The following is a 56296-nucleotide window of genomic DNA, read 5'->3' as shown; positions in this document are numbered from 1 at the left end:
CGACACCGTCATCAACAGCGCCAACGCACGTGCCGAAGGGTTTGGCCAGGTCAACGGCCCGCGCCTGTCGCTGATGGCATCGCAGGTGTCCGACGCCTTCAACACCAAGAGCCGCGTGAACCCCGATGTGGTGTGGAACGGCAGCTACCTGCCCGCCAAGGCCGTGCTCGACGTATTGCCCAAGAAGTAAACCATGCATGCACCCGCGTCCCCCTGGTTTGTCGATTTTCAGGATGTCTGGCTGGCCTACAACGAAGAGCTGCTCAAGCAGAACCACTTTGCCGTCGAGGCCATTGACCTGAAGGTGCGCAAGGGCGAGTTCATCGCCATCGTGGGCCCTTCGGGCTGCGGCAAGTCCACCTTCATGAAGCTCACCACCGGCCTGAAGATGCCGTCCATGGGCAAGATCCTGATCGACAACCAGCCGGTGACCGGGCCGCTCAAAATCTCGGGCATGGCGTTTCAGGCGCCATCGTTGCTGCCCTGGCGCACCACGGTGGACAACGTGCTCTTGCCGCTGGAGATCGTGGAGCCCTTCCGCTCTACGTTCAAACAAAAGCGCAAGGAATACGAAGAACGCGCGCGCAAGCTCCTGCAGAAGGTGGGCCTGGCCGGTTACGAAGACAAGTTCCCCTGGCAGCTCTCGGGCGGCATGCAGCAACGCGCCAGCATCTGCCGCGCGCTGATCCACGAGCCCAAGATGCTGCTGCTGGACGAGCCCTTTGGCGCGCTGGATGCTTTCACACGTGAAGAGTTGTGGTGCATCTTGCGCGACCTGTGGACCGAGCAGCAGTTCAACGTGATCCTGGTCACACACGACCTGCGCGAATCGGTATTTCTGGCCGACACGGTGTACGTGATGAGCAAGAGCCCGGGCCGCTTTGTGGTGAAGAAGGAGATTGAACTGCCGCGCCCGCGCGAGCTGGAGATCACCTACACCAAAGAGTTCACCGACATCGTGCACGAGCTGCGCGGGCACATCGGTGCCATGCGCAAGACCGGCGCCACCATCAACCAATAAGGCCCGGCCATGAACAAAAAACAAGTGGAAATATGGTCGCCCTGGATCTTGCTGGTAGCGGTCATCCTGGTCTGGCAAATCCTGTGCGCGGCCTTTGAGGTTTCCGAGTTCATCTTCCCCAGCCCCTGGCGCATCTGGACCCAGTTCTGGGAGTTCAAGGGCATCATCGCGGGCCACGCTTGGCGCACCTTCTGGGTCACCATGGCGGGCTTTGGCATTGCCATTGTGGTGGGCGTGTTGCTGGGCTTTGTGATTGGCAGCTCGCGCCTGGCCTATGCCGCGGTCTACCCGCTCATGACAGCCTTCAACGCGCTGCCCAAGGCGGCCTTTGTGCCCATCCTCGTGGTGTGGTTTGGCATCGGCGTGGGCCCTGCCATCCTCACGGCATTTCTCATCAGTTTCTTCCCCATCATGGTCAACATTGCGACCGGCCTGGCCACGCTGGAGCCCGAGCTGGAAGACGTGTTGCGCGTGCTGGGCGCCAAGCGCTGGGACGTGCTGATGAAGGTCGGCCTGCCCCGCTCCATGCCCTACTTCTATGGCTCGCTCAAAGTGGCCATTACGCTGGCCTTTGTGGGCACCACCGTGTCCGAGATGACGGCCGCCAACGAAGGCATTGGTTACCTGCTGATCAGCGCCGGTTCGGCCATGCAGATGGGCCTGGCGTTTGCCGGCCTGGTGGTGGTGGGCGCGATGGCCATGGTGATGTACGAGCTGTTCAGCGCGATTGAAAAACACACCACCGGTTGGGCGCACCGCGGCTCTCAGAACTCTTGATGTCTCCAGAGCAGATAGAGCGCCACCTGTTGCGCGCCAATGCGGTGGCCGAGCGCGCCATCGGCCTGGGCAAACACCCGTTTGGCGCCATCTTGGTGGCGCCCGATGGCGAAACGGTGCTGGCCGAGCAAGGCAATGTGGACACGGTGAACCATGCCGAGTCCACCTTGGCGCGTACCGCGGCCACCAATTTCACACCTGAATTCCTTTGGGATTGCACGCTGGTGACCACGGTGGAGCCTTGCGCCATGTGCGCGGGCACCCAGTACTGGGCCAACATTGGCACCCTGGTGTTTGGCATGACCGAACGGCGCCTGCTGGCGCTGACTGGCAACCACACCGAAAACCCCACCATGGACCTGCCCAGCCGCACCGTGCTGGCAGCAGGCCAAAAACAGGTACAGGTGATTGGCCCCGTGCCTGCGGTGGAAGAAGCGATTGCCGCCTTGCACCTGAACTTCTGGAAACACTGAGGCCCACGCCTCGGCAGACAAATCCCCATGGTGTGGCACGCCCAGTTAGACCTGAATTACCGCGTGGAAGCCGACCGCTGCGTGGCACGCCACCAGCACAGTGGCCCGCTGCGCATCTTGCAAAGCCTGTACCCCGAGGGGGAAGGGATTTGCCACAACGTGCTGGTGCACCCGCCCGGTGGCCTGGTGGGGGGCGACACGCTGGACCTGCGCGTACACGCGGGGGCCGGTGCGCACGGGCTGATCACCACGCCCGGTGCGACGCGTTTTTACCGCTCTGACGGCCCCTGGGCGACCCAGACCACCCGGCTGAGCCTGGAGGCTGGCGCCCGGCTGGAGTGGCTGCCGCTGGAGGCCATTTGTTACGACGCCTGCCAGGCCCGCAACCAGCTGCGCCTGGAGCTGGCGCCGGGGGCAGAATGCCTGGGCTGGGACACCACGGTGCTGGGCCTGCCCATGGCCCACTTGCCATTCACCCAGGGGCAGTTGGAGCAGCACATCGAGATTCCCGGGGTCTGGCTGGAGCGTGGACTGATCGATGGGCAAGACCAGCGCTTGCTCAACAGCCCCACCGGCATGGCCGGGCAGCGCTGCCTGTCCACGCTATTTTTTGCCGCCGGCAGTCCGCTGCCGCGCGAACGCAAGGAAGCGCTACTGGACAGCGCCCGCGCCTGCCTGCAAGACCATGCGCTGGCGGGCACCGCGGGCGTGACCAGCCCGCACCCCCAACTGGTGGTGCTGCGCGTGCTGGCACCGCATGTGGAACCGGCCATGCAGCTGCTGCGCAGCGTGCGGCGGGCCTGGCGCACCCAACAGTGGGCGCTGGACGCAGCCGACCCACGCATCTGGGCGATGTAAACGGCTACCTTTTTTGTAGCGCAGCGCCCATAATGCGCCATCGATAGACCCCCGCCCTCTTCGCAGGGCGCCCGGCAGGACACCTGATGGCTGCGCTCGAAAACGACTTCTCCGCCTGCTCCGCCCTGGTTGTGGACGGCAACCCCACCTCGCGCTCGATTTTGGTGTCGCAGCTGCGGGATTTTGGTGTGGCTTCGGTGGCCCAGGCGGCGCGCCCCGCGGATGCCCGCCGGCAACTGGAGTTCAAAACCTTTGACTTTGTGCTGTGCGAGCAGCACTTTTCTACCGACAACACCTCGGGCCAGGACCTGCTGGACGACCTGCGCCGCAACCAGCTGCTGCCTTTTTCCACCGTCTTCATCATGATCACGGGTGAAGCCACCTACGCCAAGGTGGCCGAGGCCGCCGAATCCGCGCTGGACGGCTACATGCTCAAGCCGCACAAGGCAACCCAACTCGGGGATCGGCTGGTCGCCGCACGCATCCGCAAGGTGTCCTTGCAAGAGATCTTCAGCGCCATTGAAGACGAGCGTTTTGAGGACGCGGCCAAGCTGTGCATGGACCGCTTTGAAAGCAAAGGCATGTTCTGGCTCTATGCCGCGCGGGTGGGCGCCGAGCTGCTGCTGCGGATAGGCCGCTGCGCCGATGCGCAAACCCTGTACAAGGCGGTGGTGGAGGCCAAGACCCTTCCCTGGGCCAAGCTGGGTGTGGCACGCTCGCTGCTCGAATCCGGACAGATCAACCAGGCCACCAGCACGCTGGAGCGATTGATCAGCGAGGACCCCAGCTACGCCGATGCCTACGACGTGATGGGACGTGCCCACTTTGAGCTGGGGCGCTTTGACAAGGCGCTGGAGACCTACAAAATGGCCGCCACACTGACGCCGGCCTCCATCAGCCGCCTGCAAAACCTGGCCATGATGACCTACTACGCGGGTGACCATGAAGAAGCCGAACAGTTGCTGGACAAGACGGTGCGCCTGGGGCTCGAGTCCAAGATGTTTGACGCGCAGACCTTGGTGCTGCTGGCCTTTGTCCGGCTGGAGTTGGCTGACCGCAAGGGCCTGCAACGCTGCCACGACGACTTTCTGCGCTTGATCGACAAAGCCCCGGACAACGCCCGTTTGCAACGTCTGGCCGACATTGTGGCTGCGTTGAATCTGATCCAGCAGCACCAGTTTGCCCGCGCCGTGGAGACCGTGCGCGACATGGCCAAAACCGTGCGTGACCCCCAATTCGATTTCGAATCTGCCTGCAATCTGGTGGCCTTGTTGGCCCAGCTGTCGAACAAAGCCATCCAGCTCAACGAGGTGGAATCTACTGTCGGCACCCTGGCCAAGCGTTTTTGCAGCAACCGGTCGCTCACGGAGCTGCTGGCCTCCAGTGCCGGCGCCTACCCGCCTTATGCAGACACCATTCGCAGCGCACAAACGCAGGTGCTGGAATATGCAGAAACCGCCATGTCGCTGAGCATGTCCGGCAACCCCACGGCGGCGGTCAAAAACCTGATCTTGCATGGCCGCGAAACCCTCAATGCCCGCCTGGTGGACAACGCCTACCAGTTGCTGCAAAAACACGCAGCCAAAGTGCAGGAAGCGGCGAGCCTCGCGGCCACCGTGGAGGAGCTGCGAAGCCTGTGTGGCCCCACGGTCAGCCGGGCTTCACTGGGCGAGCAAAAACGGCAGGCCGGTGGCTTGGCGCTGCGCACCGGCAAACGGGCGGCCGCCGAGACCGGCGCCCCGGCTGCGGCTTAAATCGCGACCAGGCCACGCACGCCATCGATCTCCATGTTCTGGCCCATGCCGCGCGCCAGCACCGCACCACGCTCCATCACCACGTACTGGTCGGCCAGCTCCTGGGCAAAGTCGTAGTACTGCTCCACCAGCACGATGGCCATGGTGCCGCGGTCGGCCAGCATGCGGATCACGCGGCCGATGTCCTTGATGATGCTGGGCTGGATGCCTTCGGTGGGCTCGTCCAGAATCAACACCTTGGGGCCCGCCGCAAGCGCCCGCGCAATGGCGAGCTGCTGCTGCTGCCCGCCTGACAAATCACCGCCGCGCCGGTTCAGCATCTGCTTCAGCACGGGGAAGAGCTCGAACAGCTCGGGCGGAATCGGCGTGCCCGCGCTCTTGTAGGCTAGGCCCATGCGCAAGTTCTCTTCCACCGTGAGGCGCGCAAAAATCTCGCGACCCTGCGGCACAAAGCCCAGCCCCAGGCGGGCGCGCTCGTAGGGCGTGAGCTTCTGGATGGGTTTGCCATCAAACTCGATGCTGCCGGACTTGATGGGCACCAGGCCCATCATGGACTTGAGCAGCGTGGTCTTGCCCACACCATTGCGCCCCAGGATGACCGTGACCTTGCCGATTTCGGCCTCCAGACTCACATCACGCAGGATGTGGGAGCCGCCGTAATACTGGTTGACGTTATTGATCTTCAACATGCTTAGCGTCCCAGATAAACCTCAATCACCCGCTCATCGGCCTGCACCTGATCCAGCGTGCCCTGTGCCAACACCGAACCATCGCACAGCACGGTGACGATGTCGCTGATGGTGCGAATAAAGCTCATGTCGTGCTCCACCACCATCAGCGAGTGTTTGCCCTTGAGTGTGAGGAAGAGCTCCGCCGTGCGCTCGGTTTCTTCGTCGGTCATGCCGGCCACCGGTTCGTCCAGCAACAACAGCTTGGGGTCTTGCATGAGCAACATGCCGATCTCCAGCCACTGCTTCTGGCCATGGCTCAGGTTGCCGGCCAGGCGGCCCACGCTGTCAGCCAGGTGGATGGTGTGCAGGATTTCGGCCAGGCGGTCGCTCTGCGCCGAGTCGAGCCTGAAGAACATCGAGGCCTTCACGCCCTTGTTGGTCTTCAGGGCCAGCTCCAGGTTCTCGAACACCGTGAGCTGCTCGAACACCGTGGGCTTCTGGAACTTGCGGCCAATCCCCAGCTGCGCAATCTCGGCTTCCTTGAAACGCAACAGGTCGATGGTGCTGCCAAAGAACACGGTGCCCGAATCGGGCCGCGTCTTGCCGGTGATGATGTCCATCATCGTGGTCTTGCCCGCGCCGTTGGGGCCAATGATGCAGCGCAGCTCACCGGGTGCAATGTCCAAGCTGAGTTTGTTGATGGCCTTGAAGCCATCGAAGCTCACGCTCACGTCTTCCAGGTACAGGATACGACCGTGGGTCACATCCACCTCGCCAGCCTTGGCCACCCGCGAGAAACCCGCGGCACGGCCACCGGATTCAGTTTGGCCTTTAGCGGCGGCCAAGGCCTCCATGTGCGCCTGGACGCGCCGGGCGCCCTGCTCCAAAAGATCGGGAGTCATGCTTTGCTCCCTTTGAGTTTCTTGATCAAACCGACCACTCCATCGGGCAGAAACAAGGTCACACCGATAAACAGCGCGCCCAAAAAGTACAACCAGAATTCGGGGTACGTCACGGTCAGCCAGCTCTTGGCACCATTAACGATGAAGGCACCGATGACCGGTCCGATCAGCGTGGCCCGCCCACCGACGGCGGCCCAGATGGCAATCTCGATCGAGTTGGCCGGGCTCATTTCGCTGGGGTTGATGATGCCCACCTGGGTGACATACAGCGCCCCGGCCACGCCGCACATCATGGCCGAGATGGTCCAGATGGTGAGCTTGAAACCGATGGGGTTGTAACCACTGAACATGACCCGGGTTTCCGCATCGCGCACCGCCTGCAACACCCGGCCAAACTTGCTGTTGACCAGCCAGCGCGAGAGCAGGAAGAAACCCAGCAGCACCAGGGCCGTCAGCACAAACAACGTCATGCGCATGCTGGTGGTGGCAATCGGGATGTTCAGGATGCGCTTGAAATCGGTGAAGCCGTTGTTGCCACCAAAACCGGTCTCGTTGCGGAAGAACAGCAGCATGGCCGCAAAGGTCATGGCCTGGGTGATGATGGAAAAGTACACCCCCTTGATACGCGAGCGGAAGGCAAAGTAGCCAAACACAAAGGCCACCAGCCCCGGCACCGCCACCACCAGGAACAAGGTGGCGATGAAGCTGTCCGACAGCGCCCAGTGCCAGGGCAGTTCTTTCCAGTCCAGAAACACCATGAAGTCCGGCAGCGCACTCTTGTAGTTGCCGTCGAGTCCGATCTGGCGCATCAGGTACATGCCCATGGCATAGCCGCCCAGTGCGAAAAACAGGCCATGGCCCAAGCTCAGGATGCCGGTGTAACCCCAGATCAGGCCCATGGACATGGCGCAGATGGCGTAACACATGATCTTGGCCACCAGCGCCACGGCAAAGTCGCTCAGGTGGAGCACACTGCCTTCGGGCACCCAGAGGTTGAGCACCGGCACCAGGGCGCACAGCACCACCAGAGCCCCCAGCCAGGAGAGCCAGCCCGTGCGGGTGAGCAAGGGTTGCGGGGTAGGAAGAACGAGGGAAGGAACGGGGGTACTCATGCTTCTGCGCTCCGGCCCTTCATGGCAAAAATGCCTTGCGGACGCTTCTGGATAAAGATGATGATGAAGACCAGCACGGCAATCTTGGCCAGCACGGCGCCGGTCCAGCCTTCCAGCAGTTTGTTGAGCACGCCCAGGCCCAGCGCGGCGTACACGGTGCCGGCCAACTGGCCCACTCCGCCCAGCACCACCACCATGAACGAGTCGACGATGTAGCCCTGGCCCAGGTCCGGGCCCACGTTGCCCACCTGGCTCAGCGCACAGCCGGCCAGGCCGGCAATGCCGCTGCCCAGTGCAAAGGCGTAGGTATCAATCCGTGCGGTGTTCACACCCATGCAACTGGCAATCGGGCGGTTTTGCGTGACCCCACGCACAAACAGGCCCAGGCGGGTCTTGCTGATCAAAAAGGCCACGCCCGCCAGCACAGCCAGCGCAAAGCCCACGATGACCAGCCGGTTGTAGGGCAAGGAGAGGTTGCCCAGCACCTGCACGCCCCCACTCATCCAGCTCGGGTTTTCCACGCCCACGTTCTGCGCGCCAAAAATGGTGCGCACCAGTTGCATCAGCATGAGGCTGATACCCCAGGTGGCCAGCAAGGTCTCCAGGGGACGGCCGTAGAGAAAACGGATCACACCCCGCTCCAGCGCCGCGCCCACCAGGGCCGACGCAAGAAACGCCACCGGCACCGAGGCCAGCAGGTACCAGTCAAACGCACCAGGCAAATACTTTTGAAACAGGCCTTGCACCACGTAAGTGGCGTAGGCACCAATCATCATCAGCTCGCCATGGGCCATATTGATCACGCCCATGAGGCCATAGGTAATGGCCAGGCCGAGTGCGACGAGCAGCAGGATGGAGCCCAGGCTGATGCCGCTGAACATGGCGCCCAGCCGGTCGCCCCAGGCCAGGCGGCTCTCGACCGCGCTCAGGCTTTTTTGCAGTGCCACCTTCACGGCGCTTTCGGTCTCGCCCTGCAGGCGTTCGCTCAGCAGGGTCTTGGTGGCGGCCAGGCCGCTGTCGCCCAGCAGAGTGGCGGCCTCCAGGCGTTTGGCCGGGTCTTCACTGGACAGCAGGGCCGAGGCGCGCAGCAGCGCCAGTTGGTCCTTGATGTCGGCCACCGTCTCGGCAGCCAGGGCCTGGTCCAGCAGGGGCAGCTTGTCCATGTCCACATTGCCCTGCAGCGTGGCCACGGCGGCGCGGCGTACGGCCACGTCGGTGGACAGCAGCTTCACGGCGGCCAGTGCGTTGTCCAGCTCGCCGCGCATGCGGTTGTTATTCATCACGTCTTCGGCGGTGTCGGGGATTTCCACCTCGGCATGGGTCACCGGGTCCACGCCCTTGCCGTCCACCACCATCACGGGCACGTCACCCACCAGTTTCACGCTGTCGTCCGACAGGGCCTGGATGAAACGCACGGTGCGTTCATCGGCTTTGGCCACGGCGGCTTGCAGGGCTGCCACGCGGGCATCGCTCTCGCCCGATGTGATGGCTTTTGCCTCTTGGGCCGTGAGTGCGTGTGCGCCAGAAGCTACAAAAATCGTAGCAAACAGCAGCAGCTGGATCAATTGCTTTGGCATACGCCAATGTCTCCGGTTGAATGAAACAAGCCGCCACGCCCAAAGGTCGTGGCGGCTAAGACTAGAAACTAGTCTCTCCCTGCCTTCGCCTTATTTCTTTGCGGGCTCATCAGGCTTCTTGTCGTTGCCTTCGATGTACGGAGACCATGGCTTGGCCTTCACAGGACCGGGGGTCTTCCACACCACGTTGAACTGGCCGTCAGCCTTGATCTCGCCGATGAACACCGACTTGTGCAAGTGGTGGTTCTTCTCGTCCATCTTGCTCACGATGCCGCTGGGTGCCTTGAAGGTCTGGCCGGCCATGGCAGCAATGACTTTGTCGACTTCGGTGGACTTGGCTTTCTCGACCGCCTGCTTCCACATGTTGATGCCGATGTACGTGGCTTCCATCGGGTCGTTGGTCAGAGGCTTGTCCTTGTGACCAGCGATGCCCTTGGCCTTGGCGTAGGCGGACCACTTCTTGATGAACTCGGTGTTGGCCGGGTTCTTGATGGACTGGAAGTAGTTCCAGGCAGCCAGGTGGCCCACCAGGGGTTTGGTGTCCACACCGCGCAGCTCTTCTTCACCCACCGAGAAAGCCACCACGGGCACGTCCTTGGCCTTCAGGCCGGCATTGCCCAGTTCCTTGTAGAAAGGCACGTTGGAGTCGCCGTTGATGGTAGACACCACAGCGGTCTTGCCACCGGCAGAGAACTTCTTGATGTCCGCCACGATGGTTTGGTAATCGCTGTGGCCGAATGGGGTGTACTTCTCGTCGATGTCGGTGTCCTTCACGCCCTTGCTCTTCAGGTAGGCGCGCAGGATCTTGTTGGTGGTGCGGGGGTACACATAGTCGGTTCCCAGCAGCACCCAGCGCTTGGCGCCGCCGCCTTCTTTGCTCATCAGGTAGTCCACCGCGGGAATGGCTTGCTGGTTAGGCGCAGCGCCGGTGTAGAACACGTTTTTGGAGAGCTCTTCACCTTCGTACTGCACGGGGTAGAACAGCAGGCCGTTCAATTCTTCCACCACGGGCAACACCGACTTGCGGGACACCGAGGTCCAGCAACCGAAGATCACGTCGACCTTGTCTTGGGTCAGCAGCTGCTTGGTTTTTTCAGCAAACAGGGGCCAGTTGGAGGCGGGGTCCACCACCACGGGTTCGAGCTTCTTGCCCAGAATGCCGCCCTTGGCGTTGATTTCGTCAATCGCCATCAGCACGGTGTCTTTCAACACGGTTTCTGAAATGGCCATGGTGCCGGACAGGCTGTGCAAAATGCCGACCTTGATGGTGTCAGCCGCGTAGGCTGGCAGGGCGGACAGGGTGGTCAAGGCGACCGCAGCGGTCAAGGCCTTCAAAGAAAAACGACGTTGCATGTGGGCTTCTCCGTGGGGGTTAAAAAATCTGTCTCACCAAGTGCTGCTTTGTTGCCAAAGCGCTTGCTGGATGCGATGAGGTGACTTTAGGGATCCCAGGCAGAAACCGGAATACGCCGTGTGGCGTACAGCCCGCAGGGCGCGGGGCAAGCGCAGAACGCTATCTATTTAATAGCTTCTTGCGCATATTCCACGGGGGCTAGAGGCCTAAATGGCATGTAAATAGTCATCCACCACCTGCGCCAGCCAGTCCATCACCACACGCACCCGTTGCGACAGATTGCGCCGGTTGGCGTACACCAGCGTCAGCGGCATGGGCGGCGCCACATGCTGGGGCAACAGCTCCACCAGCAGGCCGCTGCGCAGCACCTCCCGCACGCCCACACACGGCACCTGGATGATGCCCAGCCCGGCGATACAGGCGGCGACGTAGGCCTCTGCGTTGTTCACCGTCACTGCGCCCGGCATCGGCACCGATACCAACGCGCCCGCAGCGTCCAGGTACTCAAACGCATCGGGTTTGGCGCCCAGGGTGTTGGTGTAGTGCACCAGGTGGTGGGCGGCCACATCGGCCGGACCCTGCGGTAGGCCGCGCTGCTGCAGGTAGGCCGGGCTGGCGCAATTGACCATGCGCATGGCGCCCAGTGGGCGCGCCACCAGGCTGGTGTCGCCCACTGCGCCCGAGCGCAGCACGCAATCAAAGCCCTCACGCACCAGGTCCACCCGGCGCTCGGTGCTGCTGATCTCCAGCTCCAGCAGCGGGTGCTGGGCCAAGAGCTCGGGCAGGCGCGGGATGACGGCGTGGCGTGCCATGCTGGTGCTCATGTCGATGCGCACCCGGCCACGCAGGGCCTGCGTGCCCTGCTGGTGGAACATGGTTTGCAGCTCGTCCACATCGGCCAGCAGGTCTTTGCAACGCTCGTAAAACGCCTGGCCGTCTTGCGTGAGCTGCACGCGGCGCGTGGTGCGGTGGAGCAGGCGCGTACCCAGCTGGGCTTCGAGCTGCTGCACCGCGGTGGACACGCTGGCCTTGGGCAGGCCCAGCGTGTCGGCCGCCTGCGTGAAGCTGGAGAGCTCGGCCACGCGGTTGAAGATGTGCATGCGGTCTAAGTCACTCATTGTTCAATTATTGCGAACAAAGCAATCAATATCCAAGTATTTATCAAAAACAACCCGCCCAATAGACTCACTTCCATCCCCAACCCACGAAGGAAGTTCCCATGTCTACCAGCACCCCAAACACCCCCATCGCCCTGGTCACCGGCGGCAGCCGCGGCCTTGGCAAAAACACCGCACTGCACCTGGCCAAGAACGGCAGCGATGTCATCCTCACCTACCGCAGCCAGGCCGCCGAAGCGCAGGCCGTGGTGGACCAGATCACCGCACTGGGCCGCCGCGCCGTGGCCCTGCAACTGGACACCGGCGACAGCACCAGCTTTGCGGACTTTGCAGCGCAGGTGAAGGCCGCGTTGGCCAGCACCTGGCAGCGGGAGCGGTTTGACCACCTGGTGAACAACGCCGGTGTGGGCATCCACGCCAGCCTGATGGAAACCACCGAGGCGCAGTTCGACACGTTGATGAACATCCATCTGAAGGGTGTGTTCTTCCTCACGCAAAAGCTGCTGCCACTGATGAACGACGGCGGGCGCATCGTCAACCTCTCCAGCGGCCTGGCGCGCTTCGCCCTGCCCGGCTACGCCGCCTACGGCGCGATGAAGGGCGCGATCGAAACGCTGACGCGCTACATGGCCAAGGAGCTAGGCCCGCGCGGCATTGCGGTCAATGTGGTGGCCCCTGGCGCCATCGAGACCGATTTTGGCGGCGGCGCCGTGCGCGACAACGCCCAACTCAACGCCTTTGTGGCGGCCAACACCGCCCTCGGCCGCACCGGTGTGCCCGACGACATCGGCGCCATGATTGCCTCCCTGCTGACACCGGCCAACCGCTGGGTCAACGCCCAGCGCATTGAAGCTTCGGGCGGCATGTTTTTGTAAGCTGAGCCAGTGCGCTGACGGCGCACTGGGGAGGGGCACAGTGGTGCGGTACGGCCGCTGTGCTTGCGGTGGATGCATCCGGGTTCGGAGAGCCTGGGGCCAGTTGTGGCTCTTGGCGAAAGACTACGTTCGGGCGCATTCTTCGCGCCACACCTACGGACGAGATTCACCCGAACGAGGCGTTTGCGCATTGACCATGGTGTGCAGCAGCAAATCCAAGCGTGAAATTCAGTGCAAGGATCCGCACTTATTTAAAAGTCGCCTCGTCCAACCTCTGCGCGCAGCCAATGAATTAAGGTGTGCACACCAGGCTTTTCAATCGCAGCGGTAGGGTGGATGAGGTAATACGGCATACGGACAGGCGCCGATAATTTCAGAGGCGCAACCAAACGTCCGGCCTCTACCGCAGGAGCCACCAATGCATGCTGCCCCAAAGCGACTCCGATCCCTTCTTCGGCTGCACGTAAACACATCAAGGAGGAAGAAAACGTAGTCCCACGACTATTGGCGATGTTTCCAACACCGGCGGCCTGCAACCAACGTTGCCAATCCGGATAGTCCGGCATTCCTTGCAAGGGTCGGTCATGCAAGAGTGCGACCTGATTTAAGTCCTCAGTTCCATTGACGCGGGACGCGTAACCCGGACTGCACACCGGATATAGCGAAGTTGAAAACAACTGTTGCACCACGTAATCCGGCGCATTGGCCGGCCGGTAGTCGACGATGAAGTCATAGAGCAAATAGTCGTGCTCGAATTCGGTTTTGATTTCCAGATGAATTCTGGGGTGTGCTTCGTAGAAGCGAGACAAACGAGGTATCAACCATCGATCACACAAAGCCTGCCGAACTGCAATGCGCACGGTAACGGATGAAAGGCCAATCAGTTGTTCGGTGGACTCCCGCAGAGTCCTAAATGCCTCCTGCACTTTGGGCAAATAGGTTTCGCCCACCACCGTAAGTTCCAACTGATTGTTGCGACGTTTGAACAGACTTACGCCCAAGGACGCCTCCAACTGCTTGATCTGATGGCTGACAGCCGCGTTGGTGACGTGCAATTCGCGGGCTGCAGCTGTAAAACTCAGATGTCTGGCAGCAACCTCAAATACCTTCAATGCATTGAGAGAAGGTTGGCGAATCTTCATGGTTAACCCTTAAATCGCAGTTTTCATTAACTTAAATTTAATGATACCTAGAAAATTTGTCGCTTGAGCTGACATCCTCTTGGCAATTACATTGCGACTCAAGTTCGAAAAGCGCGCAGCAAAACTTGCCTTAAGCGCTCCAGTACTTCCAATGAAATTTGACGCAACCTGGAGTCTCCGTGAACGATTTTCCCGAAACGATGTTGGTACACGACCAACCCAACCCGTGGCAAGCGGTAGTGCCGCCTATCGTGCAAACCTCCTTGTTCACTTTCAAAACCGTGGAGGAAATGGAGGCGCGTGTACGTGGCGAAACGACGCGCCCGGTGTACTCCCGCGGTGACAACCCGACCGTTCGCGAATTTGAGCGTAAGCTGGCCACACTGGAAGGCGCCGATGATGCGCGGGCTTTTTCCAGCGGCATGGGGGCTATCAGCGCAGCCATTTTGTCCGTGGTGAAAGCAGGCGACAAGGTCGTGTGTGTCCGCCACGTCTACCCCGACACCTACCGTTTCCTCGAAAAATTGATGACCCGCCTGGGTGTAAGTGCCCAGTATCTGGATGGCAGTGATACGGATGCACTAATTGACTCTTTGCCAGGAGCCAAGCTGCTGTATTTGGAAAGTCCCACCAGTTGGACGATGGAAACCCAGGACCTGCCGCGCATCGCCAAGGCTGCGCGTGCGCTTGGTGTTGTCACCATCATTGACAACAGTTGGGCAACACCCATACACCAGCAGCCACTGACCCATGGCATCGATATGGTTGTGCACTCTGCATCGAAATACCTGTCGGGCCACAGCGACATCGTGGCTGGGGTGGTTGCAGGCAACAGCGAACGCATGGCTGCCGTCAACGATTTGAGCTACCCATATCTTGGTGCCAAGCTTTCACCCATGGAAGGGTGGTTACTGCTGCGTGGCCTGCGTACCTTGCCTATGCGCATGGCTTGGCAATGGAGCAGTACGCGGCAACTACTGGCACGTTTGCAAAAACATTCCGCTGTTTCCCAGGTTTTGCATCCTTGGTGCCAGCCAGGGCCTGGTACCGCATGCTTGAAGGGCTACAGCAGCCTGTTCACGCTGGAGTTGGCCGAAGGCATCAACATGCGCACCTTTTGCAATCAGCTCCAGTTATTCCAGCTTGGCGTGAGCTGGGGAGGGCACGAGAGCTTGGTAGTACCGGCGCTAGTAAGCAGGGCGCAGGCGTCGGGCCCCAATTCGCAGATCGATTTCGGTGTGACAGATCGCATGGTGCGATTGCATGTGGGATTCGAAAACGCGGAAGACCTTTGGTGTGACTTGACTGCGGCACTTGATGCAGCAGGCCGCCCAGGTTAATTTTTTTATCACAAGAAGGAGACAGATATGCAGAAGATAGCGCTATGTGGTTCATTGCTGTTGGCTGGTTTGCTCAGTAGCGGCCTGGTCCACGCCGGCAAGCTCAAAGTTGTCGAGGTCATTACCAGTCCTGAACGAACTAAATTGCTGCAAGCCCAGTTGGCGGCTTTCCAGAAAGCCAACCCCTCCACGACGGTGGAGCTGGTCACCATTCCGTGGGATGGTGCGTTCGAGAAAGTGCTGGTCATGTTCAAATCGGGACAGATTCCCGATGTCATCGAGATGCCTGAGCGCTGGAGCGCGTTGTACGTGAAGGGCAAGCAAATTGAGCCGCTGGACCCTTGGCTCAAAAGCAGCAAAGAACTGGCGACCTTGCAAAAGACGGTGCTGGATGCCGCCAAGTTCGGTGGTGACAAGACCTACCAGATTCCCTACGGCTTTTACATGAAGGCGCTTTTCTACAACAAGAAAATGCTGGCCCAAGCCGGTGTACAACCGCCCAAGACCCAGGAAGAATTTGTGAAGGCAGTGGAAACGATCAGTACCAAACTGCCTGGTAAATATGGCTACTGCCTGCGCGGTGGTAAGGGCGGTGGGTTCGAATGGACCAACTATTCGGCTGCCTATGGTGCAACAGGTGCCTACTTCGATAAGTCGGGCAATAGCCTGTACGGCACCCCTGCATTCCAAAAGGGCATGCAGATGCTGGTGGACTTCTACCAAAAAGGCTATGCCCCCAAGGAAAGCATCTCTTGGGGCTTCAATGAAATCGTAACTGGCTTCTACAGCGGCACCTGTGCCATGCTGCAGCAAGATGCAGATGCACTCATCGGTATTGCCGAGAAGATGGATAGCAAGGATTTCGGTGTTATCCCTGCGCCGCTAAGTTCGAATGGCAAGGCCTACCCCGCTGCCGGCTTCGCCGGTTGGGCAATGACTAGCGCATCAGCCAGCAAGGATGAAGGCTGGAAGCTGATCCAGTTCCTCACAGCCAACAAACAAAACCTGGAATGGGCCAAGACGGTCGGTGTATTACCAATCCATCAAGGTGCCGAAGCCGACTCCGCCTTTGCCGGTGAACATTGGGCTGGCTGGTTCCAGACGCTGAAGCAGGCAGACAAATACCAGCCACTGATTCCGCCGGTCAACCTGCCTGAATGGGGTGCCATGTACGACAAGACCATGGTGGAAAGCGGCCAGGAACTACTGCTGGGTAAACGCAAAGTTGCCGATGTGGCGAAACAATGGGCGGACACGCTCAGCACTGCACAACATAAGTTTGACGCGGCCAACTGAAATGCAAGGATTCCCCTCACTGAACGAACCCGGTGCGCAGGCTGCCTGGTTGCAACGTGCGTTACCGTGGTTCTTGTTGATGCCAGCCTTGCTGCTCGTGTGTGGTGCGCTGCTGGTGCCGCTCGGGGTAGGGGTTTCCTACGCTTTCAGGTCCATGTCCATGGACAACGTGTTCGGTGAGGCAGGCTTTGCCGGACTGGACAATTTCCGGACGTTGGTGGGAGATCCAAAGCTTGGTACCGTATTGGGTAACACGCTGACCTGGACCCTGTCTTCACTGGTTCTACAGTGCGGACTGGGGTTCGGGCTGGCGTTGCTCTTACGGCATACCGGCAAAGGGGGGCGGCAACTGCAGGCCCTGTTATTTCTTCCCTGGGCCATTCCCAGCGTATTGATAGGCCTGGTGTGGAAGATGCTGTTCAGTCCCTATACCAGCCCGCTGCCGCATTGGCTGGTGTACCTGGGACTGTTGCCACACGTGACCGATATCTTGGCCGAGCCCGATCTGGCCATGATTGGGCCGATCGTGGCCAATGTCTGGTTTGGCATTCCGTTTTTTGCCATTACATTGCTCGCAGCACTGCAGGCCATTCCAGAAGATTTGTATGAAGCCGCCGCGCTGGACGGCGCCTACGCTTGGCAGCAATTTACGCGTGTGACCCTGCCTCTGGTCATGCCGACACTGTTGATCACCGTTCTGTTGCGCTCGGTGTGGATTGTCAACTTCGGTGATCTGGTCTGGATCATGACGCAAGGCGGGCCAGCAGGCGCCACGCAGATATTGCCCACCTATCTTTTTGCAACGGCGTTCACAGACCTCAATGAGGGGTATGCATCGGCACTGGCGGTCGCACAGTTGGTGCTACTGCTGATCTATGCCGCGACAGTATTACGTTTACGCCGTCGCATCATGGACGGGCGCACAGAGGAATCACAATGAATACTTGGCGGCGATTCGCGGCACCGTGTGGCCGATGGTTGGGCCTGTCCCTGTACTTGGTGTTTGCGCTTTTCCCTCTCTACTGGCTGCTGAAAATCGCCCTGACCCCCACCAAATTGCTGTACAGCGAAGGGGTCCGCCTATGGCCTAGCCATCTGACGTTTTCGCATTTCTACCAAGTGTGGACTACCACCCAATTCCCAGACTATTTCTGGAATAGTGCCAAAGTGTCTGTGGGGGCGGCTCTACTGGCCACACTCGCTGGTTCTCTTGCTGGGTATGCACTATCCCGATGGATGTTTCGGGGCAAGGCTGCGGTTTCCTTTTTGCTACTGGTCACACAGATGTTTACCGTCATGTTGATGATCGTCCCCCTGAACCACATCCTGTCGGGGGTGGGACTGAACGATTCGCTGTTCGGACTTGTCGTGGTCTACGCGGCACTCAACGTACCCTTTGCCACATTTCTCATGCAGTCTTTCGTCGACGCCATTCCCAAGGATCTGGAAGAAGCAGCCATGATCGATGGATGTACCCGGTTCCAGGCCATGTACAAAGTGGTATTCCCGCTGACTCTGCCTGGCCTGGCTGCCACGGTCGGCTTCACCTTCACGGCGGCCTGGAGTGAGCTGTTTCTCGCCTTGGTGTTGATCAACCGGGAAGCGGACAAAACAATCCCCCCGGCCTTGCTTTCTTTCATTACCAAATTCAGCGTGGACTGGGGGCAGATGGCGGCCGCATCGGTGCTGCTGCTGATTCCGGTCTGTATCTTTTTCAGCTTCGTGCAGCGCTATCTGGTTGCAGGTTTAACTAGCGGAGCCGTCAAGGGCTGACCGCAATCAAGGAGTTCAAAGAATGGCATCAGTAAGCCTGCGCGGTGTAACCAAGAAATTTGACGCGGTAGATGTGCTCATGGGCATCAACCTGGAAATCGAAGACGGCGAGTTTGTAGCTTTGGTTGGTGAGTCGGGCTGTGGGAAATCTACCCTGTTGCGTTTGCTGGCGGGCCTGGACTGGGTCAGCGGGGGGGAGATATTGATTGGTGGCCGCCTAGTGAATAACGTGCCTCCGCGTGACCGTGATGTGGCCATGGTATTCCAGAGCTATGCCCTGTATCCGCACCTCTCCGTTGGAGACAACCTGGATTTCCCCCTGTCCTTGCGCAACACCGAAACACAAGTGCGTGAGAGCAAGATCGCCTCTGTTGCATCGTCCTTGGGACTGGACCGGCTATTGCACCGCCGTCCTCGGGCGTTGTCGGGCGGGCAACGCCAACGTGTCGCCATGGGGCGTGCCATGATTCGCTCCCCCAAGGTTTTTTTGTTCGACGAGCCGCTATCCAATCTGGACGCAAAAATGCGGCTGCAAATGCGCGCCGAACTCAAGGCATTGCATCAAAAACTGGCGACTACGGCGGTCTACGTGACACATGATCAGGTGGAAGCCATGACTCTGGCAGACAGAGTTGTGGTGATGGACCAGGGCCAGGTGCAGCAGGTCGGTGCTCCCCTGGATGTCTATGACCGTCCCGCCAACAAATTTGTGGCGGGTTTCATTGGGTCACCCGCGATGAACTTTGTAGAAGGTGCAGCTACCGCCGCAGGCATTTTGGTCGGTGGCAATACCTTACCGTTGCCTGCACATCGTATTCCAGCGAAAGACCGCCGAGTATGGTTGGGCGTCAGGCCTGAGCACTTGGCATTGGATGCCAACGGAATTCCCGCACTTGTCGAGGTCGTGGAGCCACTGGGGCATGGCACCATGCTGCATCTGTCGGTACTCAACACCCGCTGGGTGGTGCTCGATGCCGGGCGCACGACGGTCAAGGCAGGTGATGCCATAGGGTTACGCATTGATCACGAGCGCGTACATTTGTTCGATCGGGATCTGGGGACGCGTCTGGAGTGATTCCTTAGCATTCCCTTCAACCCAGTCTTGAAGGCCCGCTATCCAGCTATGAGTCTGGATTGGGCGAGGCCCGCCTCAGGTCGCCTGCTGCCAGCCCCAAAAACCCGCCGATCAGCGCTTCACATCGCGAAGCGCCAGACTCCCCCCACGTGGGCAGCAACTAAACCGCGTCAAAGCGAAAGCTTGACGCCGTCACGCCGCCAAAAATCCCGTCCTCGTGGTACACGCAGGTGGCGGTGTCGGCCTCGGCCGCACCGACGGCGACCATCAGCGGCAACAGGTGTTCTTCGCGCGGATGGCACAGGCGGGCGGCGGGGGCTTGCTCCCACTCCAGCAGGGCCTGGGTGCGCTGTGCGGCGGGTGCGGCCATGGCGGTTTGCAGCCACGCATCAAAGGCCTGTGACGGCGCTTGCCCCGCACGGCCGAAGGCACGCAGGTTGTGGTAGCTGAGCCCACTGCCGACGATGAGCACACCTTCGTCGCGCAGCACTGCCAGCGCGCGGCCCAGTGCCAGATGCTGGGCGGGGTCCAGCCCGGCGCGCAAAGACATTTGCAGCACCGGCACATCGGCCTGGGGGTACATCACGGCCAGGGGCACAAAGGTGCCGTGGTCGTAGCCGCGCTGCGCGTCTTGCGCCACGGGCAGGCCCGCAGCCTCCAGCAAGCCCTGCACCCGCTGCACCAGCGCGGGCGCGCCGGGCGCGGGGTAGACGATCTGGTAGGTGTGGGGCGGGAAGCCTCCATAGTCGTACACCATGCCGGGTGCCGGGCTGCTGCCCAGCGTGAAGGCACGCGCCTCCCAATGCGCGGTGACCATCAGCACGGCCTTGGGCGTTTGGCCCAGCTGGCGCGGAATATCGGCCAATGAGGCAGCCAACGGCTGCATGGCAGGGGCCATCTCGGGCATCCAGGGCCAGGGGCCGCCGCCGTGCGAGATGAAATAGGTGGGAAGGCGTTGGGGCATGGGGAGTCTCCTTCAATGAATCAATCGCCCAGGTCGATGTGCTGGGCCAGGGGCACGCCTGCGGGCGCTTCGTAGTCGGCCACCACCCAGGCGCGCGTTGTGTGGCTGGCGGCTTCGCGCAGCAGGTCCAGCAGGCAGCGGATAGAGGTTTTGTCGAGGGCGGCAAAGGGTTCGTCCAGCAGCGTGAGCGTGGCGCCGGACGCCAATGCGGCAGCCAGCCAGACTTTGCGTTTGGAGCCGGTGGACAGCATGTACAGCGGCTTATGCAGATGAGGGCGGAGGTCCAGCGCCTCGCTCAGGTCGGCCAGCAGCGCAGCGTCCCAGCGGGGGTAACGCGCCGCCGTATGGGCCAGAAACTCTGCGCCGGGCACCTGGTCGTGCGCGGTGGTGCGCGGGTCTATCCAGGCCACCTGCGCACGGTAGGCGGCGGGCGCACTGGCCAGCAGGGTGCTGCCGATCTGCAGATGGCTGCCGGGCAGCTGCAAATCGCCGGCCAGGCAACGCAGCAGACTGCTTTTGCCCCGCCCTTCCCCGCCGCCCACCCAGCTCACGCCAGGCGGGATCTGCAGCGCCGGCAGGTCCAGCACGGGGGAGCCAGCGGGCTCCCAGCGGAGTGCGCGCGCGTGGGCCACGGATGCGAGGGACGTGCGGGGAGCAACGGAGGACATGGCTGGCATGGTGGCAGAGAACAGGAGAGTGGCAGTCTTCTTATTTTGCTACCAATACAGGAGCTGCTCGCGCAATATCCACGGGGGCTAGAGGCCAATTTAGCATCAAATTCCCATAAAAAAGCCAGCCCGCGGGCTGGCTTTGCTTCCAGGGCACAAGGCCGCAGGTTTACTGCTTGATCGCTTCGATAGCGATAGTGATGGTCACGTCGTCACCCACGTAAGGTGCGAACTTGCCAGCATTGAACTCTGTGCGCTTGATGGTGGTGACGGCGTCAGCAGCAATCACGTCCTTCTTCATCATGGGGTGCTGGGTGGACACGAAGTTGTTGATCTTCAGGGTCACAGGCTTGGTGATGCCTTTAATGGTCAGGTTGCCTTCCACTGCAGCAGGCTTGTCGCCTTCAAACACCACTTTGGTGGACTTGAAGGTGGCGGTGGGGAACTTGGCTGTGTCCAGAAAGTCTTCGCCTTGGATGTGGCCATTAAAAGCGGTGAAGCCTGTGTCCACGCCCTTCATGTCAATCACCACGTCCACCGCGCCAGTCTTGGCGGCCTTGTCAAACGTCACCGTGCCGGTCGTGTTGTTGAAGCGGCTTTGCTGGGTAGACAGGCCCAGGTGGTTGTAAGAAAAACGGGGAAAGGTGTGCGAGGTGTCAATCGCGTAAGTGGCGGACTGGGCGCTCACGGAACCGGCGAAAGCGGAAAGCGCCAGGGCGGCGGCGATAAAGGATGTACGCATGGAAAACTCCTGATTTGCGGGATGGTTAAAAAAGAAACGAAAGAAACTTAGAGCTTGCCCACGCCAGTCAGCGCGAGCTTGAACTTGACCTGCACGTCGTCGGCCACCATGGAGGTGTCGGCCCACTCGTTCTCGCCGATCTTGAAGGCCAGACGCTTGAGCGGGAAGGTGCCAATCACGGTGGTGGTGGCTCCGCTCTGGGTCAGCGCCACAGGCACCACCACATCGCGGCTGGCGCCCTTGATCGCGAGCTTGCCGGTTACCTCAAACTTGCCGCCGCCCAGACCTTTGACAGCGGTGGACTGGAAGGTGGCTTGCGGAAACTTGGCGGTGTTGAACCAGTTGGGGCGCGGCAGCTCGGCATCGCTCTCGGGCACACCCAGTGTGGCGCTGGCAATGTCAACGGTGAAGGCGATCTTGCTGGTGTCGGGCTTGGCGGGGTCGAAGGCAATTTGTGCATCAAACTTCTTGAAGCGGCCCTCGACGGGCACGCCCATTTGTTTGCTCACAAACACAATTTCGCTCTGTGCAGGCACCAGCTTTTGCTGGGCCAGCGCGAGGGTGCTGGTAAAGGCCGATGCGGCCACCAAGGCAGACACAAGAAAGCGGGAAGCGGTCATGGGGAGATCCTGTAAAAAAATGGCGAAAAGGCGTTAGCGGCGGCCAGGCAACATGCGGCCAATCAGGCCATCCTTGTCCACCAGTTGGTGCTTGAGGGCTGCCGCAATGTGCAAGCCCGCCAGTCCGACCAAGGCGAACGCACTGAGTTCATGCAAAGGCTTGATCCATTCGGCCAGCGCTTTGTCCACCGGCACAAAGTCCGGCAGCGGCAACACGCCAAACACCACGATGGGGAAGCCCGCCGCCGAGCTGTAGGCCCAGCCTATCAGTGGCACCAGGAAGAACAAGGCATACATCGCGTAGTGCGTGCCGTGGTGCGCCCAGTGTTGCCAGGCGGGCATAGCACTCGCAATGCTGGCGGGCAGCGCGGGTGGGCGGTGCGTGGCGCGCCACAGCAAGCGCAACAGCGACAAGGCCAGGAGCGTGATGCCGGCCCATTTGTGCCAGTTGTAGAGCTTGAGCCGGGCGGGCGAGAACGGCAGGCTGGTCATGTACAAGCCCACGCCAAACAAACCCAAAATGGCCAGGCCCAGCGCCCAGTGCAGCACGATGGCCGTGCGGCTGTAGCGCGCCGCAGGGGCCTTGAATGGGGAAGTGGAAGAAGAAACCATGGCCGCAAGTCTAGGGGGCCACGGGTTGCTGTATTTTGAATTGGATTGATGATCCGATTCAAATAATGTGAACGCTCAAGTTCCCCAACTTGCCCCCTCAGACACGAAAAACACGACGAATGGTCGGTCTTAGCGCCCCGAACGGCGCATCTCGCGCAGCATGAACAAATACAGGCCCTCCACCTTCTCGCGCGCCCAAGGGGTTTTGCGCAAAAACTTGAGGCTGGAGCCCACGCTGGGCTCAAAGGTAAAGCAGCGCACGGGAATGCGCTCGCCCAGTCCATCCCAGCCGTAGTAGTCGGCCAACTCGGTCACGATGGCCTCCAGCGTTTTGCCGTGCAGCGGGTTGTTGGCTTGCTTGGCGGCGGGGGCGGGTTGGGGCGAATCGGTGCTCATGCGGGAATTGTCGCAGTGTCAGCGCATCTCGAACAATTCCTGGTGAAAGTCTGCCGCCGGCAACCCCTGAGCGACCAGCGCAGCCTTGAGCGCATGGCCGAACGCAGGCGGGCCACAAAACCACACATCGGCATCCCGCCATTCGGGGGCCGCAGCGCACAGACGCTGCGCATCGAGCCGGCCGTCGCGGGGGTCGTGCAGAACATGCAGGCGCACACCGGCAGCGGCAGCATCCGCCTCCATCTTGGCCATGGCGCGTGGGTCGAGCACGGCCGTGGTGTGGAAGAGGTCAATCAGCTTGCCGTCCGGCGCAGTCGCCAAGGTTTTCATGCGCGCCACAAACGGGGTGATGCCGATGCCCGCCCCCACCCAGATTTGGCGGCGCTTGGTGCCTTGGAACGTGAATTGTCCGTAAGGCCCTTCAATTTCCGCCGTGTGCCCCACCGTGAGATGCCTTGGCAAACGCTCCGTGTAGTCGCCCAATGCCTTGATGAGGAAGGTGATGCGGCCATCGTCCTGCCACGCCGAGGTGATGGTGAACGGGTGTGCCCCTTCCCGGGGGTCAAAGGTCACAAAAGCGAACTGCCCGGCCCGGTGACCAGGCCAACGGCCATCCATGCGCACAAGCACGGACAGCACGCCCAGTTCGTCATACCGCTCCACCTGCTCAACCACCCCGCCCACGGTGCGACGCTCTCCTACCTTGCGAAACAGCACGATGACGGCGGCCACGGCCCCCGCACACATCAACACGGCCATGAAGGGCGCAAGCCCCTGGCTCCAGTAGGCGAAGTTCATCAGCACTACCGCGTGAAAGACCAGCGCCAAATACGTCACTGCCAAAACCCGGTGGGTCTTGAAAAACCATTTGTAGGGAAAGCGCTTGAACAGTGCCAGGACAATCATCAACACCGTGGCGTAAAACGCCCATTCGCCCACCCCCTCTGCGAGGCCGCGCCAGCTTTGAAACAGCTTGAAGACTTCTACGGTTTGCTCCACCCGCGGCGGGCGACCACCGGCAGGCGGCTGGACCAACCCCGATCCAAACAGCCATTTGGGCGCGTTGGAAGCTAACCAGTGCGCCACAGAAAAGACCAAACCACCGATACCCAACCATTTGTGCAGGCGGTACATCTTGTCCAGCCCACCCAGGTGGGGTTCAAACCACACCGGCCGCACCGCCAGCACCATGCCCACACTCATCATGCCCATGCCCAAAATGCCGGTGTAGTTCACCAGCGAATTGCGCACGGCAAAGAAGGCGGGGCTTGCCGTGAGAAGGGGGTCAACCCAGAGCCACCATGCCGTGAGTCCCAGTACCAGGCCCCACAGCACCCGTTTGATTTTTTGCATCCCCAGATCCTCTGTTTTTTTGGATCCGGCTACTTTACAAACCCCAGGTAAAGGGGAGGTAAGCGCCCGGTTGCGCCCAAGCAAACAGGATTGCGTTACATCAAACAAACACCCGTACGCTAGCCCTCAAACTGCGGATGCAGCTGCCGGATGCGCGACATGGCCATGCCCGCCGCGGCCGTGCGGGTTTCTACGCCCAGCTTCACAAACACGCGCTCCAGGTGTTTCTTCACCGTCATGGGGCTACTGCCCAGGATGTCGCCGATGTCCTTGTTGGTCTTGCCCTTGACGACCCAGTAGAGCACCTCGGCCTCTTTGGCGGTGAGCTTGAAGGACAGGCTCATGGCTTCGATGACGGCGGTGTCGGACACCTCCCGCATCACGATGAGCCAGTCGCCACCGGCATCGCTGTCGCCAATCTGCTGGTGCAGGCGGAAGGTGAGGCGCTTGGGGCCGCGTTCCAGGCTCAGCTTGGCCGGCTCGCCTCCGCGCGCCACCGTTTGCACGCAGGCCTGCAGCCAGACCAGCAGCTCGGGCGGCGTGTGCGGCGCTTGCGTACCGCAGTAACGCTCCAGCAGCTCGCGCGCCAGCGGGGTTTGCCACATCAGGCAACCGTCCGCCGCGCGCACGGTGATGGTGGCGTAGCCAAAGGCGTCCAGCGCATTGCGGGTCTGGCGCCGCTCGCGCGCGCCGGCCAGGTGCACGCCCATGCGGGCCAGCACCTCCTTGGGTTTGATGGGTTTGGTCACATAGTCCACGCCCCCACTCTCCAGCGCGGCCACCAGGTACTCGGTCTCGGTCAGGCCGGTCATGAAGATGATGGGGATGTGCGTGGTGTGCGGTGCGGCCTTCAGGCGGCGCGCCACTTCAAACCCATCCATGCCGGGCATCATCGCGTCCAGCAAAATCACATCGGGCAGGCCCTGCGTGGCACGCTGCAGTGCCGCCTCACCCGAGGTGGCGATGAGCACGGTGTAGCCCGACTCATCGAGCGCATCGTGCAGCACCGAGAGGTTGTCGGGCACGTCGTCGACGATCAGCACCACGTCACTGTTGGCGCGGTCCAGGGTGTCGTCGGAGTCAGAGCGAAGTGGGGCTTGCATCCAGCGCTTTCTGCAATGGGGTGGCCATGGCCTCGAACTGGTACTGGCGTGCCAGTGCGGCCATGGCCTGGGTAAAGGCCAGACACTGCGGTTGGGCGGTGGCAATGGCGTCGAGCTTGTTGACGATGCCGCGGTAAAAGCCCAGGCGCACCAGATCCAGCAGGGCCTGGCAATCGGCCGGCCCCGGCAACACCACGACGTCGGAACTGGCAGCCGCTGCAGCAGGCTCGGGCGCGCTCAGCGCATCCACCCATTCCAGCGCGAGCTTGCGCTCCAGCCAATCCAACAGCTCGGTGTGGCGCACGGGTTTGACGATGAAATCTTCGGGCGGCAGGCCCAGGCCGTTGTCCAGCCCGCGGTCAAACGCATTGGCAGAGACGATGGCCACCTGGGGCTGCGTGCCGCCCAGCGCCGGGTTGCTGCGGATGCGGCGCAGCGTTTCCCAGCCGTCGATGCCGGGCATGGCCAGGTCCAGCAGCACCACATCGGGGTGCAGGCCGGCGGCCAGCAGATCGAGGCAGTCGTGGCCGCTGGCAGCGGTGCGCACCTCAAAACCCAGCGGCTCCAGCAGGCTCACCAGCAGCTCGCGGTCGGCCTCTTCGTTGTCCACCACCAGCACCTTGCGGCGCGCGCCGGCGTAGCCCAGGCGTGGCTTGCGTGCCGTGACCACCACCTGCTGCTCGGCGTTGGCCGGCAAATGCAGCTCGGGCAGAAACAGGCGCACGCGGAACACAGCGCCCTCGCCCAGCGTGCTGCTGGCCGAGAGTTCTCCGCCCATGAGGTCCGTCAGCATCTTGGCAATGGTGAGGCCCAAGCCCGAGCCCGTGGTGCCACCGGTTGCGCTGGCGCCGCGCGTGAAGGGGTCAAAAATGCGGTCGAGATCCTCGGGCGCCATGCCGGGGCCGGTGTCCACCACCTCCACCAGCGCCATCTCGCGCGCATACCGCAGGCGCAGGGTCACACCACCGGTCTGGGTGAACTTGATGGCGTTGCCCAACAGGTTGAAAAAGATCTGGCGCACACGTTTCTCGTCGGCGCGCACCCAGTCGGGAATGCTGCCCTGCACCTCGAAGCGAAAACTCAGGCCCTTGGCCGCGGCCTGCAGCTCGAACATGCTGGCCATCTCGTGCATGCCGCTGGCGAACTGCATGGGCTTCACGTTCAGCGTGAGCTTGCCGCTCTCGATGTGGGCCATGTCCAGCGTGCCCTCGATCAGCGAGAGCAGATGCTCACCGCCGCGCTTGATCACGCTGACCGCCTGCTTGCGGTGCGCGGGGATGGACGCGTCCTCGCCCATGAGCTGGGCATAGCCCAGGATGCTGTTGAGGGGCGTGCGCAGCTCGTGGCTGATGGCGCTGATGTAGCGGCTCTTGGCCTGGTTGGCAGCTTCGGCGGCCTGCTTGGCGCGCTCGGCCAGCAGCTTGGCGTCTTGCAGGGCCTCGTCGGTCTGGCGGTGTGATTCGATTTCGCGCATCAGCAAATGGGTTTGCCGGTTCGATTCTTCTTGTGCCACCTGCCGGCTCTTGTGCGCCAGCACCAGCCACCAGGCGACGATGCCCGACATCAGCATGAGCGCCGCAAACGCCTTGCTGAAACCCGAGCGCAGCGAGGCCTGCATGGCGCTCTGCTGCTCCCCCACCACGGTGATGGCACCCAGCTCTTGCATATAGAACATGCCAAACACGGTAGCCAGTAGCGGCACGATGATGAGCATGAGCAGGATGAAGTGGCCCAGCCCCGTGTCCAGAAACGGCCACACCGGCTTGGGCAGCAACCAGCGCAGCGTGGCCGACCACTGGGTGGACAGGTTGGCGTGTGGCTTGCACATGTCGCCGCAGCGCGCGTCCAGCGTGCAGCACAGCGAGCAGATGGGCCCCTGGTAGGCCGGGCAATGGGCCATGTCGGGGCCTTCGTACTCGCGCTCGCAGATGACACAACTCCGTACGGCGAGCCGCGCGTAGCTGCCCTGGGCCGAGGCCTCCATGGGCTGGCGTGCCAGGTAGTACTTGCCTTTCGTCGCCCAGGCAATCAGCGGTGCGGTCACCATGGCCGTGACCAGCGCCACCACGGCGGAGAAGGCCTTGGCCAAATCACCAAACAGGCCGAGATAGGCCGCAATCGACAAGGTGGACGCCAGTGCCATGGCGCCCACGCCCACGGGGTTGATGTCGTACAGGTAGGCGCGCTTGAACTCGATGCCCTTGGGCGACAGGCCCAGCGGCTTGTTGATGACGAGGTCAGCCACCACCGCCATGATCCAGGCGATGGCGATGTTGGAGTACAGGCCCAGCACTTCGCCCAGCGCCTGGAACACATTCATCTCCATCAGCATAAAGGCGATCACGCTGTTGAACAGCACCCACACCACGCGCCCCGGGTGGCTGTGGGTCAGGCGAGAGAAGAAGTTGCTCCAGGCCAGCGAGCCCGCATAGGCGTTGGTCACATTGATCTTGAGCTGCGACACCACCACAAACACCGCCGTGGCCGCCACCGCCCAGCCCAGCGTGGGGAACACATACTCATAGGCCGCCAGGTACATCTGGTTGGGGTCCACCGCCCGGTCAGTCGGCACGCTGTGGCGGATGGCCAAATAGGCCAGGTAGGCGCCGCCCAGCATTTTGATGACGCCCAGAATCACCCAGCCCGGCCCGCCTACCAGCACGCCCAGCCACCAGCGGCCGCGGTTGGCCGTGGTTTGCGCGGGCATGAAGCGCAGGTAGTCGGCCTGCTCCCCCATTTGGGTAATCAGCGCAATCCCCACCGTCAGCGCAGCACCAAACAGGTGCAAATTGAACGTACCGGGAGTCCCAAAATCACCAGCGTAGTGCGTTATCCCCGCAAACGCCTGCGGATCGCGCACCAAAACAAAGCCAAACGGCACCACCAGCATCACCAGCCACAGCGGTTGCGTCCAGATCTGCAAGCGGCTGATGGTGGAGACCCCGTGCGTGACCAGTGGAATCACGACCAGCGCACAAATCAGGTAGCCCCAGGTGGGCGGAATGTCCAGCGCCAGCTCCAGCGCATAGGCCATGACGGCAGCCTCCAGCGCGAAGAAGATGAACGTGAAGGATGCGTAGATGAGCGAGGTGAGCGTGGAGCCGATGTAGCCAAAGCCTGCGCCGCGGGTCAGCAGGTCCATGTCCACCCCGTAGCGCGCGGCGTAGATGCTGATGGGCAGACCGGCCAGAAAGATCACCAGCCCGGTGGCCAGGATGGCCCAGAGCGCGTTGACAAAGCCGTACTGCACCAAGAGCGTGGCGCCCACCGCCTCCAGGATCAGGAAGGAGGCCGCGCCAAAGGCGGTGTTGGCCACACGCCACTCGGACCATTTGCGAAAGCGCTGTGGCGTGAAGCGCAGCGCGTAGTCCTCCATGGTTTCGGAGGCCACCCAGTTGTTGTAGTCGCGGCGGATTTTCACCACCCGCTGGGCGGGCGCGTCGTCGGTGAAAGGGGGCGGCGGGGTGGACACACCACCAGGGGTGCAGATTTCATGCCACCGGCCTGCGACCTATGGCGTATGGAGAAAGGCACAGGGATTGCTTACAGTGCAAAGTCCCGAATACCGAACCGCCACCTTCCGAGAACGTTATGGAACTCACGCCCAGAGAGAAAGACAAACTGCTGATCTTCACAGCCGGCCTGCTGGCCGAGCGGCGCAAGGCACGTGGCCTGAAGCTCAACTACCCCGAAGCCATTGCCCTGATCAGCTGCGCCGTGATGGAAGGCGCCCGCGACGGCAAGACCGTAGCCCAGCTCATGAGCGAAGGCCGTGCGGTGCTGACCCGCGACGACGTGATGGACGGCATCGCCGAGATGATTCCCGACATCCAGGTGGAAGCCACCTTCCCTGACGGTACGAAATTGGTCACCGTGCACCAACCCATTGTTTAAGCCTGCGGAGAACCCATGCGAACTTCCCATAAAAACGCTCTTCTTTTGATAGCTGCTTGCGCAGTATCCACGGGCGCTAATGCCCATACGGGCCATGGAACCGAGAGTTTCATGGAAGGCCTGGCACACCCCTTCGGACTGGACCACCTGCTGGCCATGGTGGCGGTGGGTGTCTGGTCGGTGAGTGCCCTGCCCGCCCACAAGGCCTGGCAAGGCCCCGCCACCTTCCTGCTGGCGCTGGTGCTCAGCGCCCTGCTGGGCGCCAGTGGCGTGACACTGCCCTACCTGGAACACGCCATTGCGCTGTCCGTCTCGTTGTTCGGCTTGATGCTGGTCATGGCCGCCAAACCGGCACCCAAGACCTTCGGATTGGGCTTGATCGCGGCTACAGCTTGCCTGCATGGCCTGGCCCATGGCGCCGAAACACCGGCGACCGGTTTTGCCGGCTACGCCGCCGGTTTCCTGCTGATCACAGCCCTGCTGCATGTGGGTGGTGTGGGCCTAGGCCTGGGCATCCGCCGCTGGCTGGCGGGGCGCAGTGGCACGGTGCTCACCACCCTGGGCAGCACCCTCGGCGTGGCAGGCGTCTACCTCTTCACCCACGTCTGAGGGCTCGCGCATGACCCCCGGCGAAATTCTCTGCGACGAGGGCGAACACGCCCTCAACACCGGCCGCCGCACCCTGACCGTGGTGGTGCAAAACACGGCGGACCGCCCCATCCAGGTCGGCTCGCACTACCACTTTGCCGAAACCAATGGTGCGCTTGGCTTTGACCGCGCTGCGGCCCAAGGCATGCGCCTGAACATCCCCTCGGGCTCAGCCGTGCGCTTTGAGCCGGGCCAGCAACGCACCGTGGAGCTGGTGGATTTGGCCGGCGACCGCGTGGTCTATGGGTTTCGCGGTTTAGTGCAAGGACCAGTCGACACAAGCGTCGAGGGAAAACTGTAATGGCAACAATTGGACGCCGCGCCTACGCGGAAATTTTTGGGCCCACGGTCGGTGACCGCGTGCGCCTGGCCGACACCGGCTTGCTCATCGAGGTGGAGAAGGACTACACCCTGGCCGCTGGCGCCTATGGCGAAGAAGTGAAGTTTGGCGGTGGCAAGACCATCCGCGACGGCATGGCTCAATCGCAACGCACCCGTGCCGAGGGCGCCGTGGACTGCGTGATGACCAACGCGCTAATCCTGGACCACTGGGGCATCGTCAAGGCGGACATTGGCCTCAAAGGCGGGCGCATTGTGGCCATCGGCAAGGCCGGCAATCCCGATACGCAACCGGGCGTGGACATCATCATCGGCCCCGGCACCGAGGTCATCAGTTGCGAGGGCAACATCGTCACTGCCGGCGGCATCGACAGCCACATCCACTTCATCTGCCCGCAGCAGATCGAAGAGGCCCTGGCCAGTGGCGTGACCACCATGCTGGGCGGCGGCACCGGCCCGGCCACCGGCACCTTTGCCACCACCTGCACGCCCGGCCCCTGGAACATTGAGCGCATGCTGCAAGCGGCTGATGCCTTCCCCATGAACCTGGGATTTTTGGGCAAGGGCAATGCGTCCCTGCCCGCGGCTTTGCACGAGCAGGTCAACGCTGGCGTCATCGGCCTGAAATTGCACGAAGACTGGGGCACCACGCCCAGCGCCATCAGCAACTGCCTGGACGTGGCCGAAGAGACTGATGTGCAGGTCGCCATCCACTCCGACACGCTCAACGAATCGGGCTTTGTGGAAAACACCATCGCCGCTACCAAGGGCCGAGGACTCTGCGCCTTCCACACCGAAGGTGCGGGGGGCGGCCACGCACCCGACATCCTGCGCGTGGTGGGGCAGGCCAACTTCCTGCCCAGCTCCACCAACCCCACCATGCCCTACACCCAGAACACGCTGGACGAGCACGTGGACATGCTGATGGTCTGCCACCACCTGGACGCGGGCATTGCCGAAGATCTGGCCTTTGCCGAGAGCCGCATCCGCAAGGAAACCATTGCGGCCGAAGACATCCTGCACGACATGGGCGCCATCAGCATGATGAGCAGCGACAGCCAGGCCATGGGCCGCGTGGGCGAGGTCATCATCCGAACCTGGCAGACGGCCGACAAGATGAAAGCCCAGCGCGGCACGCTGCCCGAAGACTCGGTGCGCAACGACAACTTCCGCGCCAAACGCTATGTGGCCAAGTACACCATCAACCCCGCCATTGCGCACGGCATCAGCCATGAAGTAGGTTCGATTGAAGTGGGCAAGTGGGCCGACCTGGTGGTGTGGAAGCCGGCGTTTTTTGGTGTGAAGCCCGCGGTGATTCTCAAAGGCGGCTTTATCGCGTTTGCCGCCATGGGCGACCCCAATGCCTCCATACCCACGCCCCAGCCGGTGCACTACCGCCCCATGTTTGGCGCGTTTGGCGGCGCGCTGCACAAGGGCTCGTTCACCTTTGTGTCGCAAGCCGGTTTCAACGCCGGTGTGAAGGAACGCTTTGGCCTAGCCAAGAACGTGGCCGCGGTGAAAAACATCCGCGGTGTGCGAAAGCAGCACATGGTGCACAACAGCTATTTGCCGACGATGGAGATTGACGCGCAAACCTACACGGTGCGCGCCGATGGGCAACTGCTGACCTGTGAGCCAGCAGTCAAGCTGCCCATGGCGCAGCGCTACTTTTTGTTCTGAACGCATGCCACCACTGCCATTGCATATCCGGCTGGATGACCTGAGCGACCCGCGCATTGCCCGCTTTCTGGAAGAGCACCTGCAGGACATGCACGCCACCTCGCCGCCCGAGAGCGTGCATGCGCTGGACCTGGACAAGCTGCGCGACCCCAGTGTGCACTTCTGGTCCGCCTGGTGGCCCGGCGAGACGGCCCAGGATGGCACGCTGGTCGGCAGCGGCGCCATCAAGCGGCTGGATGCCGGGCATGCCGAACTCAAATCCATGCGCACCGCCGCAGCCTTCCGCGGGCGTGGCATTGCACGGCAATTGCTGCTGCACATCCTGACCCAGGCGCGCGCGCTGGGGCTGCAGCGCCTGAGCCTGGAGACCGGCACCCAGGACTTCTTCACGCCAGCACACCAGCTGTACCTGGCAGAAGGTTTCGAGCCCTGTGGCCCCTTTGGCAGCTACACGCTGGACCCGAACAGCCGCTACCTCACCATGGCCTTGTAACGGCACCGCGGTGGGTTCCATCCCCCTGGTCCACAATCCGGCATCTTCCTCGTTCCGCCCCTTCCATGCTCCAAGTCTCCAAATGCATCCCCCAAGGCCAGGGCCTGGCCTCTGTGCTGCTCAAGCGCGCCGCCACTGTCGAACTCGACTGGGACGTGCGCCAGAAAAGCCGCTTTGACGCCACCGACTCCACCGGCCGCACCCTGGGCGTGTTTCTGCCGCGGGGCACCGCGGTGCGCGGCGGCGATGTGCTGGTCGCCGAAGACGGCTCGCTGATCCGGGTGACGGCTGCGCCCCAAGCGGTGCTGAAAATCACCCACTGCAACGACCACGGCACACCGTTCGACCTGATCCGCGCGGCCTACCACCTGGGCAACCGCCATGTGCCGATCGAACTGAAGCCCGACCACCTGAAGATCGAACCCGACCACGTGCTGGCCGACATGCTGCGCGCCATGCACCTGATCGTGAACGCAGTGGACGAGGCCTTTGAACCCGAGAACGGCGCCTATGCCACCGGGGGCCACCACGGCGGACATCAGCATGGACACGACCACGGGCACCACGACCATGGCCACAGCCACGCAGCAGCCCCCACGCCGGTTGCCAGCCTGCGCGGCATTCCGGTGGCGGTGCAGGCCAAACCGCATGTGCACGGCCCGGACTGCAACCATGGCCACGACCATACGCACGGGCACCACGACCACGGCGACCAATAAGCGCGACCGCCACCATGCTCGACAGCAGCCTGATGCAACTCATGTGGCTGGCCTCGCCAGCCCTGCCGATTGGCGGGTTTTCCTATTCGGAATGCCTGGAAGCTGCCGTGGATACTGCGCAGGCCGCTACAGAAAGTGAAGCATCCGCGTGGCTGGTGGACCAGTTGCACCTGACGCTGGCGCGCTCTGACCTGCCCGCCGTGGCCCAAGGCATTGCCGCCTGGCGTGCCGACGACATGCAACGCGTGGCCACCCTGAACGCCTGGGTGCTGCAGACGCGCGAGAGCGCCGAGTTGCGGGCCCAAACCGAACAAATGGGCAAGAGCCTGCTGGAGTGGCTGAAGAACCACACCACCGCCACGCCCGCGCAAATAGCCGTGCTGGCCGCGCAATCGCCGACCTACCCCATCGCCTACGCGCTGGCGGCCAGTGCCACGCTGGCCCCGGTGCGCGAATGCCTGCTGGCCTACGCCTTTGGCTGGGCCGAAAACATGACCCAGGCCGCCATCAAATCGGTGCCACTGGGTCAAAGCGCGGGCCAGCGCATCCTGTCTGCGCTGACCGCCGAGATTCCCGCTGCCGTGGACCACGCGCTGGCGGTGACCGACGAGAGCCGCCAAGCCTTCAGCCCCATGCTGGCGATCCTGAGCAGCCAGCACGAGGTTCAATATTCAAGGCTTTTCAGGTCCTAGCCCTTATAGATACTGCGCGAGCAGCTCCTAAATTAATAGCAAATCATGTCCAACCTGCACCACATCGCCAACCGCACCAAAGCCCTCCCTCCCCTGCGCGTGGGCATAGGCGGCCCCGTGGGCTCTGGCAAGACCACCCTGCTAGAAATGCTGTGCAAGGCCATGCGCGACCAGTACGACCTAGTCGCCATCACCAACGACATCTACACCAAGGAAGACCAGCGCTTGCTGACCGTGAGCGGCGCGCTGCCGGCTGACCGCATCATGGGCGTGGAAACCGGCGGCTGCCCGCATACCGCCATCCGCGAAGACTGCTCCATCAACCTGGAAGCCATCGACCGCATGCTGGTGGACCACCCCAACGCCGACATCGTGTTTGTGGAAAGCGGCGGCGACAACCTGGCCGCCACTTTCAGCCCCGAGCTGAGCGACCTCACCATCTACGTGATCGACGTGGCTGCGGGCGAAAAAATTCCGCGCAAGGGTGGCCCCGGCATTACCAAGAGCGACCTGTTTGTCATCAACAAAACCGACCTGGCGCCCTACGTGGGTGCCAACCTGGACGTGATGCGCAGCGACACTGAACGCATGCGCACCACACCCAAAGGCCTCAAGCCCTTTGTGATGACCAACCTGAAAGACCTGAGCGGCCTGCAAGACGTGATTGCCTTCATCGAAACCAAAGGCATGCTCAAAGCGGCATGAAGGCCGCCTTCGCGGCGCAGTTAGAATACGCAGCTCTGGAAGCTTGGCCGAGCGGTTTAAGGCACCGGTCTTGAAAACCGGCGAGGGTTTATCCCCTCCGTGAGTTCGAATCTCACAGCTTCCGCCAGTTATGCTTGTAAGTTGTTGATTAATAAAAGTTTTTTACTTTATCACACTCCAACCATCAAAGCAACTATCAAAAACCACCGCTTAATCGCAGTGGTTTTTTTTTGCCCATAATCATTTGCAGGGAGCACTGCGATGAGTGATGAAAAAGAGTCCGCTAAGACTGCAGCAAAAGATGCAGTCCAGCGAAAGATTGGTCGAAATCTACTTCTCTATCAACAGATCGAGGGGCATCTGAAGTTTGTACTGGCGAACGCGAGAGCTTCAGGAACCTTGAATGAGCTGGCTCAGTTTAGGGAAGATCGAAGTCGCAAGATCACAAAGCAAATGCTTGGGCTTCTGGTTGAACAGTTTCTAGATGACATTCTGTCGGACGAGGCTGAAAGCTCGGCGGAACCCAAGCAACTGGACAAACCTTGGATATCTTTTTCATTTCGACTTCAAGTGGACCAAGAGGCCCGTGAGCTTCATAGAAAGAACTGGGAGTTGGTTGTCGAGCAGCGCAACCACCTTGTCCATCATTTCCTTGATCGAATCGCATCCAACACGCTTGAAGCTTTTCTTGAAGCAGATGCATTTCTTGAAGAACAGTATCAAAAAGCCTTGCCTACTTTTCATGTGTTGTCGGGGTTTTCGCAAGCCCTGCAAGAAACAATGCGCGATTTGTCCGCCTTCTTGAGCTCTGAGGAAGGAAAGGAGCAGTTTCGCTCGCTTCTAAGCACCCATCGCACCATTGATACGCTTTTGAAGGATGTTGCTTCGCAGCGGGCGCGGCCAGATGGTTGGACCTATCTTGCGCAGCTAGGTGAAGAGCTGAAAAAGAACAATGTCGACCTACTGCTTGATCTCAAGAAGAGGCATGGTTCTTTAACTCTCAAGGCGCTTCTCGCTGCTGAGAACCTGGTTGACATCAAAGATGAGCCACTCTTTGACGGAAGGTTTCGTTCACTCTACAAGGTTAGGGAAAAGCTGCACTGAATTATTCGCCGCCTGGCAAAGTCATTTAGCCGCCCCCTAGTCAAAGCAGGCGGCTAAAATTTAGCTGTCGAATCGAACTTTCGCACGCCGAACAGCAAGATTTGACCAAGCGCACAGAAGCGCAGCCAGACGCGAACTGAGGCCCAGCCCTCACCACTCGCAGACTCGAATCCCTTTCCTCTTTTAGTTTTTTGTATTCCACCAATCCCGGTGTGGCTGCCGCATGGACGCTTGTTTTTCAACACAACCAGGAGTAAGAAACTATGGCAACCACAAAACCGGCATCCGCAGTCGCAAGCCCTCTCCCCGACGGCTTCGTCTCACCTTTCGCCCGCGTAGAAATGGAACCCAATGCCCGCATAGACGATGGACTGTGCTGTGTGGCAATGCTGGTCAACCAGCCTTTGGACAAAATCAAGAAGCTCGCCTACCAACTTGGTTTGGCTGAACATGGCCCGGCGTGGGTGTATTCGGACTTACTGCGCAAGCTGCTGTTTCAATACGACCTCATCGCCAGCGAAGACAAGGAAGTGCCGACCATCGACGCGCTGCCAGATGTTGCACTGATCACCGCCCATTACAACCCTGACACCCAGTTCGGCCGTTGGGTGCTTTGGCACCACGTCAGGGGTAAGGGGGATTCACCTAGTTTTCATTACGCGCTTGACCCTGCGTACTGGATAGATTCCAAGCATCACGTCACGAGAGACTTCAAGGCGTTGATAACGCCCAAGCATCCCGTTTATTACATCGAGATCACGTCCAAGCCTAACCCACGGGGTAGTGGCAAGTAGGAATCCCCGGCCGCAGGCTAAAGGCAAGTAAGGATGACTCCTGCGGAACTGATCGGAGCCAAGGTCGGGCACGTCATGGTGCACGATGCCAGGCCGGTGTATTTGGCCGATGGGAGCGTACTGCAATGTTCTGGGGCGGTGGACATATGGACCGAAGGCCATGCCATCGTGCTTCGCTCCTCACTGCTGTACAGGTGCCCGCCCCCGTCCTCGGCTATGTTGGGCAGGGCGTCAACCTGCGCTACGGTCACGGTCTGTTCCCATAAGGAAGCTGATCGCCTGTCAAGCAAATTGAGCCCGCGCATGGAGCCCATGTTGGGGCGGGATCGAGTCATCGCCGCGTTCAACCCAACCGCGCCTGCATTCTGCCTGCGGTCGAGCAACGGGCAGGACACATGGATCACCTACCGTGCAGATTTAGACGGTGTGTGGTTGATGGCTTGGGGCGGGAATCCCAGCCGTGGGTGACTTGGACTAACGCACGCTATCGCGAGGGCGGGCGTACCGTTTCAGCAATGGCAAACAGTTCAGCAGGTGAGGTGCCCAGACCATGTGCAACCCGCACGATATTGAACAGCGACAAATTCTTGACGCCACGTTCAATCTGGCTGATGTAAGTCACATGCATATCGCTGAACTCTGCAAGCTGTTCCTGCGTGAATTTTTTGTCGTCACGCATCTGGCGAACAGCCACACCAAAGCCATGCAGAACTAAATCCTTGCTTGGCGGTTTGGCAGTCGACTTCCCCATCCGGGGAGTCTCATTTCCCTAGGCCTATAAATCCATAGACAATGAATCTATATCTGGCAAACTACGTACGATAACTAGATCAATAAATCTATAAACAGGAGGATCAATGTTTATTCCCACGCCCCTACTTCGACCATGGGTGCTTGTTGCACCTGCTGCCGCTCTCTTGACCGCGCTACTGTCAGGCTGCGCCCCCAAACCCCCGGACTGCGATGACCCCCAGGTCGTCGATAGATTCCACCAGGCCATAGTGGACGGCGGCGTCAATCTGATCAGCAGCAACATTGAGGCCGCTGGAAACTGGCGTCGCGCAGGGGCCGACCGACTGCGCGCCCAACTCGACGCATTCGGGAAGTCCATAAAGGTGGAGTTGGTGACCATCACAACGAACGGTTATGACGCCGCTGCCAAACTACATTCCTGCTCGGCAAACTTGATGGTGGCAACGGATGGTTCGCCCGTGCAGATCGAGCGCATGCCGTACAGCATCCAAGGCACGGCTGACGGCAAGGATTTCGTGCTTAGCTCGCCGCAGTACCAGCTCGTTCTTGCCGGCATCATGGGTGCTTTTGATGTCTATCAGAACAAGGCTAGGCGTGCCGCCAACAACGGTCAGGCACCAGTTGAAGAAGCTAAGTGAATTCGAGTGACTGGAAATCTCCACCTCTCAACCATACAAGGGTAAACATGAAACGCTTTCTAATTGCCGCAGCATTCGTGCTGCCGACGTTGAGTTTTGCCGCGACGCTGGAAAACGTAGTCAGCGCCTTCGCCCTGCCTGCCAATGCGAGCCACACTTTCAATGACTGGGACGCTACCAATGCCATCGCTGGAGTGCGATGGCAGCACAAGGGCCTGAAGGAAACGCCGGTGTCGCCGTTCTCTCGGATGGGGAACGTAAAGCTGGACGGCCTGTCCGTGGCGACGGTGTTCTTTACCGGTGCGCGCACCATGGTCATGCAACTCACCGTGATCGTGGGTGGCAACGATGACCATGTGATTGAGAAGGAAAATTTCAACAAGGCATTGCGCACCCAGTTCGGCAGCTCCAGCAAAATCAAACAACTGCGCGGTGGCTGCAAAAACGATGGTGCTATATCGGGCTCCGCCGTTTATGAGATCACCTTGCCCGCGAAGAAGCCTGTGTATTTGCTACTGGATACCGATGCGGGGGGCAATTCACCAGACAGCCGGAGCACGACATTCCAGTTCCTGATGGAGCCGGAAGATCGCTGGAAATGCGGTAAGTAGCGGGAGTCACCATGAAAACTTCACATAAGCTTTCAGCACTTCTTTTCTCCCTCTCATTCGCCGCATCCGCGTGGGCGCAGTTTTGGCAACCAGATTACAGCTTCAAACCTACGGGTTTGGAGAAGATAGAAGTACCCGGCCACGCCTGCACGGGGTTTTTCAGAACGCCGACTTTCAACTGCCGCCAGATAAACATCCTTACGTATCTGGGACGCGCCAAAGACGGTAGCCGCAATTCCTTGGTCATCCTCAGCGGCAACGCTGGTGGCATGGATAGCCGCCACTTGGACTATGCAAAGTTTCTGAATGAAAACAACATCAATGCGGTTGTGATCGACAGCTTCAAGTCGCGGGGATATGCGGGAGGTACCGCAGGTATTGGAACTGACCGCAACCTCGTAAGAAGCTTGGGCGTTGACTCTTCCAACATGGCGTATGACGCCTTGACCGTGTCTTCGCGCATGGCGGAAACTGAAGAATGGAAGGACGCCAAAATAGGCTTTCTTGGAGAGAGCCTGTCAGGAGGAGCCGCATCCCACCTCGTGCGCCAGTTTTCAGCGCAAGTGGTGCAAGATCGAAACCCAGGAATGCAGGTTCGCGACTTTGACGCCATAGTGGCAATCTATCCGCCTTGCTTGGATCTCAGTCCCGGAGACAAGTTCAAGGCGATTCCCTTCCTGTTTATTCTGGCCGAGAAAGATGACGCCACCCCCGCAGAGAATTGTGTGCGGCAGTCTGAGTGGATGAACGGTCGTGGAGGAGATACGTCGAAGGTCACGATACCCGGTGAGTATCACGACTTTGACGGACCATGGCCGCTTAAAACATTTGACCGCAGCCAGAACACCGGAAAGTGTTCCAGCACGCGCATTGGAGGGAAATTCGTACTGACGTCCAACGGAAAGGAGTTTCCTGACACTCCCCAAGGGTATGCCGATATGTATACGACCTGCGCGACCGTTGGATTCAAAAGCGGGCACCAAGGCAAACCTCGCCTGGGTTATGACATTTGGCTGGCATTCTTCAAAGAGAAGTTGACGGGCATCTAACCGGCTTCACACACCACCACCCCAGGGCTGCATATGCAGCCCTTTTTCATTGACTTTGACGCACGTCAGACCGCAAGGCTGGCGCGCTTTGCCATGCAAGGAACGAAAGTATGAATACCCCAAAAAAATTCCCCGCCACCCAAGTCGTCGATGCGGCGCAGGTGGCGCATTTGAAGCATGCGGGCAAGCTGCTGTTTGAACTGGGCATGGTCTACGGCACGCCCGCCGTGCTCAAGCATCTGGAGACGCACGGCTTGTATCCCAATGCCCTGCTGGGCGCGCATTGCCACGGCGACTATGGGGTGGTGACCGAAAACGATGCAAAAGCCAACGACCGGGCGGTAGTCGATGGCAGCCGCATTCTGTCGGTGTACCTGGTGGAAGGCAAGCGCGTCTGGGTCATAACGGATGCCGTCAACGAGCAGGGTGTGCGCCTCAGCACCACTATGCTTTTCCCCAGTGAGTCCTGACATGGCCAGCCGGATGACTGCGATACGACCGATGCGGGATTTGCTAGGCCAACTGCCCAAACTCCCGCTGAACCGCAAGCAGGAGATTGATTTTCCTGTCGCCGATCCCGCGCTGCTAGTGGCCATCGCCGAGGATGCGGAAATCCTGGTGGGTACGATGCACAACGGTGTCGGCGCCATCGGGCAGTTGCTGGCGAACTCCGCCGTCATGGTGGAAGACGGAACCATCAGCGCCGATTGCCTGGAGGCGCTTGGATTCCTCATGGCGGAGCTGGGTGATATGGCCGCAGGCTGCATGACCCTGGCCGCACACTGCCGTCGCGAAACCGCCGACTACCACCCATCGTAGGCAACGGTGCAGGCCGCCACCAAAACACGCCAGGCGCTGCGAAGACTCTTCGGCCGTACGCACACCGGCCACCACTTTCCCCTGAACCCTCAAAACGCGGCCACGCGCGCCGCGCAGTGACCCATGGAAGACGCATGAACACGCAACACCCCACAACCACCAAAATACAAAACCCGAAACCAAAATCTTCGCAGCTTGTCCTCAGCTACACCGACGCCGCCCAGTCGGCCTCGACCAAGCGCAGCTATGCACAGGATGTGCGGCACTTCAAAGCCCACGGTGGGAAGATTCCGACCACGCCCGAGATGGTCGCAGAGTACCTGGCCAAGTTTGCCGGGGTGCTGGCGGTGGCCACATTGGCCCATCGTCTGATTGCGATTCACCGGGCGCATACAGACCGAGGGCTGGACAGCCCCACCAAGGACCGGTTGGTCAAGCGCACGATGCAGGGCATACGCCGCACCCTCGGGGTGACGCAAAGGCAGGCGAGGGCATTGGTCAAGGATGACCTTGTTGAATTGCTCGTACAGGTCGCCAAGCAGAAGCCCTTGAAAGCTGCGAGAGACAAGGCGATTCTCCTGCTCGGCTTTGCCGGTGCGTTCCGTCGGTCTGAACTCGTTGCTTTGCGGATGGATGACATTACGCCGCATGCCCACGGCATTGAGTTGTTGATTCGCCGCTCCAAGACTGATCAGGAAGGCGAGGGCAGGACGGTGTTTGTGCCGCTGGCCAAATCGGAAGAGCGTTGTCCTGTCAAAGCCTTGGACCGTTGGCTGGAACTGGCGGGCATCGGCGAGGGACCTTTGTTTCGACCCGTGAACCGGCATGACCAGGTGGTGAAGGCTTTGGCCCTGACACCGCAGTCCGTGGCGCTGATTGTGAAGTCGGCGGTTGGGAAGGCCAAGGGTGCCGATGCGGCCAAGCTGGTATCAGGTCATTCGCTACGCGCAGGGTTTGTGACGGAGGCTGCGACGGTAGGGATGCCCACGAGCGCGATCATGGGGCAGACCGGGCACAAGTCGCTGGAGATGGTGTATCGCTACATCCGGCCTGTTGAAAAACGCCGCATACAGAGTTTGTTATGACGCATACGAATCTTCCCTACCCAGCCGGTTCAGTGCGCAAGATTCTGTTTCTGGATTTTGATGGGGTACTCCACCCCGCTTGGGGGAACAGCATGCCTGAGTTCGTGCACGCGCATGCATTGGCGCAGGCCTTGGCCGGGCGGCCCTGTGAGATTGTTATTTCGTCTACATGGCGTGAGCATTACTCCCTGGCTCAGCTCAAGGGATTCCTTTTGCCTGAGTTGGCGGGGCGAGTCATCGGGGTGACAGGGCCAGATCCTCCCGGCCGCTATCCCCGACACAAGGCCATCCTGCAGTATCTTGCGACGGTGCGCGAGGCGGTGGACTGGCGCGCATTGGATGACTCGGGGTCCGAGTTCCTTGAATGTACAAATCTAATTCTGTGCGATGGTGCTATCGGACTGAAACTGGCTCAAATCGAGCAAGTGTCTGAGTGGCAATCTGCCCATGCTCCATAGGAGCCTGACTTGGCGTAGCCCCCGCATGGATTTGCAAGAATATCCCCGCCAACTCACGCCATAAATGAAAGGTTCTCAGTCCTTCCAATTTCATTTCCGTAATACAATTAACTGCTAGTTAAATGCATGCTTTTTGAGACTGCATTCGGGGATAAATAGAGGAAAAAATGGGAAGACGACCGCTATCAGAGCCCAGAGAGAAAATCACAAGTCTAAGGCTGACCAAGCATGAACGAAGTGAGATGGAGACTCGCAGCAGCGAGCTAGGATTCAAGTCCATCAGCGACTATCTGCGTCATCTTCATAAAGCGGCGGCAGAGGTTCAAATGCTCAATGTGTCGCAGGCCGATAAAAACGGCTATGGCGATTTGTTCGAGTCCCATTCCACTGATCTCGGGACGATCTACGAAGGCAATTCGTTGGCGTATCTGCACAACTTTGCCGAGGACGCGTCTGTAAATTTGATCGTAACGTCACCCCCGTTTGGATTGGTCCGCAAGAAGTCCTACGGAAACGAAGATGCTGATGCCTACTGCGATTGGTTCAGGCCCTTCGCCGAAGGCTTCAAGCGAGTCTTGAAGGACGATGGCAGTTTAGTGATTGATGTGGGCGGAGCTTGGAAGTCCGGGTTCCCCACCCGCTCGCTGTATCACTACAAATTGCTGGTGATGCTGTGCGAAGAGTATGGCTTTCATTTGGCTCAAGAGCATTACTGGTGGAACCCGTCCAAGTTGCCTTCCCCTGCGGAGTGGGTCAACGTGCGTCGTGTGCGGGTGAAGGACGCGATCAATTGCGTGTGGTGGCTGTCTAAGACCCCGTTTCCAAAGGCGAACAACAAGCGGATTCTTGCCCCTTATTCGGATTCGATGCGCTCCTTGCTTAAAAACGGTTACAAGGCCAAGTTGCGACCCTCGGGGCACGACATATCGACAAAGTTCTCCATTGATAACGGTGGAGCGGTGCCGCCGAACTTGCTGGCCATCGCCAACACTGAGAGCAACGGGACTTATCAAGACTATTGCCGGGACAACGACATCGATATTCACCCGGCGAGATTCCCAGCTTTGCTGCCTGAATATTTCATGCGTTTCCTGACTGATCCGGGTGACATGGTGCTCGACCCCTTTGGGGGCTCCTGCATCACCGGCATGGTCGCTGAAGCATTAGGTCGTGAGTGGGCTTGCGTGGAACTCAATAGCGAATACATTCGCGGAGGCATTGGTCGATTCCAAGGTGATGTGGAGTCGGCTTTGAGAGGTCGCCAAGCCGTCTACTCCATCAACACGCCGTGTGCATTGCCCGTTGATGAAGAAGAGGTTCCGTTGGTAGCAAACGGAGGCTCGGAGCGTTAGTCTGAGGCGGCGGTTTCCTCTTCGCCCGCATCGGACTCCTCAGCGGAGACTAGTTCTCGACTCCAGAGTTCGGTCTCGGAGTTGTAGGACGAGCCTTCGGTGTGATAGAGCATTTGGCCGACGTAGAGGCCATTCAATTCACGCTTAGTGAGTCGACTGACTTCAAACCGCACTTGTTCAATGGTCATGCCTTCGGGGTGAGCGTCCAATGCTTGCTCGATGGCTCTGGCGGGCCAAATGCGGCGAGCGTCGTCCCAAGCCGATAAATAGACATACTGTGCTCGGTCGCGTCGCATGCCTTTTTGCTTCACGAGTCCAAGGAGTGCAAGGGCATCGTCTTCATTGATGTCTCCCAAAACGCTTGCAACTTCGCTGACGTGAACACCCTCTTGCGTCTCTTGAAGGTGTTGTGCAAGCCGACCTAGCAATGCATCGGGATCACCGACCTTGATGTCACGATTTGCGAGTCCCCAAAGCCCTGTGCCCAATCGAATGAGGTTGCCCTGCGGGTGGATTTGAAAGTGATTGTTCAACCCTCTTTCGCCTTCGAGTTTTTCGCGAAGTTCCAGTGTGTTCAGTGGGCGCCCAGCTTCTTCCAACAAGGCCATGACTGCTTGTCGCATATCAAGGCGAGAGGCAGCACTGGCTTGCCAGTTATCTTTGTAGCCCCAGACCATGCGTCGCATGTTGGCAAAAGACTTCGATTTCCGTAGAGCGATGTTGATGATGTATTTGGTGAGTTGCCCATCAAAATCAAAACCACGCTCCAACAATTCATCGAGTAGTTCGGAGGTGTGCCATTGCTTGGACGGGTCGGCACCTGCGGCAATGTCTTCGACTTCAGCCTCTATCAGTGCCAAGTCCTTTGGAGTCAGTGGGCAGTGAGATAAAAGCCCATAGGTGCCACGCTTATAGAGCACAGCGACATTGCGTGCAGCGTGGTGCATCGCTCGCTCTTCGTGTTCCTTTTCAGATACAAGTTTGGAACGTCGATGGATTTCTTCATAGTGAAGCGGATGGCCGGCACTCTCCAAAATCGCAGCGACAACGGCCTCAGCGGTGCGACCGTATCCAACAAGTATTCGCTCCCCGTCCGCTTTTTGTGCCCACATGGCAAAGGGGCGAACGGTGGCCCAAAGCTCATCACGCAACTCTTCGCCAGGCCCATTGATGAGGGTTCCAATTTGAACGCGTGCATAGTCTTCCGAGACTTTCTCGCTCACCATTTCACGCAGCAAAGTTTTGCCGGAGCTAACGGCGTCCTCCCAATCAGCAGACGGTAGCCGCGTGATGACGGGAGTTTCGTTGATATCGAGGATTGCAAATCTGTCTTGCATGAGGTGATTGAACACTTCACGCAACGGCTCTTTCAGATCTTCCACACCCTTGAACCATGGATCAATCGCTGCAATACCATTCAAGAGAAGAGGGCTAGTGCGATCTTCAAGATGCTCTACTAAACGATTTTCGAGGGCAGTCCAAAAGAGATGGCGATGGACCTTCCTGTAAATCTTGAGTTCAATTTGGCGCACACGTTCACGGGTAAGGCTTACCGCAGTCGCAATTTGTTGCAGGGTTTGGGCTTTGCATCGAAAGCCGATGCGTGCCGCCCAAATGCCACGCTCTTGCTCGGTGAGGACTTGGGCCGCGTCAATAAAGCCATCCGCGACATGGGCAAATGTGGGGACCGGGTCTTCAATAACGATGTCATCGGGAATGCGAACGTGATGCGGGCCATCTGCAGGGGCGTCTGGTCCATCCCACCTTTTGCGTCGCAAGGTGTCGCCGTGGATAAAGAGTTTCCACAGCAAGGTGCCAAGACCGTGAACGGACCCCTGACCCATATTGGGCAATTTCAATAGACCGCTGTAGCCCTTGCTGGCCAAGTCCCCAATGGTCGTCATGCTGTGAGCGTCAAAGACATTACGCATACGCACAGTCAGGTCGAGGTAATTCAACCGATCATTGAGAAGCCAGTTTGGACAGGCGTGCAGGTTGTCCAAAATGTTCGTTTGATCCACCTTCACCCCGGTCACTGTGCGATAACGGTCCAGAGCCAGTGTGACGCGTTCATCGGTTTCAAGACTGGACTCGTGCTCATCATAGGACTCGTCATCCCAAATGGCTGCCTTGCGTAACAACGCTTCGCTCTCAGGCTTATGAAGAATGAGTTGCTCCACCCAACCCCGTGGAGCAAATTTGCCAGAGGTGTGACTGGCGTGAATGGAGGAGCTTTTTTTTGTTTCACCATGACTGGGATCCTCCATTTGATACCCAAAGCCCTCAAGAGCTACATGAAACGCAAGGCCATCGACTTCGCCCACACTGGCATGGCTCACCACAACCGGAGGAGGAAAAGAGCCAATGGCCGCTTCTGAAAGCAAAAGTCTACCGCTCCACTGCTGAGCGATTTCGGCCACTTTGACGGTCTCAGGTCGCCAAAATCCGATGTGAATTGCGACGCAAGCCGATTCCACGGCTAACGCCTGCTGGGTCGCTTCCAACAGGGGTTCGAGTTCCCGATGGGGTGCACAAGCCCACTCGCCGGAGGGGCTGCTCGAAAAAAGAAAGGCTCGTAAAGACTTCATCCCAATTCAAATCACTCGCTTTTGGGCACCAGTGTTGCAACGTCAATCGGGCTGCCATCAAATTGTTTGGCCAATTCGATAACGCCCCACTCAGCAAGTCGCTCGGCCATGCGGTAAACCGAGCCGCCTTTGAGGTCAATCAGTGCTCGAATGGCTGCTGCAATTTCTTGGTCGGGATCAATAGTGGCCACACTAAAGACCGTGCGTCGCTGAGGCACGTCATCGGGTTCGACTCCTTGGGCCAACGCCAGTCCAATGCCAAGCCTGTAGCCATCGGCCATTTCAGCCAGGAAATTGTCTTCCTTCATTTGGGTGAGCAATGCGTGAGCCTTCTCGCTCAAGCCAATACTGGTGGGTTCTGTAACGCTCATGAGGTCACCTTTTCAATCTTGGAGTGCCGGGTGCTGACTTCTTTAATCTCATAGACGCTGTCGATTTGTGAAGCAATCTGATCAAGGTCGCGATTTTTGGCCACTTCGCCTTCATGCACAAAGAGAACGAGTTGATGGGTTGTGGAAGGAAGGTATTTGAGGATGTTGGCACGGTGTCCCGGATCAAGGCGTCCGAAAGGCGTGTCCATAACGACAGGACCAGCCGAGCGGCCTGCACGACCTAGTCCATCGATCAGCGAGAGGGCAACGATTTGCTCAGCCCCCGCACTGCGAATGGTGACTTCGTGGCCTCGCTCATCCAAGATGGCCAAGCCATAGTTACTGTTGATCTTTAGGCCTGAATACTTCGATTGTGTGGTGAGTGACTTAAACGCGGCACTTGCAAATTGTTCAACACGAGTTTTGAGGTCATCGCGAAGACGGTCAATGCTGCGGCCGTACATGCGTTCAAGTTCACTCGCAATCTTCACCATTTGAGAGCTTTTGGCAGAGCGAGCTGTTGCGTTGCCTTCCAAGGATTTTGCAATCATGGCAAGCTCCCTACGGGTTTTGTCCAGTTGGGCTTTGCGATCTCGAATGGTTTGCTCAGTGGCCCCCTCGATTTTGATAAGGCCGTCGCGGAAGGCCCGTTTACGGGCTATATCGGCAGTGTCTTGTCCCTTGATCAGATCATGCAGTCGTTCAATCTCATTTTCCAGCTTGGTTTGTTCAACCTTCAACTTGGAGAGTTCTTTGTCGCAAATTTTGATTTGAGCGGTAGGGCCGGGTTTGAGTAGTCGGTCCAAGTCACGAATTTCGGCACTGATGCGGTTGCGACTAGTCTCGTCAACCGCAATGCCGAGGTGTTCAGCTTCAAGTCGGCCAAGCTCTGCTCCAGCGAGTTCTCTCTGCGTTTGATGCAAAGGCTGTCCGCAAGCGTGACAGGTGGCATTGCCCAGCGATTTTTGGAGTTGCTCAATTTGGCCTGCAATGTTGGCTTTGCGAAACATTGCCTCTGAGAGCTGAGCATTCTCTTCGACAAGCTGTTCTCGCTTGAGTGCGATTTGCGGCCTGATCAAGTCCTTCCATGCATCACGCATGAGGCCAAGGCGTTGGAGTTCCAACTCCTTTTGCGTCTGAGTGTTGGCGGCAAGACTGCCTTGATTCGCTGTCAGTCGTTCTTTGGCCGCGTGAATTTGTTCGGTGGCTTCGATGAAGTCATCCAGTTTCTCCTTTTCAGTCCGCGTGGATTTGAGTTGGCTTTCGAGGTCAGCCACGTCCCGCTCGGTGGAATCAATTTCTGAGAGCAATGCCTTTTGCCTCTCGATTTGTCTCTCCATGCCGGAGACTTTTTCCAAATCGCGATTCTGCTGCTTCGTGGCTATTTTCAAAAGCGTTTGCGCATCTTCGCGGCCTTTGATGAGCGTAGGAACGCCCAGAGCTTGCTCGATGGACTCCTTGATCTTGCGGCCCTGTTCACTGCCATCAATAAGAAGCGATTCATACTCTTGCAGCAGTTCGCCATCGAAGAGAAAGAAGCGTGAGGTTTGTTCCGGGGCAAAACGGCTGATCTCCGCGTCGATCATGTATTCATTGACGGCAACCCCGTCTCTGAGCAGTCCACGGGTGATTTCAAAGTCCTCCGGGCGGCTTGGCTTGGAAACCAATGCGTGCTTGGTGGCTCGGCGTCTGTATTCATACGTGTGGCCGCTGTCTTCAAAAGCAATGCACGTCTCCATACTCCAGTCGCCTTCTAGCGTGGCCTCTTTGTTGATGAGGTCTTGAAGCGGCAATTCACGCGAGTGTCGGCCAAGAGCTTTGCCATAAAAGCCCCAACGCAAGGCGTTAAGCAGACTGGTTTTGCCACGCATGTTGTCGCCATAAATGACCATGACATTGCGTTGTGACTCCGTGGGAAACGAGAGGCTCATCGTGCCTTTGTAGGGCATGAAATTGGTGCAGGTAAGCTTAAGAAGCTTCATGAGCCTTCCCCTTGTACTTGGCCGACATGATCTTCGACAAGCTTCACCAAGTCATGAAGCGAGACCGTTTCATCTTGGTTGAATTGATGACGTCGCTGAATGGCGTAAGAAGCTTTGATGAAGCTCTCTGGCAATTCCGTTCCTACGTCTTTAGCCGCAGCCAGTAAGGCGGTTAACGCCAAGTCTTGATCGATTTCAGTGGTCATTCTTTATCTTCCCCTTCGTCTTCGATGCCAGCACTAGGAGCCTCATCGATAGTGATGCCCATGGATAAGGCGAGTGTGCGTAGGCGTGAGCCTGCACCCTTATTGAGTGCCGCGTCTGCAAATTGCAGTGCTCGAATCATTTCGGCCCTCAGCAGTGAGATTTGTTCAGGCTCATTCTCCGCGTCAACAGGCACAACGATGGCGTCATGAATGACAGCCAGGAGCTTGTCGGCTGACTTGCGCAAGACTCGCCCCCGTCGCTGGATAAATTGCCGTGGGTTTTGCGAGGAGGCCAAGATAAAGGCGTGGCTTACAGCCGGGATGTCGATGCCTTCATCCAAGCACTTGATGGAGACCAAAACGCCGCCAAAGCGAGTGAACCACTCCAGTGCAGCAGGGCGGTCGCCTTCCATGCCGGAGTGATATTCGATGGGGTGCAAGCCTCCAGCGGCCAGCAGGTCCATCGTTTGTGTCAGCTGATCCGAGTCTTCGCAGTAAACGAGCCAACGTTGCCCCTCTTCATAGGCTTTGCAAATGATGCCAGCGGCCAGACCCGGTTTAACCTGCGCTTTTTTGGCGATCCGTGAGCGTTGGATCAAGAGCATCTTGGCTTTGTCGGTCAAGCCACCGTTGCCATTGACGGCCTTTTTGCTTTTGGCCAACTCGAAACTGATTTGCTTTGTGAGCTTCTTCCAGTTTTCGGCCTCTTCTTCGCTCAGATGGATCGGGTGCGGGTGGTATTCGTAGTTGACCAGCCTGCCGGAGTCAATGGCATCTTGCAGTGTGATGGGGGGAGGAAGCACCGGGCCAAACCGTTTGAAGATGTTGGCCGTGCCTTCGGGATCACCGTAGCGAATCGGTGTCGCTGAGAGCCCAAGAGCGGATCCAGTCTCCAACGCCATGGCACGGGCGTTGAATGGGCTGCCGATTTGGTGAATCTCATCAGCAACGATGAGGAGATGCTCGCCGCCATACACACCATTGATAAAAGTGTTGGTGGCTGCGGTTTGCATGGTCGCGAGCACAACTCGGTTCATGCCAAGATCAGGGCTGGTGTGGGCCTTAAGTTTGCCGTTGGATTTCCATTTGATATGCCCACCACCGCACATCAAGACGGTCGAATCGGGAATCTCTTCCTCGATTTCACGTCGCCACTGCTCCAGCAAAAGCTGACTTGGCACCAACACGATGACGGGTTGATCCGTTGCCAGATGTTTTTTGATGGCCGTAATGGCCGTGAACGTTTTGCCGCTTCCAGTGGCGTGCTCAAAAACGCCATGGCGACCGGCAGCTTCCCAAGCCGCAATAGCGGCCAATTGATGCACCATGGGCTGGCGTCGCCTGGTCGTCGGAGCTATAGGCTCATCGGTATAACCCACATCAATGCCGTCCAAAGAGTTCGTGGCGGTAGTGAGCAGTTTTTTGCGTTGGGCTTCTGGAAAAGCGACCGTGTCAACGCCGGAAACCATCCCCTCCCAAAGTCGCTCAAAGTGTGAGGCGTGGGTTTGCACTCGCTCGGATTCGGCTGAGCTGACCCACTCCCGAAAGACCTCTATGGATTCGTGATTGCCTTGACTGTGCCATGCACTCCATGTTTCATTGGCTGAGCCCAGAAAGCTCACTCGCTCGCCGACGCCATCAGTGAAGATGCCGATTTTCTCGTGATAAATCCCCGTCCCGTTGCTTCGCACGGCCAACCGAATGTCCAAGACACCGCATTGAATCAGTGTCGCCAATAGCTTTGTGCGTGACCCAAGGGACGGGTCAGACAAAAGTTCAAGGATGTCGCGGTCGAGAGCTTGCGCAATCGCCTCATCCCGGCTCACGTAACCGGAAGCTATGGCTTGGGCATCGTCTTCCGTGATGGACGGGGAGCACACGAGGCGAGCAGTGCCGCCACGGCGGGCAAATTCCAAGAAGGGCTGCCCAATGATGCTAAAAATGCTGGAGCGAAAGTAGCCTACGGCACGGGCGTATCGGGTAGCGGCATTTAAGCACGGTTGATAAAAGCCGCCTACGGGGTCACGCTCCCCTGTGCGGTAGTGGGCGTCAAGCCCCAGTGTCGAGAATTGGGCAACACGCGGTTGCTCAGCCGTTATCAAGATACAAGTCACCCCATGTCAAAGCCAGCGGCGTCTGCACGGTGCAGCCGCCGATTCCACGACGTTTTACTCGTTTAGCGTGTTTTTCAGGTGGCCATGACTTGGCTCTTGTCCTCCGCTGATCTCATCTTAGCGCCATTCTTCCGGTTCAAAATGACGATCAGGGGGGGCTACAACAAAAAGCGGTGGTATGTCGATTGATGCCGTGGCCTTCGCCACTAAGGCTACAACATGTAGACCACCTGACTCAGGCTGGGCGCGCGATCATCGACATCATCTGATTCAGTCAACGTCTGTTGTACGGCGGAGGCGGCAAACGGCATGTGCAATCGCAGCGGCTGACTGTCGATAATCGAACATTGTCGATATTCAGCCGCATTGCTACAGCGGTATTCGACCCAAAGCGGAATTCGGTGGTTGCAGACTCAAAGCCAGATAGCAGACATCCGCGAGATATGTCAGTTGATGCGGATAGGTGGCTGAAATGCAGGAAAGGCTACAAGCCCAGCGTGTGTCCCAAACCAACCGGCAGTGGGGTACTCGCTGTTCAAAAAAAGCGGGACCCTAAGGTCCCGCTCTCCACCTGCTCACCCTTTCGCTTAGGCGTGCTGGACCAAAGTCCACGTCGTCGCCTGCTGGTTGTACGGCGGCATCCGGTTGCCAACGGCAATCGGCGCAGTCGTATTTCCATTGGCGGGACGCCACACACCACTTTCAGGACAGGTTTCGCCCGTGCGGGCAGTAGTACCGAGAGGCTTACGCATTTGGATTTCTCCAGTTACACGGCGAGATTGCCGTGCCGTAATGATTAATCAGTACGATTTCGTTGTCAAGATGTATCTTTACGAATTCGTCTGTATCATGCGCCGATGGCTTCCACATTTGGTGTTCGGTTAAGAAAATTTCGCATGGCAAAAAATCTCTCTCTGCAGCAGCTTGCGGATGAGGTTGGCGCGTCAAAGGCTCACATTTGGGATTTGGAGCAGGGCAAAACCAGCAATCCGACATTGGCTCTGCTGACCGAGTTGTCCAGAGCTTTGGCCATACCCATCAAAGAGTTGATTGGAGAGGTAGATGCTTCTGCCGATGAAGAGAATCTCGCGCCGCTCTTTCGTGACCTAAGAGGGCTTACGCCAGAGCAATTGGAAGTAGTGCGCGGGCTCACCAAGAACCTTAGGGAGATGGGCAATGGAGGTAAATCTAGAAGTTGATCGAAGCGATCTAGCGGATACTGCCCAGCCGGACAGGCTGGCCTCAATCCTTATTGGTCAGGTAAAGCAGCAACTCGAGACGTTGCTCCCATTGCCTATAGAAGCAGTCGCCAAGGCATGCGGCATCCTGGAAATTCAGGAGATGGAGACGGACGCATTTGAGGGTGGCCTAATTCAGGATGAAGCCAAGAGCCACGGCTATATCCTTCTGCGCGCTGGGCGGGGAATCCAACGCAGCCGCTTCACCATTGCTCATGAGTTAGGCCACTTCGTAAACCTGCGCCATGTTGCCCCGCCTGGTAGCGACAGGATGCTGTGCAACAAGGATGATCTACGCAATTCAGAGCTGACGAGTCGTGGCCAGCATGGCATGGAGGCTCAGGCAAACGAGTTTGCATCGTGCTTGTTGATGCCAGCGAAAGAGATCATGGCGCACTCATCAATCCGGGGCAGTGCTGAGATGTCGCGTCTATTGGAGTTGCATACGCTATGCGGTGTTAGCAAGGAAGCGGCCGCTCGACGGTATGCCCAACTTCATGGCGATGATTTCGCCGTCGTGTTCTCAAAGGATGGCAAGTACATTTACTCGATCAGGGGCGGTGAGTTCCCTTGGATTGATCTCCGCAAAGGACAGGAACTGTTTCACAAGACTCATGCTCGTGGGTTTAATGGGGAGACCGGGGTCATTTCTGACCAAGAAGATTCAGATGCGCACTGGTGGCTGAATGATCGAGACGCTAAGCGCTGGAATCTCTGGGAGGAGGTTCTCATCCAAGACAGTGGATTCCGCATGACTCTAGTATTAGGTGAGCGTGAAGACAATGAATAGAAATCTACCTTCAGCTCGTGCAGCCTAAAGCGGGCAGCCACCATGGTCCGCCTTAACGCTTCGCTCCAGCTCAAACGTTAGGCCGCAGAATGACGCACACTCCACTGCTTTGGCCTTCAATTCTCACTCCGGCCGCTGAGATAGCCGAAGTCAAATCCCTCTACGCCCTCCTGACCGGCGTTGAGTGCAGCGCCAAGGGGTGGGATGCGGCATTGGCTCTCTATCGGACATCACTCTCCCCACCAAACTCAATCTCTAAAGACGTTGCAAGCCGCTGGCGATGGATCGCATGTAACGAATGCATCCTTGAGCTGTATCACCTTCGCTCTCGAATGGAGAAGATTCAAGCAGTGCAACTGCGAAAGTGTCCTTCGCTTCTGCCTTGGATCGACTCAGCCGTCACCCGCAGCGCTCGAAAGCGCCTGGACGATCACTTTCCAGACATCGAAGCACTTCGTCATGCGACGGCACACAAAGGAGAGAACGAAGTCAATCCAAATGCGCACGCACCGGAGGGGCAGCAGTTCGCGCTTACTGGCTTCCGCGAGCCGCACAGGTACAGCACGCCCTACCTTGGCAAGATGCGTTCGCTCGACATTACAAATGAGTCTCTTATCAAGGTGGTAGAGGTCGTTGATGCATACCTTTCCGCCTTCGAGCCGGCTGCCGAGGAACTCGAACGACAAGGCCACCTGGAGTGAACAAGCTGCTGCCTACTGCCCGAAAGCAGACGTTCACCGACGACCGCTTCCGGCCCCTTACCCGCTATTGACTAGGTCGCAAGGATCATTGCCGAGTAGCCAACTTTCAAATATTGAAAATATTTGAGCAACGGCGCGGCAGACGAATCCGAGGCCTATCTCTAACCTTTCAACTGTTGCCGATCCGAGCAACGTCACTATTGAAAGGGTTCTCATGTCCAAATCTTCTGCAAAATCCACGCCCATGACTGGCCAGGGCGCTGGTCGCATCCAGTCCGCTGCCGCTAAGGTCAACGGCGGGCAAGTCAATGCTGGCACCTTTGCTGCACGGGCACAGCGTGCGGCTGCGAACAACCAAGGTACGCCGAAGAGCTCCAAGTAAGGGAAAGGGATCAGCGTCATAAGTGGCGCTGATCCTGACCATTACCATGCGATACAGCAACGACAAAGAGATATCCGCCATAGTGCGGAAGCTAGTGAACACAGGGTGGCGGTACATGGCAGGAACAAAGCACGGAAAGATCATTGCACCAAACGGCCAGAAACTACCGGTTCCTGGTACGCCCAGCGACTGGCGGGCCAGCAAAAATTTCAAGCGCGATGTGCGTCGCATTGATTTGATTGCGCATCCATGAGCAAGGATTTGCCTCCATACCCAAGATTTGGCGAGTGCATTTCCACACTGGCTGGAGCGCTGGACATCAATAAGACCGACAGTAATGTTGGTCGCTTGGCGCGCGAGGGCGACTTTGATTGGGAGAATCTGGACGCCGTTATCGGCGACCTTCTGATTAACGGCTCTGCGCGGGTTATTGGCGATGCCGCACGAGAGATCATCTCCCCTTGGATCTCCTCGATGAGAGTTGAGTACACCAACTTGGTATTGGATGTGCCGCTAGATGCTTTGAGCAGAAGTGATGCGCTACCGATCTTGGTAGAAGAGTTCTTTGCGCCTGCTGCAGCCAGATTGCTGCATCGTGCCAGTCCTAGCATGCCCGGCCCAGATGTTCGCGATCTGCTTGGTGGGAAACGGTCACCTATCACGGTGACCCTCGAATGGCTCGATGGCATATTGAATGCGCCTGTAGAGCAGGAGCTTTTCCCGGAAAGCACAGGTTCAGATCGTGTCGAACAGGAGAAGATCAGAAAGTGGCGCAATGGAGTTGATATTCCGTCGTCGCAGAGCATCAAGCTCCTTTGCACCAGGTTAACTGGGCATTCTGCGCGGACTTCCTCTGCTGCTTTTTGGCTTTTGATTTCTTCTGCCCTATCAAGACTCGAACGCACTTGGGGTGGATCGCTTGGGTCGCTGATGCTCCCCTATGCTGAGGGGCAGGCAGTAGACCCGAAGGCTGTCACATCACGTCTGACAGCATTAGTCCAGCGCACCGGAAATGCTTGGCCTGAATTGGCAGAGCCAGGGGGAAAGCTTTGGAATGACCTCATGCGCACGTCACGAAAGCGAAGCGGCGATCAAGCCCGTACGTGGCATGAAATCGAGGCACTGGAAGCTATGGCCAGATTGTGTGATCCGCAGGGCCGAACGGCCTATCACTATGAGTGGATGAAGGGTCGTTGGAACGTGCTTTCAGGGCAATACAAGGAGGCACTTCCATACTACGAACTGGCTTTTAATCTGGCCAGCTATCGGGCGGGGCATCAAATAAAAGACCTGATTTCCGAAGCGTCTGGTGTTGCAGCCTTCTTGGGCAAGAGGGCCTTTCTTAAACGACTCAAGCACATGGGAATTGCACTAGGCTTATTCCGCAAGCCAGACGCGTCGGATGTTTTGGGGGACTGGGAGGTCGATCAGTTTGCGAGCCAGTTGCCGCTGCGATTTCCCGCACAAGGACGCTTTATTGAATGCGAGGCCGATCTGTCTATGCAGCCGATGCCCGGAATGATGTTCATATCCACAGAAAAAATTGCCAGCATCAAGGTTGACCTCAAAACACCGAATCGGATACGAGCCGTGCATTTTGCTGGCGGTGATGTGCGACGTTGGCCGCAGCTACGGCTTTTCGCATCCTTTGGCATGCTAGACCGTGTCAAGGCACTGTTGGAGGTTGGGGCCTCCGTTGATGACCTCGACAGTTCCGGAGGGTCAGCCTTGCTGTGCGCTTTGCAAAATGCGACGGCAACCGGCAAGCGTGAAGTGCTGGACCTGCTGTTGGCGCAGCCCCATCAAATAGAGACGCTCAATGCCGCGACTCATCGAAAACGCCAGACACCGCTGATGTGCGCCATTGACCTCGGTTTGCCAGATGTTGTTGAGGCGCTCTTGGCTCAAGGGGCGGATGTTGAGAAACGGATCTTGACCGAGGATCAATCGCCGCTGTACTACTTGGTGTCCCAATTGTTCTGCAAGGTTAGCCCTGTGAGGATGTTTGAAACGGTAGCAGCGAAGCTATTTGAAGAACCCGACAGTTTGCAGCAAGACACTCTGCGGCGTTTCGGCGTTGCAGGCACCTTTGGCTCTGATACCTCTGCGCTGAGTTTGCACGCCGACGTAGCTTTGGCAACTGCAGAACATTTGGTGAGCAGGCATGTCGCACAGCACACAGTCGCCAATCTGATCGAGATTGCTGCATTGCTCCTGAAGGCGGGCGCTAAACCCAATGCAGTGCATCAGTATCCAGTTCCAGGACGTACCCCACTAATGCTGGCAGCAGAAAGTGATCTTCCGGAGTTATTTGACTTGATGATCCAAAATGGTGGCGAGCCTCTTCAGCCGGATGCAATGGGGCAAAACTGTTTGCAGATTGCACAGGTGTTCAAGTCGCGAAAGATCTTGGACTACATCCAGCGCACTACACATTGAGGAACAACGGTAAACCTCAACGGCCTTTGTGCGCCAGACCCTTGTTTCAGCTTCACCACTTCGTCTCTGGAAGTTT

At 59.0% G+C, this 56296-nt stretch carries 58 protein-coding genes and 1 tRNA gene (1 of these 59 cut by a window edge); 37 read left to right on the top strand and 22 right to left on the bottom strand.

What is annotated here, in order from left to right; translation table 11 throughout:
• The 6 genes from AC3WS7_RS11730 to AC3WS7_RS11705 form a co-directional block, all read left to right on the top strand.
• On the top strand, positions 1-190 hold the 3' end of the coding sequence (locus AC3WS7_RS11730) for an ABC transporter substrate-binding protein (RefSeq protein WP_492656463.1). Its footprint begins 839 nt before the window's first position; 190 of the gene's 1029 nt are visible here — the last part of the coding sequence; its start codon lies beyond the left edge, outside the window; its stop codon occupies positions 188-190.
• A 3-nt stretch (positions 191-193) separates the two neighbouring features.
• On the top strand, positions 194-1021 hold the full coding sequence (locus AC3WS7_RS11725; RefSeq protein WP_296469014.1) for an ABC transporter ATP-binding protein: 828 nt from the start codon (positions 194-196) through the stop codon (positions 1019-1021).
• Between the two features lie 9 nt (positions 1022-1030).
• Positions 1031-1798: an ABC transporter permease gene (locus AC3WS7_RS11720; protein ID WP_492656462.1), complete on the top strand. Its 768-nt coding sequence runs from the start codon at positions 1031-1033 to the stop codon at positions 1796-1798.
• The gene (locus AC3WS7_RS11715) at positions 1798-2271 is read left to right on the top strand and encodes a nucleoside deaminase (protein ID WP_492656461.1); all 474 of its coding nucleotides are present in this window, start codon (positions 1798-1800) and stop codon (positions 2269-2271) included. The genes AC3WS7_RS11720 and AC3WS7_RS11715 overlap by 1 nt, the downstream gene beginning before the upstream one ends.
• A gap of 27 nt (positions 2272-2298) precedes the next feature.
• Complete coding sequence (locus AC3WS7_RS11710) at positions 2299-3129, top strand: urease accessory protein UreD (protein ID WP_492656460.1); 831 nt, start codon at positions 2299-2301, stop codon at positions 3127-3129.
• 86 nt (positions 3130-3215) lie between these two features.
• Complete coding sequence (locus tag AC3WS7_RS11705; RefSeq protein WP_296469006.1) at positions 3216-4883, top strand: response regulator; 1668 nt, start codon at positions 3216-3218, stop codon at positions 4881-4883.
• Here AC3WS7_RS11705 and urtE read toward each other — a convergent pair.
• From urtE to AC3WS7_RS11675, 6 genes are all read right to left on the bottom strand, one after another.
• Complete coding sequence (gene urtE, locus AC3WS7_RS11700; RefSeq protein WP_492656459.1) at positions 4880-5572, bottom strand: urea ABC transporter ATP-binding subunit UrtE; 693 nt, start codon at positions 5570-5572, stop codon at positions 4880-4882. The genes AC3WS7_RS11705 and urtE overlap by 4 nt on opposite strands.
• 2 nt (positions 5573-5574) lie before the next feature.
• Complete coding sequence (gene urtD, locus AC3WS7_RS11695; RefSeq protein WP_492656458.1) at positions 5575-6456, bottom strand: urea ABC transporter ATP-binding protein UrtD; 882 nt, start codon at positions 6454-6456, stop codon at positions 5575-5577.
• Positions 6453-7568, bottom strand: a complete 1116-nt coding sequence (gene urtC / locus AC3WS7_RS11690; protein WP_492656457.1) for an urea ABC transporter permease subunit UrtC — start codon at positions 7566-7568, stop codon at positions 6453-6455. Before urtC ends, urtD begins: the two co-directional genes overlap by 4 nt.
• Positions 7565-9145, bottom strand: a complete 1581-nt coding sequence (gene urtB / locus AC3WS7_RS11685; protein ID WP_296468999.1) for an urea ABC transporter permease subunit UrtB — start codon at positions 9143-9145, stop codon at positions 7565-7567. The genes urtC and urtB overlap by 4 nt, the downstream gene beginning before the upstream one ends.
• Positions 9146-9235: 90 nt before the next feature.
• Positions 9236-10498, bottom strand: a complete 1263-nt coding sequence (gene urtA, locus AC3WS7_RS11680; protein ID WP_296468998.1) for an urea ABC transporter substrate-binding protein — start codon at positions 10496-10498, stop codon at positions 9236-9238.
• 207 nt (positions 10499-10705) lie between these two features.
• A complete protein-coding gene (locus AC3WS7_RS11675; RefSeq protein WP_296468996.1) occupies positions 10706-11617 on the bottom strand; it encodes a LysR family transcriptional regulator in 912 nt (303 codons plus the stop codon).
• Positions 11618-11718: 101 nt separating this feature from the next.
• Here AC3WS7_RS11675 and AC3WS7_RS11670 point away from each other — a divergent pair, with 101 nt between their 5' ends.
• Positions 11719-12492 (top strand): SDR family NAD(P)-dependent oxidoreductase, encoded by a 774-nt coding sequence (locus tag AC3WS7_RS11670; protein ID WP_296468994.1) that lies wholly within the window; start codon positions 11719-11721, stop codon positions 12490-12492.
• Between the two features lie 251 nt (positions 12493-12743).
• Here AC3WS7_RS11670 and AC3WS7_RS11665 read toward each other — a convergent pair whose 3' ends face one another.
• Complete coding sequence (locus AC3WS7_RS11665) at positions 12744-13634, bottom strand: LysR substrate-binding domain-containing protein (protein ID WP_296468992.1); 891 nt, start codon at positions 13632-13634, stop codon at positions 12744-12746.
• Between the two features lie 179 nt (positions 13635-13813).
• On the opposite strand from AC3WS7_RS11665, the gene AC3WS7_RS11660 reads away from it, so the two are divergent.
• Genes AC3WS7_RS11660 through AC3WS7_RS11640 form a run of 5 tightly spaced genes read left to right on the top strand, consistent with a single transcriptional unit; the run spans position 13814 to position 19118 of the window.
• Positions 13814-14974 (top strand): PLP-dependent transferase, encoded by a 1161-nt coding sequence (locus tag AC3WS7_RS11660; protein WP_296468990.1) that lies wholly within the window; start codon positions 13814-13816, stop codon positions 14972-14974.
• A 27-nt stretch (positions 14975-15001) separates the two neighbouring features.
• The gene (locus AC3WS7_RS11655; protein ID WP_296468988.1) at positions 15002-16270 is read left to right on the top strand and encodes an ABC transporter substrate-binding protein; all 1269 of its coding nucleotides are present in this window, start codon (positions 15002-15004) and stop codon (positions 16268-16270) included.
• A 1-nt stretch (position 16271) separates the two neighbouring features.
• Complete coding sequence (locus AC3WS7_RS11650) at positions 16272-17210, top strand: carbohydrate ABC transporter permease (protein WP_492656456.1); 939 nt, start codon at positions 16272-16274, stop codon at positions 17208-17210.
• Positions 17207-18043, top strand: coding sequence for a carbohydrate ABC transporter permease (locus AC3WS7_RS11645; protein ID WP_492656455.1), 837 nt, complete (start codon positions 17207-17209; stop codon positions 18041-18043). The genes AC3WS7_RS11650 and AC3WS7_RS11645 overlap by 4 nt, the downstream gene beginning before the upstream one ends.
• Positions 18044-18065: 22 nt before the next feature.
• The gene (locus tag AC3WS7_RS11640; protein WP_492656454.1) at positions 18066-19118 is read left to right on the top strand and encodes an ABC transporter ATP-binding protein; all 1053 of its coding nucleotides are present in this window, start codon (positions 18066-18068) and stop codon (positions 19116-19118) included.
• Between the two features lie 160 nt (positions 19119-19278).
• On the opposite strand, the gene AC3WS7_RS11635 is transcribed toward AC3WS7_RS11640, so the two are convergent.
• The 9 genes from AC3WS7_RS11635 to AC3WS7_RS11595 form a co-directional block, all read right to left on the bottom strand.
• A complete protein-coding gene (locus AC3WS7_RS11635) occupies positions 19279-20082 on the bottom strand; it encodes a DODA-type extradiol aromatic ring-opening family dioxygenase (protein WP_492656453.1) in 804 nt (267 codons plus the stop codon).
• A 20-nt stretch (positions 20083-20102) separates the two neighbouring features.
• A complete protein-coding gene (locus tag AC3WS7_RS11630; RefSeq protein WP_296468979.1) occupies positions 20103-20750 on the bottom strand; it encodes an ABC transporter ATP-binding protein in 648 nt (215 codons plus the stop codon).
• Positions 20751-20919: 169 nt separating this feature from the next.
• On the bottom strand, positions 20920-21492 hold the full coding sequence (locus AC3WS7_RS11625; RefSeq protein WP_296468977.1) for a YceI family protein: 573 nt from the start codon (positions 21490-21492) through the stop codon (positions 20920-20922).
• Between the two features lie 47 nt (positions 21493-21539).
• Complete coding sequence (locus AC3WS7_RS11620) at positions 21540-22112, bottom strand: YceI family protein (protein WP_492656452.1); 573 nt, start codon at positions 22110-22112, stop codon at positions 21540-21542.
• 33 nt (positions 22113-22145) lie between these two features.
• Positions 22146-22724 carry a cytochrome b gene (locus AC3WS7_RS11615; RefSeq protein WP_492656451.1) on the bottom strand — a complete coding sequence of 193 codons (579 nt, stop codon included), beginning with the start codon at positions 22722-22724 and terminating at the stop codon, positions 22146-22148.
• Between the two features lie 129 nt (positions 22725-22853).
• Entirely contained in the window at positions 22854-23120 is a 267-nt protein-coding gene (locus tag AC3WS7_RS11610; RefSeq protein ID WP_296468971.1) for a VF530 family protein, read from the bottom strand.
• An 18-nt stretch (positions 23121-23138) separates the two neighbouring features.
• On the bottom strand, positions 23139-24473 hold the full coding sequence (locus tag AC3WS7_RS11605) for a ferredoxin reductase family protein (RefSeq protein WP_492656450.1): 1335 nt from the start codon (positions 24471-24473) through the stop codon (positions 23139-23141).
• 119 nt (positions 24474-24592) lie between these two features.
• A complete protein-coding gene (locus tag AC3WS7_RS11600; protein ID WP_492656449.1) occupies positions 24593-25576 on the bottom strand; it encodes a response regulator in 984 nt (327 codons plus the stop codon).
• Positions 25554-29048, bottom strand: a complete 3495-nt coding sequence (locus tag AC3WS7_RS11595) for an ATP-binding protein (RefSeq protein ID WP_492656448.1) — start codon at positions 29046-29048, stop codon at positions 25554-25556. Before AC3WS7_RS11595 ends, AC3WS7_RS11600 begins: the two co-directional genes overlap by 23 nt.
• A 119-nt stretch (positions 29049-29167) precedes the next feature.
• Here AC3WS7_RS11595 and ureA point away from each other — a divergent pair, with 119 nt between their 5' ends.
• From ureA to AC3WS7_RS11540, 11 genes are all read left to right on the top strand, one after another.
• Positions 29168-29470 (top strand): urease subunit gamma, encoded by a 303-nt coding sequence (ureA, locus tag AC3WS7_RS11590; protein ID WP_105261169.1) that lies wholly within the window; start codon positions 29168-29170, stop codon positions 29468-29470.
• Between the two features lie 15 nt (positions 29471-29485).
• The gene (locus AC3WS7_RS11585) at positions 29486-30079 is read left to right on the top strand and encodes a HupE/UreJ family protein (RefSeq protein WP_492656447.1); all 594 of its coding nucleotides are present in this window, start codon (positions 29486-29488) and stop codon (positions 30077-30079) included.
• Between the two features lie 10 nt (positions 30080-30089).
• Positions 30090-30419, top strand: a complete 330-nt coding sequence (locus AC3WS7_RS11580) for an urease subunit beta (protein ID WP_492656446.1) — start codon at positions 30090-30092, stop codon at positions 30417-30419.
• A complete protein-coding gene (gene ureC / locus AC3WS7_RS11575) occupies positions 30419-32137 on the top strand; it encodes an urease subunit alpha (RefSeq protein ID WP_492656445.1) in 1719 nt (572 codons plus the stop codon). Before AC3WS7_RS11580 ends, ureC begins: the two co-directional genes overlap by 1 nt.
• A 4-nt stretch (positions 32138-32141) precedes the next feature.
• Complete coding sequence (locus AC3WS7_RS11570) at positions 32142-32630, top strand: GNAT family N-acetyltransferase (protein ID WP_296468955.1); 489 nt, start codon at positions 32142-32144, stop codon at positions 32628-32630.
• A 65-nt stretch (positions 32631-32695) separates the two neighbouring features.
• Entirely contained in the window at positions 32696-33349 is a 654-nt protein-coding gene (gene ureE / locus AC3WS7_RS11565; protein WP_492656444.1) for an urease accessory protein UreE, read from the top strand.
• 14 nt (positions 33350-33363) lie between these two features.
• The gene (locus AC3WS7_RS11560; protein WP_492656443.1) at positions 33364-34041 is read left to right on the top strand and encodes an urease accessory protein UreF; all 678 of its coding nucleotides are present in this window, start codon (positions 33364-33366) and stop codon (positions 34039-34041) included.
• Between the two features lie 45 nt (positions 34042-34086).
• Complete coding sequence (gene ureG, locus AC3WS7_RS11555; RefSeq protein WP_492656442.1) at positions 34087-34746, top strand: urease accessory protein UreG; 660 nt, start codon at positions 34087-34089, stop codon at positions 34744-34746.
• Between the two features lie 37 nt (positions 34747-34783).
• Positions 34784-34873, top strand: a tRNA-Ser gene (locus tag AC3WS7_RS11550).
• 134 nt (positions 34874-35007) lie between these two features.
• The gene (locus AC3WS7_RS11545) at positions 35008-35850 is read left to right on the top strand and encodes an LOTUS domain-containing protein (RefSeq protein WP_492656441.1); all 843 of its coding nucleotides are present in this window, start codon (positions 35008-35010) and stop codon (positions 35848-35850) included.
• A gap of 263 nt (positions 35851-36113) precedes the next feature.
• Positions 36114-36644, top strand: a complete 531-nt coding sequence (locus AC3WS7_RS11540) for a hypothetical protein (protein ID WP_492656440.1) — start codon at positions 36114-36116, stop codon at positions 36642-36644.
• 484 nt (positions 36645-37128) lie between these two features.
• Here the strand turns inward: AC3WS7_RS11540 and AC3WS7_RS11535 are convergent, their stop codons facing one another.
• Positions 37129-37395 (bottom strand): helix-turn-helix domain-containing protein, encoded by a 267-nt coding sequence (locus AC3WS7_RS11535; protein WP_492656439.1) that lies wholly within the window; start codon positions 37393-37395, stop codon positions 37129-37131.
• 106 nt (positions 37396-37501) lie between these two features.
• Here AC3WS7_RS11535 and AC3WS7_RS11530 point away from each other — a divergent pair, with 106 nt between their 5' ends.
• From AC3WS7_RS11530 to AC3WS7_RS11495, 8 genes are all read left to right on the top strand, one after another.
• Positions 37502-38035, top strand: a complete 534-nt coding sequence (locus AC3WS7_RS11530; RefSeq protein ID WP_492656438.1) for a hypothetical protein — start codon at positions 37502-37504, stop codon at positions 38033-38035.
• Positions 38036-38082: 47 nt separating this feature from the next.
• Entirely contained in the window at positions 38083-38646 is a 564-nt protein-coding gene (locus tag AC3WS7_RS11525; protein WP_492656437.1) for a hypothetical protein, read from the top strand.
• Positions 38647-38657: 11 nt separating this feature from the next.
• Positions 38658-39695 carry a dienelactone hydrolase family protein gene (locus tag AC3WS7_RS11520; protein ID WP_492656436.1) on the top strand — a complete coding sequence of 346 codons (1038 nt, stop codon included), beginning with the start codon at positions 38658-38660 and terminating at the stop codon, positions 39693-39695.
• A gap of 110 nt (positions 39696-39805) precedes the next feature.
• A complete protein-coding gene (locus tag AC3WS7_RS11515) occupies positions 39806-40165 on the top strand; it encodes a hypothetical protein (protein WP_492656435.1) in 360 nt (119 codons plus the stop codon).
• A 1-nt stretch (position 40166) separates the two neighbouring features.
• The gene (locus AC3WS7_RS11510) at positions 40167-40514 is read left to right on the top strand and encodes a hypothetical protein (protein ID WP_492656434.1); all 348 of its coding nucleotides are present in this window, start codon (positions 40167-40169) and stop codon (positions 40512-40514) included.
• Positions 40515-40648: 134 nt separating this feature from the next.
• Positions 40649-41599, top strand: coding sequence for a site-specific integrase (locus AC3WS7_RS11505; protein ID WP_492656433.1), 951 nt, complete (start codon positions 40649-40651; stop codon positions 41597-41599).
• Complete coding sequence (locus AC3WS7_RS11500) at positions 41596-42057, top strand: HAD domain-containing protein (RefSeq protein ID WP_492656432.1); 462 nt, start codon at positions 41596-41598, stop codon at positions 42055-42057. The genes AC3WS7_RS11505 and AC3WS7_RS11500 overlap by 4 nt, the downstream gene beginning before the upstream one ends.
• 242 nt (positions 42058-42299) lie before the next feature.
• Entirely contained in the window at positions 42300-43409 is a 1110-nt protein-coding gene (locus tag AC3WS7_RS11495; protein ID WP_492656431.1) for a DNA-methyltransferase, read from the top strand.
• Here AC3WS7_RS11495 and AC3WS7_RS11490 read toward each other — a convergent pair.
• The 5 genes from AC3WS7_RS11490 to AC3WS7_RS11470 are packed head-to-tail and all read right to left on the bottom strand — an operon-like array spanning position 43406 to position 50472.
• Positions 43406-45997 carry a DNA-directed RNA polymerase subunit alpha C-terminal domain-containing protein gene (locus AC3WS7_RS11490; protein ID WP_492656430.1) on the bottom strand — a complete coding sequence of 864 codons (2592 nt, stop codon included), beginning with the start codon at positions 45995-45997 and terminating at the stop codon, positions 43406-43408. The genes AC3WS7_RS11495 and AC3WS7_RS11490 overlap by 4 nt on opposite strands.
• A gap of 11 nt (positions 45998-46008) precedes the next feature.
• Positions 46009-46368 carry a hypothetical protein gene (locus AC3WS7_RS11485; protein ID WP_492656429.1) on the bottom strand — a complete coding sequence of 120 codons (360 nt, stop codon included), beginning with the start codon at positions 46366-46368 and terminating at the stop codon, positions 46009-46011.
• Positions 46365-48350, bottom strand: a complete 1986-nt coding sequence (locus AC3WS7_RS11480) for an AAA family ATPase (protein ID WP_492656428.1) — start codon at positions 48348-48350, stop codon at positions 46365-46367. The genes AC3WS7_RS11485 and AC3WS7_RS11480 overlap by 4 nt, the downstream gene beginning before the upstream one ends.
• A complete protein-coding gene (locus AC3WS7_RS11475; RefSeq protein WP_492656427.1) occupies positions 48347-48556 on the bottom strand; it encodes a hypothetical protein in 210 nt (69 codons plus the stop codon). Before AC3WS7_RS11475 ends, AC3WS7_RS11480 begins: the two co-directional genes overlap by 4 nt.
• Positions 48553-50472, bottom strand: coding sequence for a DEAD/DEAH box helicase family protein (locus AC3WS7_RS11470; RefSeq protein WP_492656426.1), 1920 nt, complete (start codon positions 50470-50472; stop codon positions 48553-48555). Before AC3WS7_RS11470 ends, AC3WS7_RS11475 begins: the two co-directional genes overlap by 4 nt.
• A gap of 1055 nt (positions 50473-51527) precedes the next feature.
• On the opposite strand from AC3WS7_RS11470, the gene AC3WS7_RS11465 reads away from it, so the two are divergent.
• From AC3WS7_RS11465 to AC3WS7_RS11440, 6 genes are all read left to right on the top strand, one after another.
• Entirely contained in the window at positions 51528-51869 is a 342-nt protein-coding gene (locus tag AC3WS7_RS11465; RefSeq protein WP_029706124.1) for a helix-turn-helix domain-containing protein, read from the top strand.
• Complete coding sequence (locus tag AC3WS7_RS11460; RefSeq protein WP_492656425.1) at positions 51847-52698, top strand: ImmA/IrrE family metallo-endopeptidase; 852 nt, start codon at positions 51847-51849, stop codon at positions 52696-52698. Before AC3WS7_RS11465 ends, AC3WS7_RS11460 begins: the two co-directional genes overlap by 23 nt.
• Before the next feature lie 89 nt (positions 52699-52787).
• Positions 52788-53399: a hypothetical protein gene (locus tag AC3WS7_RS11455; RefSeq protein ID WP_152528756.1), complete on the top strand. Its 612-nt coding sequence runs from the start codon at positions 52788-52790 to the stop codon at positions 53397-53399.
• 157 nt (positions 53400-53556) lie between these two features.
• Positions 53557-53781: a hypothetical protein gene (locus tag AC3WS7_RS11450; protein WP_492656546.1), complete on the top strand. Its 225-nt coding sequence runs from the start codon at positions 53557-53559 to the stop codon at positions 53779-53781.
• A 22-nt stretch (positions 53782-53803) separates the two neighbouring features.
• Positions 53804-54034, top strand: coding sequence for a hypothetical protein (locus tag AC3WS7_RS11445; RefSeq protein ID WP_492656424.1), 231 nt, complete (start codon positions 53804-53806; stop codon positions 54032-54034).
• Complete coding sequence (locus AC3WS7_RS11440) at positions 54031-56220, top strand: ankyrin repeat domain-containing protein (RefSeq protein WP_492656423.1); 2190 nt, start codon at positions 54031-54033, stop codon at positions 56218-56220. Before AC3WS7_RS11445 ends, AC3WS7_RS11440 begins: the two co-directional genes overlap by 4 nt.
• Positions 56221-56296 lie beyond the last annotated feature (76 nt).

This window comes from Rhodoferax sp. EU05-FHT12H12, from assembly GCF_058791215.1.
This window is presented reverse-complemented; position numbering and strand designations above follow the sequence as displayed.

What these genes read in the sequence shown, in the direction of transcription:
- AC3WS7_RS11725 (WP_296469014.1), top strand. Translation starts at nt 194, where the DNA reads ATGCATGCACCCGCGTCCCCCTGGTTTGTCGATTTTCAGGATGTCTGG.
- AC3WS7_RS11720 (WP_492656462.1), top strand. Translation starts at nt 1,031, where the DNA reads ATGAACAAAAAACAAGTGGAAATATGGTCGCCCTGGATCTTGCTGGTA.
- AC3WS7_RS11715 (WP_492656461.1), top strand. Translation starts at nt 1,798, where the DNA reads ATGTCTCCAGAGCAGATAGAGCGCCACCTGTTGCGCGCCAATGCGGTG.
- AC3WS7_RS11710 (WP_492656460.1), top strand. Translation starts at nt 2,299, where the DNA reads ATGGTGTGGCACGCCCAGTTAGACCTGAATTACCGCGTGGAAGCCGAC.
- AC3WS7_RS11705 (WP_296469006.1), top strand. Translation starts at nt 3,216, where the DNA reads ATGGCTGCGCTCGAAAACGACTTCTCCGCCTGCTCCGCCCTGGTTGTG.
- urtE (WP_492656459.1), bottom strand. Translation starts at nt 5,572, where the DNA reads ATGTTGAAGATCAATAACGTCAACCAGTATTACGGCGGCTCCCACATC.
- urtD (WP_492656458.1), bottom strand. Translation starts at nt 6,456, where the DNA reads ATGACTCCCGATCTTTTGGAGCAGGGCGCCCGGCGCGTCCAGGCGCAC.
- urtC (WP_492656457.1), bottom strand. Translation starts at nt 7,568, where the DNA reads ATGAGTACCCCCGTTCCTTCCCTCGTTCTTCCTACCCCGCAACCCTTG.
- urtB (WP_296468999.1), bottom strand. Translation starts at nt 9,145, where the DNA reads ATGCCAAAGCAATTGATCCAGCTGCTGCTGTTTGCTACGATTTTTGTA.
- urtA (WP_296468998.1), bottom strand. Translation starts at nt 10,498, where the DNA reads ATGCAACGTCGTTTTTCTTTGAAGGCCTTGACCGCTGCGGTCGCCTTG.
- AC3WS7_RS11675 (WP_296468996.1), bottom strand. Translation starts at nt 11,617, where the DNA reads ATGAGTGACTTAGACCGCATGCACATCTTCAACCGCGTGGCCGAGCTC.
- AC3WS7_RS11670 (WP_296468994.1), top strand. Translation starts at nt 11,719, where the DNA reads ATGTCTACCAGCACCCCAAACACCCCCATCGCCCTGGTCACCGGCGGC.
- AC3WS7_RS11665 (WP_296468992.1), bottom strand. Translation starts at nt 13,634, where the DNA reads ATGAAGATTCGCCAACCTTCTCTCAATGCATTGAAGGTATTTGAGGTT.
- AC3WS7_RS11655 (WP_296468988.1), top strand. Translation starts at nt 15,002, where the DNA reads ATGCAGAAGATAGCGCTATGTGGTTCATTGCTGTTGGCTGGTTTGCTC.
- AC3WS7_RS11650 (WP_492656456.1), top strand. Translation starts at nt 16,272, where the DNA reads ATGCAAGGATTCCCCTCACTGAACGAACCCGGTGCGCAGGCTGCCTGG.
- AC3WS7_RS11645 (WP_492656455.1), top strand. Translation starts at nt 17,207, where the DNA reads ATGAATACTTGGCGGCGATTCGCGGCACCGTGTGGCCGATGGTTGGGC.
- AC3WS7_RS11640 (WP_492656454.1), top strand. Translation starts at nt 18,066, where the DNA reads ATGGCATCAGTAAGCCTGCGCGGTGTAACCAAGAAATTTGACGCGGTA.
- AC3WS7_RS11635 (WP_492656453.1), bottom strand. Translation starts at nt 20,082, where the DNA reads ATGCCCCAACGCCTTCCCACCTATTTCATCTCGCACGGCGGCGGCCCC.
- AC3WS7_RS11630 (WP_296468979.1), bottom strand. Translation starts at nt 20,750, where the DNA reads ATGTCCTCCGTTGCTCCCCGCACGTCCCTCGCATCCGTGGCCCACGCG.
- AC3WS7_RS11625 (WP_296468977.1), bottom strand. Translation starts at nt 21,492, where the DNA reads ATGCGTACATCCTTTATCGCCGCCGCCCTGGCGCTTTCCGCTTTCGCC.
- AC3WS7_RS11620 (WP_492656452.1), bottom strand. Translation starts at nt 22,112, where the DNA reads ATGACCGCTTCCCGCTTTCTTGTGTCTGCCTTGGTGGCCGCATCGGCC.
- AC3WS7_RS11615 (WP_492656451.1), bottom strand. Translation starts at nt 22,724, where the DNA reads ATGGTTTCTTCTTCCACTTCCCCATTCAAGGCCCCTGCGGCGCGCTAC.
- AC3WS7_RS11610 (WP_296468971.1), bottom strand. Translation starts at nt 23,120, where the DNA reads ATGAGCACCGATTCGCCCCAACCCGCCCCCGCCGCCAAGCAAGCCAAC.
- AC3WS7_RS11605 (WP_492656450.1), bottom strand. Translation starts at nt 24,473, where the DNA reads ATGCAAAAAATCAAACGGGTGCTGTGGGGCCTGGTACTGGGACTCACG.
- AC3WS7_RS11600 (WP_492656449.1), bottom strand. Translation starts at nt 25,576, where the DNA reads ATGCAAGCCCCACTTCGCTCTGACTCCGACGACACCCTGGACCGCGCC.
- ureA (WP_105261169.1), top strand. Translation starts at nt 29,168, where the DNA reads ATGGAACTCACGCCCAGAGAGAAAGACAAACTGCTGATCTTCACAGCC.
- AC3WS7_RS11585 (WP_492656447.1), top strand. Translation starts at nt 29,486, where the DNA reads ATGCGAACTTCCCATAAAAACGCTCTTCTTTTGATAGCTGCTTGCGCA.
- AC3WS7_RS11580 (WP_492656446.1), top strand. Translation starts at nt 30,090, where the DNA reads ATGACCCCCGGCGAAATTCTCTGCGACGAGGGCGAACACGCCCTCAAC.
- ureC (WP_492656445.1), top strand. Translation starts at nt 30,419, where the DNA reads ATGGCAACAATTGGACGCCGCGCCTACGCGGAAATTTTTGGGCCCACG.
- AC3WS7_RS11570 (WP_296468955.1), top strand. Translation starts at nt 32,142, where the DNA reads ATGCCACCACTGCCATTGCATATCCGGCTGGATGACCTGAGCGACCCG.
- ureE (WP_492656444.1), top strand. Translation starts at nt 32,696, where the DNA reads ATGCTCCAAGTCTCCAAATGCATCCCCCAAGGCCAGGGCCTGGCCTCT.
- AC3WS7_RS11560 (WP_492656443.1), top strand. Translation starts at nt 33,364, where the DNA reads ATGCTCGACAGCAGCCTGATGCAACTCATGTGGCTGGCCTCGCCAGCC.
- ureG (WP_492656442.1), top strand. Translation starts at nt 34,087, where the DNA reads ATGTCCAACCTGCACCACATCGCCAACCGCACCAAAGCCCTCCCTCCC.
- AC3WS7_RS11545 (WP_492656441.1), top strand. Translation starts at nt 35,008, where the DNA reads ATGAGTGATGAAAAAGAGTCCGCTAAGACTGCAGCAAAAGATGCAGTC.
- AC3WS7_RS11540 (WP_492656440.1), top strand. Translation starts at nt 36,114, where the DNA reads ATGGCAACCACAAAACCGGCATCCGCAGTCGCAAGCCCTCTCCCCGAC.
- AC3WS7_RS11535 (WP_492656439.1), bottom strand. Translation starts at nt 37,395, where the DNA reads ATGGGGAAGTCGACTGCCAAACCGCCAAGCAAGGATTTAGTTCTGCAT.
- AC3WS7_RS11530 (WP_492656438.1), top strand. Translation starts at nt 37,502, where the DNA reads ATGTTTATTCCCACGCCCCTACTTCGACCATGGGTGCTTGTTGCACCT.
- AC3WS7_RS11525 (WP_492656437.1), top strand. Translation starts at nt 38,083, where the DNA reads ATGAAACGCTTTCTAATTGCCGCAGCATTCGTGCTGCCGACGTTGAGT.
- AC3WS7_RS11520 (WP_492656436.1), top strand. Translation starts at nt 38,658, where the DNA reads ATGAAAACTTCACATAAGCTTTCAGCACTTCTTTTCTCCCTCTCATTC.
- AC3WS7_RS11515 (WP_492656435.1), top strand. Translation starts at nt 39,806, where the DNA reads ATGAATACCCCAAAAAAATTCCCCGCCACCCAAGTCGTCGATGCGGCG.
- AC3WS7_RS11510 (WP_492656434.1), top strand. Translation starts at nt 40,167, where the DNA reads ATGGCCAGCCGGATGACTGCGATACGACCGATGCGGGATTTGCTAGGC.
- AC3WS7_RS11505 (WP_492656433.1), top strand. Translation starts at nt 40,649, where the DNA reads ATGAACACGCAACACCCCACAACCACCAAAATACAAAACCCGAAACCA.
- AC3WS7_RS11500 (WP_492656432.1), top strand. Translation starts at nt 41,596, where the DNA reads ATGACGCATACGAATCTTCCCTACCCAGCCGGTTCAGTGCGCAAGATT.
- AC3WS7_RS11495 (WP_492656431.1), top strand. Translation starts at nt 42,300, where the DNA reads ATGGAGACTCGCAGCAGCGAGCTAGGATTCAAGTCCATCAGCGACTAT.
- AC3WS7_RS11490 (WP_492656430.1), bottom strand. Translation starts at nt 45,997, where the DNA reads ATGAAGTCTTTACGAGCCTTTCTTTTTTCGAGCAGCCCCTCCGGCGAG.
- AC3WS7_RS11485 (WP_492656429.1), bottom strand. Translation starts at nt 46,368, where the DNA reads ATGAGCGTTACAGAACCCACCAGTATTGGCTTGAGCGAGAAGGCTCAC.
- AC3WS7_RS11480 (WP_492656428.1), bottom strand. Translation starts at nt 48,350, where the DNA reads ATGAAGCTTCTTAAGCTTACCTGCACCAATTTCATGCCCTACAAAGGC.
- AC3WS7_RS11475 (WP_492656427.1), bottom strand. Translation starts at nt 48,556, where the DNA reads ATGACCACTGAAATCGATCAAGACTTGGCGTTAACCGCCTTACTGGCT.
- AC3WS7_RS11465 (WP_029706124.1), top strand. Translation starts at nt 51,528, where the DNA reads ATGGCTTCCACATTTGGTGTTCGGTTAAGAAAATTTCGCATGGCAAAA.
- AC3WS7_RS11460 (WP_492656425.1), top strand. Translation starts at nt 51,847, where the DNA reads ATGGAGGTAAATCTAGAAGTTGATCGAAGCGATCTAGCGGATACTGCC.
- AC3WS7_RS11455 (WP_152528756.1), top strand. Translation starts at nt 52,788, where the DNA reads ATGACGCACACTCCACTGCTTTGGCCTTCAATTCTCACTCCGGCCGCT.
- AC3WS7_RS11440 (WP_492656423.1), top strand. Translation starts at nt 54,031, where the DNA reads ATGAGCAAGGATTTGCCTCCATACCCAAGATTTGGCGAGTGCATTTCC.